This window comes from Lentzea sp. JNUCC 0626 (genome assembly GCF_043632865.1).
GTDB lineage: Bacteria > Actinomycetota > Actinomycetes > Mycobacteriales > Pseudonocardiaceae > Lentzea.
Window position 1 is genome coordinate 8,155,358 of record NZ_CP171635.1, and the last position, 54,117, is coordinate 8,209,474.

Annotated in this window: 60 protein-coding genes (2 of these 60 only partly in view); 29 read left to right on the forward strand and 31 right to left on the reverse strand. The window is 69.2% G+C overall.

The window, feature by feature from the left end; all coding sequences use genetic code 11:
* Positions 1-347 carry the 5' end (the start) of a Gfo/Idh/MocA family protein gene (locus JNUCC0626_RS38010; RefSeq protein ID WP_394615499.1) on the reverse strand. It extends 649 nt beyond the left edge of the window, so 347 of the gene's 996 nt are visible here — the first part of the coding sequence; it begins with the start codon at positions 345-347; the stop codon falls past the left edge of the window.
* A 34-nt stretch (positions 348-381) separates the two neighbouring features.
* Positions 382-993 (reverse strand): maleylpyruvate isomerase N-terminal domain-containing protein, encoded by a 612-nt coding sequence (locus tag JNUCC0626_RS38015; RefSeq protein ID WP_394615500.1) that lies wholly within the window; start codon positions 991-993, stop codon positions 382-384.
* Between the two features lie 33 nt (positions 994-1,026).
* On the opposite strand from JNUCC0626_RS38015, the gene upp reads away from it, so the two are divergent.
* Both upp and JNUCC0626_RS38025 read left to right on the forward strand, forming a co-directional pair.
* On the forward strand, positions 1,027-1,650 hold the full coding sequence (gene upp / locus JNUCC0626_RS38020) for a uracil phosphoribosyltransferase (RefSeq protein WP_285644149.1): 624 nt from the start codon (positions 1,027-1,029) through the stop codon (positions 1,648-1,650).
* Positions 1,651-1,745: 95 nt separating this feature from the next.
* The gene (locus JNUCC0626_RS38025; protein WP_394615501.1) at positions 1,746-3,047 is read left to right on the forward strand and encodes a glycoside hydrolase family 18 protein; all 1,302 of its coding nucleotides are present in this window, start codon (positions 1,746-1,748) and stop codon (positions 3,045-3,047) included.
* 106 nt (positions 3,048-3,153) lie between these two features.
* Here JNUCC0626_RS38025 and JNUCC0626_RS38030 read toward each other — a convergent pair whose 3' ends face one another.
* The gene (locus tag JNUCC0626_RS38030) at positions 3,154-3,753 is read right to left on the reverse strand and encodes a TetR/AcrR family transcriptional regulator (protein ID WP_394615502.1); all 600 of its coding nucleotides are present in this window, start codon (positions 3,751-3,753) and stop codon (positions 3,154-3,156) included.
* Positions 3,754-3,808: 55 nt separating this feature from the next.
* On the opposite strand from JNUCC0626_RS38030, the gene JNUCC0626_RS38035 reads away from it, so the two are divergent.
* Genes JNUCC0626_RS38035 through JNUCC0626_RS38050 form a run of 4 tightly spaced genes read left to right on the forward strand, consistent with a single transcriptional unit; the run spans position 3,809 to position 5,808 of the window.
* Positions 3,809-4,015 carry a type II toxin-antitoxin system VapB family antitoxin gene (locus tag JNUCC0626_RS38035; RefSeq protein WP_382443441.1) on the forward strand — a complete coding sequence of 69 codons (207 nt, stop codon included), beginning with the start codon at positions 3,809-3,811 and terminating at the stop codon, positions 4,013-4,015.
* A gap of 32 nt (positions 4,016-4,047) precedes the next feature.
* Positions 4,048-4,434, forward strand: coding sequence for a type II toxin-antitoxin system death-on-curing family toxin (locus JNUCC0626_RS38040; RefSeq protein ID WP_089914793.1), 387 nt, complete (start codon positions 4,048-4,050; stop codon positions 4,432-4,434).
* Between the two features lie 34 nt (positions 4,435-4,468).
* Positions 4,469-4,846, forward strand: coding sequence for a MerR family transcriptional regulator (locus tag JNUCC0626_RS38045; RefSeq protein WP_285644143.1), 378 nt, complete (start codon positions 4,469-4,471; stop codon positions 4,844-4,846).
* A gap of 47 nt (positions 4,847-4,893) precedes the next feature.
* The gene (locus tag JNUCC0626_RS38050) at positions 4,894-5,808 is read left to right on the forward strand and encodes an aldo/keto reductase (protein WP_394622192.1); all 915 of its coding nucleotides are present in this window, start codon (positions 4,894-4,896) and stop codon (positions 5,806-5,808) included.
* 70 nt (positions 5,809-5,878) lie between these two features.
* Here JNUCC0626_RS38050 and JNUCC0626_RS38055 read toward each other — a convergent pair whose 3' ends face one another.
* The 3 genes from JNUCC0626_RS38055 to JNUCC0626_RS38065 all read right to left on the reverse strand — a co-directional run bounded on the left by JNUCC0626_RS38055 (position 5,879) and on the right by JNUCC0626_RS38065 (position 7,338).
* Positions 5,879-6,331 (reverse strand): flavodoxin family protein, encoded by a 453-nt coding sequence (locus tag JNUCC0626_RS38055; protein ID WP_394615503.1) that lies wholly within the window; start codon positions 6,329-6,331, stop codon positions 5,879-5,881.
* Entirely contained in the window at positions 6,331-6,798 is a 468-nt protein-coding gene (locus tag JNUCC0626_RS38060; RefSeq protein ID WP_394615504.1) for a hypothetical protein, read from the reverse strand. The genes JNUCC0626_RS38055 and JNUCC0626_RS38060 overlap by 1 nt, the downstream gene beginning before the upstream one ends.
* Positions 6,799-6,870: 72 nt before the next feature.
* Positions 6,871-7,338, reverse strand: a complete 468-nt coding sequence (locus tag JNUCC0626_RS38065) for a hypothetical protein (RefSeq protein ID WP_394615505.1) — start codon at positions 7,336-7,338, stop codon at positions 6,871-6,873.
* 20 nt (positions 7,339-7,358) lie between these two features.
* On the opposite strand from JNUCC0626_RS38065, the gene JNUCC0626_RS38070 reads away from it, so the two are divergent.
* Together JNUCC0626_RS38070 and JNUCC0626_RS38075 are read left to right on the forward strand one after the other, a co-directional pair.
* Positions 7,359-7,985, forward strand: a complete 627-nt coding sequence (locus JNUCC0626_RS38070) for a class I SAM-dependent methyltransferase (RefSeq protein ID WP_394615506.1) — start codon at positions 7,359-7,361, stop codon at positions 7,983-7,985.
* 21 nt (positions 7,986-8,006) lie between these two features.
* Positions 8,007-8,348, forward strand: coding sequence for a hypothetical protein (locus tag JNUCC0626_RS38075; protein WP_394615507.1), 342 nt, complete (start codon positions 8,007-8,009; stop codon positions 8,346-8,348).
* Positions 8,349-8,366: 18 nt separating this feature from the next.
* Here the strand turns inward: JNUCC0626_RS38075 and JNUCC0626_RS38080 are convergent, their stop codons facing one another.
* Genes JNUCC0626_RS38080 through JNUCC0626_RS38090 form a run of 3 tightly spaced genes read right to left on the reverse strand, consistent with a single transcriptional unit; the run spans position 8,367 to position 12,382 of the window.
* Positions 8,367-9,971 carry a phospho-sugar mutase gene (locus JNUCC0626_RS38080; RefSeq protein ID WP_394615508.1) on the reverse strand — a complete coding sequence of 535 codons (1,605 nt, stop codon included), beginning with the start codon at positions 9,969-9,971 and terminating at the stop codon, positions 8,367-8,369.
* The gene (locus JNUCC0626_RS38085; protein ID WP_394615509.1) at positions 9,968-10,759 is read right to left on the reverse strand and encodes a purine-nucleoside phosphorylase; all 792 of its coding nucleotides are present in this window, start codon (positions 10,757-10,759) and stop codon (positions 9,968-9,970) included. Before JNUCC0626_RS38085 ends, JNUCC0626_RS38080 begins: the two co-directional genes overlap by 4 nt.
* Positions 10,760-10,768: 9 nt before the next feature.
* Positions 10,769-12,382: a serine/threonine-protein kinase gene (locus JNUCC0626_RS38090; protein ID WP_394615510.1), complete on the reverse strand. Its 1,614-nt coding sequence runs from the start codon at positions 12,380-12,382 to the stop codon at positions 10,769-10,771.
* A 114-nt stretch (positions 12,383-12,496) separates the two neighbouring features.
* Here JNUCC0626_RS38090 and JNUCC0626_RS38095 point away from each other — a divergent pair, with 114 nt between their 5' ends.
* The 6 genes from JNUCC0626_RS38095 (at position 12,497) to JNUCC0626_RS38120 (ending at position 20,386) form a co-directional block, all read left to right on the forward strand.
* Positions 12,497-14,257, forward strand: a complete 1,761-nt coding sequence (locus JNUCC0626_RS38095; protein ID WP_394615511.1) for a methylmalonyl-CoA mutase family protein — start codon at positions 12,497-12,499, stop codon at positions 14,255-14,257.
* Positions 14,254-16,389: a methylmalonyl-CoA mutase gene (gene scpA / locus JNUCC0626_RS38100; protein ID WP_394615512.1), complete on the forward strand. Its 2,136-nt coding sequence runs from the start codon at positions 14,254-14,256 to the stop codon at positions 16,387-16,389. Before JNUCC0626_RS38095 ends, scpA begins: the two co-directional genes overlap by 4 nt.
* The gene (meaB, locus tag JNUCC0626_RS38105; protein ID WP_394615513.1) at positions 16,382-17,374 is read left to right on the forward strand and encodes a methylmalonyl Co-A mutase-associated GTPase MeaB; all 993 of its coding nucleotides are present in this window, start codon (positions 16,382-16,384) and stop codon (positions 17,372-17,374) included. The genes scpA and meaB overlap by 8 nt, the downstream gene beginning before the upstream one ends.
* Before the next feature lie 56 nt (positions 17,375-17,430).
* Complete coding sequence (locus tag JNUCC0626_RS38110; RefSeq protein WP_382443454.1) at positions 17,431-17,721, forward strand: hypothetical protein; 291 nt, start codon at positions 17,431-17,433, stop codon at positions 17,719-17,721.
* 218 nt (positions 17,722-17,939) lie between these two features.
* Complete coding sequence (locus JNUCC0626_RS38115; protein WP_394615514.1) at positions 17,940-19,112, forward strand: M20 family metallopeptidase; 1,173 nt, start codon at positions 17,940-17,942, stop codon at positions 19,110-19,112.
* Entirely contained in the window at positions 19,109-20,386 is a 1,278-nt protein-coding gene (locus tag JNUCC0626_RS38120) for a M20 family metallopeptidase (protein ID WP_394615515.1), read from the forward strand. The genes JNUCC0626_RS38115 and JNUCC0626_RS38120 overlap by 4 nt, the downstream gene beginning before the upstream one ends.
* On the opposite strand, the gene JNUCC0626_RS38125 is transcribed toward JNUCC0626_RS38120, so the two are convergent.
* Positions 20,383-21,819: an alkaline phosphatase D family protein gene (locus tag JNUCC0626_RS38125; RefSeq protein WP_394615516.1), complete on the reverse strand. Its 1,437-nt coding sequence runs from the start codon at positions 21,817-21,819 to the stop codon at positions 20,383-20,385. The two genes, JNUCC0626_RS38120 and JNUCC0626_RS38125, sit on opposite strands and share 4 nt — an antisense overlap.
* 19 nt (positions 21,820-21,838) lie before the next feature.
* Positions 21,839-23,548, reverse strand: a complete 1,710-nt coding sequence (gene glpD, locus JNUCC0626_RS38130; protein ID WP_394622193.1) for a glycerol-3-phosphate dehydrogenase — start codon at positions 23,546-23,548, stop codon at positions 21,839-21,841.
* Positions 23,549-23,992: 444 nt separating this feature from the next.
* Here glpD and JNUCC0626_RS38135 point away from each other — a divergent pair, with 444 nt between their 5' ends.
* Entirely contained in the window at positions 23,993-24,736 is a 744-nt protein-coding gene (locus tag JNUCC0626_RS38135) for an MIP/aquaporin family protein (RefSeq protein ID WP_394615517.1), read from the forward strand.
* 13 nt (positions 24,737-24,749) lie between these two features.
* Positions 24,750-26,258, forward strand: coding sequence for a glycerol kinase GlpK (glpK, locus tag JNUCC0626_RS38140; protein ID WP_394615518.1), 1,509 nt, complete (start codon positions 24,750-24,752; stop codon positions 26,256-26,258).
* Positions 26,259-26,397: 139 nt separating this feature from the next.
* Here glpK and JNUCC0626_RS38145 read toward each other — a convergent pair whose 3' ends face one another.
* From JNUCC0626_RS38145 to JNUCC0626_RS38160, 4 genes are all read right to left on the reverse strand, one after another.
* Positions 26,398-26,934 carry a sortase domain-containing protein gene (locus JNUCC0626_RS38145; protein ID WP_394615519.1) on the reverse strand — a complete coding sequence of 179 codons (537 nt, stop codon included), beginning with the start codon at positions 26,932-26,934 and terminating at the stop codon, positions 26,398-26,400.
* Positions 26,935-27,005: 71 nt separating this feature from the next.
* Complete coding sequence (locus tag JNUCC0626_RS38150; RefSeq protein ID WP_394615520.1) at positions 27,006-27,716, reverse strand: hypothetical protein; 711 nt, start codon at positions 27,714-27,716, stop codon at positions 27,006-27,008.
* A 37-nt stretch (positions 27,717-27,753) separates the two neighbouring features.
* Positions 27,754-28,356 carry a class F sortase gene (locus JNUCC0626_RS38155; protein ID WP_394615521.1) on the reverse strand — a complete coding sequence of 201 codons (603 nt, stop codon included), beginning with the start codon at positions 28,354-28,356 and terminating at the stop codon, positions 27,754-27,756.
* Between the two features lie 81 nt (positions 28,357-28,437).
* Positions 28,438-29,841, reverse strand: a complete 1,404-nt coding sequence (locus tag JNUCC0626_RS38160; RefSeq protein ID WP_394615522.1) for an NAD(P)H-quinone dehydrogenase — start codon at positions 29,839-29,841, stop codon at positions 28,438-28,440.
* 109 nt (positions 29,842-29,950) lie between these two features.
* Between JNUCC0626_RS38160 and JNUCC0626_RS38165 the strand changes: the two genes are divergently transcribed.
* Complete coding sequence (locus JNUCC0626_RS38165; protein ID WP_394615523.1) at positions 29,951-30,406, forward strand: gamma-glutamylcyclotransferase family protein; 456 nt, start codon at positions 29,951-29,953, stop codon at positions 30,404-30,406.
* Between the two features lie 415 nt (positions 30,407-30,821).
* On the opposite strand, the gene JNUCC0626_RS38170 is transcribed toward JNUCC0626_RS38165, so the two are convergent.
* The 8 genes from JNUCC0626_RS38170 to JNUCC0626_RS38205 form a co-directional block, all read right to left on the reverse strand.
* Positions 30,822-31,631 carry an ESX secretion-associated protein EspG gene (locus tag JNUCC0626_RS38170; protein ID WP_394615524.1) on the reverse strand — a complete coding sequence of 270 codons (810 nt, stop codon included), beginning with the start codon at positions 31,629-31,631 and terminating at the stop codon, positions 30,822-30,824.
* Positions 31,631-32,836 carry a PPE domain-containing protein gene (locus tag JNUCC0626_RS38175; RefSeq protein WP_394615525.1) on the reverse strand — a complete coding sequence of 402 codons (1,206 nt, stop codon included), beginning with the start codon at positions 32,834-32,836 and terminating at the stop codon, positions 31,631-31,633. The genes JNUCC0626_RS38170 and JNUCC0626_RS38175 overlap by 1 nt, the downstream gene beginning before the upstream one ends.
* A 1-nt stretch (position 32,837) precedes the next feature.
* A complete protein-coding gene (locus JNUCC0626_RS38180) occupies positions 32,838-33,203 on the reverse strand; it encodes a transcriptional regulator (protein ID WP_285644080.1) in 366 nt (121 codons plus the stop codon).
* A gap of 97 nt (positions 33,204-33,300) precedes the next feature.
* Positions 33,301-33,882 (reverse strand): DUF3558 domain-containing protein, encoded by a 582-nt coding sequence (locus JNUCC0626_RS38185; RefSeq protein WP_394615526.1) that lies wholly within the window; start codon positions 33,880-33,882, stop codon positions 33,301-33,303.
* Positions 33,883-33,888: 6 nt separating this feature from the next.
* Positions 33,889-34,455, reverse strand: a complete 567-nt coding sequence (locus JNUCC0626_RS38190) for a GNAT family N-acetyltransferase (protein WP_394615527.1) — start codon at positions 34,453-34,455, stop codon at positions 33,889-33,891.
* A gap of 137 nt (positions 34,456-34,592) precedes the next feature.
* Entirely contained in the window at positions 34,593-34,862 is a 270-nt protein-coding gene (locus JNUCC0626_RS38195) for a hypothetical protein (protein WP_394615528.1), read from the reverse strand.
* Positions 34,841-35,227 carry a DUF1707 SHOCT-like domain-containing protein gene (locus JNUCC0626_RS38200; protein WP_394615529.1) on the reverse strand — a complete coding sequence of 129 codons (387 nt, stop codon included), beginning with the start codon at positions 35,225-35,227 and terminating at the stop codon, positions 34,841-34,843. Before JNUCC0626_RS38200 ends, JNUCC0626_RS38195 begins: the two co-directional genes overlap by 22 nt.
* Positions 35,228-35,270: 43 nt before the next feature.
* Entirely contained in the window at positions 35,271-37,040 is a 1,770-nt protein-coding gene (locus JNUCC0626_RS38205; RefSeq protein ID WP_394615530.1) for an acetyl/propionyl/methylcrotonyl-CoA carboxylase subunit alpha, read from the reverse strand.
* Positions 37,041-37,174: 134 nt separating this feature from the next.
* Between JNUCC0626_RS38205 and JNUCC0626_RS38210 the strand changes: the two genes are divergently transcribed.
* The gene (locus tag JNUCC0626_RS38210) at positions 37,175-37,831 is read left to right on the forward strand and encodes a hypothetical protein (protein WP_394615531.1); all 657 of its coding nucleotides are present in this window, start codon (positions 37,175-37,177) and stop codon (positions 37,829-37,831) included.
* Here JNUCC0626_RS38210 and JNUCC0626_RS38215 read toward each other — a convergent pair.
* The 3 genes from JNUCC0626_RS38215 to JNUCC0626_RS38225 form a co-directional block, all read right to left on the reverse strand.
* Positions 37,828-39,114 (reverse strand): dicarboxylate/amino acid:cation symporter, encoded by a 1,287-nt coding sequence (locus JNUCC0626_RS38215; RefSeq protein ID WP_394615532.1) that lies wholly within the window; start codon positions 39,112-39,114, stop codon positions 37,828-37,830. The two genes, JNUCC0626_RS38210 and JNUCC0626_RS38215, sit on opposite strands and share 4 nt — an antisense overlap.
* Positions 39,115-39,298: 184 nt before the next feature.
* Complete coding sequence (locus JNUCC0626_RS38220; protein WP_394615533.1) at positions 39,299-39,898, reverse strand: Maf family protein; 600 nt, start codon at positions 39,896-39,898, stop codon at positions 39,299-39,301.
* Positions 39,858-41,255 (reverse strand): MFS transporter, encoded by a 1,398-nt coding sequence (locus JNUCC0626_RS38225; protein ID WP_394615534.1) that lies wholly within the window; start codon positions 41,253-41,255, stop codon positions 39,858-39,860. The genes JNUCC0626_RS38220 and JNUCC0626_RS38225 overlap by 41 nt, the downstream gene beginning before the upstream one ends.
* 77 nt (positions 41,256-41,332) lie before the next feature.
* On the opposite strand from JNUCC0626_RS38225, the gene JNUCC0626_RS38230 reads away from it, so the two are divergent.
* Both JNUCC0626_RS38230 and JNUCC0626_RS38235 read left to right on the forward strand, forming a co-directional pair.
* Positions 41,333-41,719, forward strand: a complete 387-nt coding sequence (locus JNUCC0626_RS38230; RefSeq protein WP_394615535.1) for a hypothetical protein — start codon at positions 41,333-41,335, stop codon at positions 41,717-41,719.
* Complete coding sequence (locus JNUCC0626_RS38235; RefSeq protein WP_394615536.1) at positions 41,719-42,192, forward strand: hypothetical protein; 474 nt, start codon at positions 41,719-41,721, stop codon at positions 42,190-42,192. Before JNUCC0626_RS38230 ends, JNUCC0626_RS38235 begins: the two co-directional genes overlap by 1 nt.
* Here JNUCC0626_RS38235 and JNUCC0626_RS38240 read toward each other — a convergent pair.
* Positions 42,189-42,413 carry an acyl-CoA carboxylase subunit epsilon gene (locus JNUCC0626_RS38240; protein WP_394615537.1) on the reverse strand — a complete coding sequence of 75 codons (225 nt, stop codon included), beginning with the start codon at positions 42,411-42,413 and terminating at the stop codon, positions 42,189-42,191. The genes JNUCC0626_RS38235 and JNUCC0626_RS38240 overlap by 4 nt on opposite strands.
* Positions 42,410-44,047: an acyl-CoA carboxylase subunit beta gene (locus JNUCC0626_RS38245; RefSeq protein WP_394615538.1), complete on the reverse strand. Its 1,638-nt coding sequence runs from the start codon at positions 44,045-44,047 to the stop codon at positions 42,410-42,412. Before JNUCC0626_RS38245 ends, JNUCC0626_RS38240 begins: the two co-directional genes overlap by 4 nt.
* 117 nt (positions 44,048-44,164) lie before the next feature.
* On the opposite strand from JNUCC0626_RS38245, the gene JNUCC0626_RS38250 reads away from it, so the two are divergent.
* Genes JNUCC0626_RS38250 through JNUCC0626_RS38260 form a run of 3 tightly spaced genes read left to right on the forward strand, consistent with a single transcriptional unit; the run spans position 44,165 to position 46,417 of the window.
* Entirely contained in the window at positions 44,165-44,962 is a 798-nt protein-coding gene (locus JNUCC0626_RS38250) for a biotin--[acetyl-CoA-carboxylase] ligase (protein ID WP_394615539.1), read from the forward strand.
* Positions 44,963-44,976: 14 nt separating this feature from the next.
* A complete protein-coding gene (locus tag JNUCC0626_RS38255; protein ID WP_285644059.1) occupies positions 44,977-45,501 on the forward strand; it encodes a PH domain-containing protein in 525 nt (174 codons plus the stop codon).
* A complete protein-coding gene (locus tag JNUCC0626_RS38260) occupies positions 45,488-46,417 on the forward strand; it encodes a hydroxymethylglutaryl-CoA lyase (RefSeq protein WP_394615540.1) in 930 nt (309 codons plus the stop codon). The genes JNUCC0626_RS38255 and JNUCC0626_RS38260 overlap by 14 nt, the downstream gene beginning before the upstream one ends.
* Before the next feature lies 1 nt (position 46,418).
* On the opposite strand, the gene JNUCC0626_RS38265 is transcribed toward JNUCC0626_RS38260, so the two are convergent.
* Positions 46,419-46,856 (reverse strand): MaoC family dehydratase, encoded by a 438-nt coding sequence (locus JNUCC0626_RS38265; protein ID WP_394615541.1) that lies wholly within the window; start codon positions 46,854-46,856, stop codon positions 46,419-46,421.
* 97 nt (positions 46,857-46,953) lie between these two features.
* Here JNUCC0626_RS38265 and JNUCC0626_RS38270 point away from each other — a divergent pair, with 97 nt between their 5' ends.
* From JNUCC0626_RS38270 to JNUCC0626_RS38285, 4 genes are read left to right on the forward strand one after another with little or no spacing between them, the layout of a single operon-like run.
* Positions 46,954-47,439 carry a YbaB/EbfC family nucleoid-associated protein gene (locus tag JNUCC0626_RS38270; RefSeq protein ID WP_394615542.1) on the forward strand — a complete coding sequence of 162 codons (486 nt, stop codon included), beginning with the start codon at positions 46,954-46,956 and terminating at the stop codon, positions 47,437-47,439.
* Positions 47,436-47,750, forward strand: coding sequence for a WXG100 family type VII secretion target (locus tag JNUCC0626_RS38275; protein ID WP_394615543.1), 315 nt, complete (start codon positions 47,436-47,438; stop codon positions 47,748-47,750). Before JNUCC0626_RS38270 ends, JNUCC0626_RS38275 begins: the two co-directional genes overlap by 4 nt.
* Before the next feature lies 1 nt (position 47,751).
* Positions 47,752-50,445: a TNT domain-containing protein gene (locus JNUCC0626_RS38280; protein WP_394615544.1), complete on the forward strand. Its 2,694-nt coding sequence runs from the start codon at positions 47,752-47,754 to the stop codon at positions 50,443-50,445.
* Positions 50,442-50,696, forward strand: a complete 255-nt coding sequence (locus tag JNUCC0626_RS38285) for a hypothetical protein (RefSeq protein ID WP_394615545.1) — start codon at positions 50,442-50,444, stop codon at positions 50,694-50,696. The genes JNUCC0626_RS38280 and JNUCC0626_RS38285 overlap by 4 nt, the downstream gene beginning before the upstream one ends.
* On the opposite strand, the gene hisN is transcribed toward JNUCC0626_RS38285, so the two are convergent.
* Entirely contained in the window at positions 50,677-51,456 is a 780-nt protein-coding gene (gene hisN / locus JNUCC0626_RS38290) for a histidinol-phosphatase (RefSeq protein WP_394615546.1), read from the reverse strand. The genes JNUCC0626_RS38285 and hisN overlap by 20 nt on opposite strands.
* Before the next feature lie 32 nt (positions 51,457-51,488).
* On the opposite strand from hisN, the gene JNUCC0626_RS38295 reads away from it, so the two are divergent.
* Together JNUCC0626_RS38295 and JNUCC0626_RS38300 are read left to right on the forward strand one after the other, a co-directional pair.
* Positions 51,489-52,163, forward strand: coding sequence for a response regulator transcription factor (locus JNUCC0626_RS38295; RefSeq protein ID WP_394615547.1), 675 nt, complete (start codon positions 51,489-51,491; stop codon positions 52,161-52,163).
* Entirely contained in the window at positions 52,163-53,437 is a 1,275-nt protein-coding gene (locus JNUCC0626_RS38300) for an ATP-binding protein (protein WP_394615548.1), read from the forward strand. The genes JNUCC0626_RS38295 and JNUCC0626_RS38300 overlap by 1 nt, the downstream gene beginning before the upstream one ends.
* A 286-nt stretch (positions 53,438-53,723) precedes the next feature.
* On the opposite strand, the gene JNUCC0626_RS38305 is transcribed toward JNUCC0626_RS38300, so the two are convergent.
* Positions 53,724-54,117 carry the 3' portion of a GtrA family protein gene (locus JNUCC0626_RS38305; protein ID WP_394615549.1) on the reverse strand. It continues 140 nt past the right edge of the window, so 394 of the gene's 534 nt are visible here — the last part of the coding sequence; the start codon falls outside the window, past its right edge — the gene reads right to left on this strand; it ends in the stop codon at positions 53,724-53,726.

Genomic DNA, 54,117 nt, shown 5'->3' on the forward strand with positions numbered 1-54,117 from the left:
GCGTCGGCGGCCTTGGCGACGAGTGCGGCCTCGGAAGCGTTGGCGGTGAAGGGCTTTTCGCACAGGACGTGCTTGCCCGCTTCGAGAGCGGCGAGCGTCCACTTGCCGTGCAGGCTGTTGGGCAGCGGGTTGTAGACGGCGTCGACCGCCGGGTCCGCCAGCAGGTCCTCGTACGACCCGTGCACGCGCGCGATGCCGTGCTTGTCGGCGAAGGCCTGCGCCCGTTCCGCGGACCGCGCCGCCACGGCCACGACCTCGGCGACCGTCGAGGAGCGGGCCGGGCGGATCACGGCGGTGGGCGCGATGGTGGCCGCGCCGAGCACTCCGATGCGCACGTGGTCTGTCACGCGGCCGACCCTACACCTGTTCAGTTAACGGCGTTTACTCCGTCAGGTCGGTTTGCCTCGCGGGAAAGATGGGCACGTCGTCGACCGGCGACGGGTCGGACCAGGTCCACGACTCCATCTGCCGGCGCGACCGGCGGCCGAAGAACGCGCGCCACAGTTCGTAGCCGTCGACCTCCAGCGTGATCGGGCCGTCGCCGAGCACGCCCAACTCGGTCTTGGCGGTGACGTTCTTCAACCGCCGCGGCGCGAGCCACACCAGGGTCGGCTGCCACGCGGTGTCCGGCAGGCGTTCCCGGCCGAGCGTCGCGCGCAGGTCGGCCTCGTGCGTGAGCGCGTCCATCGCGAGCTGGAACGGCATGCGCTCCATCTCGGCGATCTTGTCGCCGAAGGTGTTCCACTGCTCCAGCAACTCCGGCACGGGCACCCCGGCGCGTTCGGCGACGTGCCGCGCGGTCCACTCGTCCGACGGCGCGCCCTCCATGCGTCCGCTGACCAGATCGGACGCCTCGCCGGACAGGTGCGCGACCACCTGGTGCACGGTCCACTCAGGACAGGCGGGCACGGTCAGGGCGAGTTCCTCGGCGCTCAGGCCCATCGTCAGACCCACGATGCGCTGCCTTGCCTCGCGGTAGATCTCTTCGAACACCCCTTGCTCCTCCCAGCGGTTACGGTGTCGGGCATGGACGTCCTGGTCGTCGATCATCCGCTCGCCAAGGCGAGACTCACAACGATGCGTGACGCGCGCACGGACAATGCCGCATTCCGCGCCGCGCTGCAGGAACTGACCGTGATGCTGGTCTACGAAGCGATGCGCGAGGCGCCGCTGAAGGAAGACCGCACGCACACCCCGGTTGCTCGTACCACGGGCTACGCGCTGGCAAACCCGCCGTTGCTCGTGCCGGTGCTGCGGGCGGGGCTCGGCATGGCCGACCAGGCGCACAAGTTGATCCCCGACGCGCAGATGGGGTTCGTCGGGCTCGCGCGCGACGAGGAGACGCTCCAGCCGACCCCGTACATGGAGTCGTTGCCCGAAAGTCTCGCCGGAAGGCCGGTGTTCGTGCTGGATCCGATGTTGGCCACCGGCGGTTCGATGGCCTACACCATCCGGCTGCTCACCCAGCGTGGTGCGACCGACGTCACCGCGATCTGCGTGCTCGCGGCGCCCGAGGGAATCAATCACCTGGAGGACTCGCAGCTCCCGTGCCGTCTCGTCACGGCGTCGGTGGACGAACGGCTCAACGACTCGGGCTTCATCGTGCCCGGTCTCGGTGACGCCGGTGACCGTCTGTACGGGGCGGTTTAGGACATACCTCCGATCGGACGTAGCAGTGGTCTAGACCTCAGGCCTATCGTGCTCTGGACCACATCGCCGCTGCCGCGTCCGATACAAGGAGACTCATGTCCAGACGGAGATGGGGTGTCGCCGCTCTCGCGGTCGGCGCCCTGTCAGCGTCGCTGGCCGTTGCCGCGCCTGCGAACGCCGACGTCGAGACCAGTGGGCACCACGGGATCTCGAAGACCCGCACCGTCGGGTACTTCATCCAGTGGGGCGTGTACGACCGGAACTTCCGGGTCAAGAACCTCGTGGACAGCGGGGCCGCCGCGCGGCTCACGCACCTGAACTACGCCTTCGGTTTCCTCGACGAGTCGGGCAAGTGCGTCAGCTCGGACCCGTGGGCCGACTGGCAGATGCCTTACACCGCCGAGCAGGCCGTCAGCGGCAAGGCCGACGAAGCCGGCCAGGCGCTGATGGGCAACCTGAACCAGCTCAAGCAGCTCAAGGCCAAGTACCCCAAGCTGAAGGTCAACATCTCGCTGGGTGGCTGGACGGGCTCGCGCTACTTCTCCAACGCCGCGCTGACGCCCGAGTCGCGCGCCGCACACGTCAAGTCCTGCACCGACATGTGGATCAAGGGCAACCTGCCCGGTCTGCCCGAGGGTGCTGCCAAGGGTGTCTTCGACGGCATCGACCTCGACTGGGAATGGCCCGCCAGCAACGGCAACATGGAGCCGCCCAACATCGTCCGCCCCGAGGACAAGGGCAACTTCACCAAGCTGCTCGCCGAGTACCGCAAGCAGATGGGCTGGAACCGCGACCTGACCGCGTTCCTGCCGGCCGACCCGAAGCAGGTCGACGCGGGCTTCGAGGTCGCGAAGGTGTTCTGCTACCTCACTTTTGGCACGCTGCAGGGCTACGACTACCACGGTGCGTGGGACGCGGAGGCGAACCAGCAGTCCTCGCTGAAGGTGCCCAAGGGTGACCCGTCGGAGTTCGAGTTCAGCTCCGAGGTGACGGTCAACGCGTGGCTTTCGCGTGGTGCGCCGCGGTCGAAGGCAGTGCTCGGCGTTCCGTTCTACGGCCGCGGCTGGGACGGTGTCGCCCCCGGCAAGCGCAACGGTCTGTTCGGCACGGGTGTGCCGGCGCCCGCCAAGTACGAGAACGGGTACGAGGACTTCCACCGCATCAAGGCGAAGCTCTCGGAGCCCGGCAACGCGTACAAGATCTACCGCGACGAGAAGGCCGGCTTCGCGTGGATCTACGACGGCAAGACCTGGTGGACCTACGACGACGCGACGGAGATGAAGCGCAAGGCGCGCTACATCAACGACCGCAGGCTCGGCGGCGCGATGATCTGGTCGCTCGACGGTGACACGCCGCAGGGTGAGCTGATCAAGGCGCTCGACGGTGCGCTGAAGTAACACCGCACCACCAAGACGAACTGTCCTAACCGGACAGTTCAGCGGGTCCGGGGAGGTTTCGCGGCGGCCGCCTCCCCGGATTCCGTGATTTCTGCGGGGTTTGTTCCTAGAGGGTCTTGCCGACGTCCGTGCGCCAGCCCCGGCCGTGTGCGCGCAACGCCAGTTCGTACGTGGCGGCCGCGTCGATGCCGGGTGGCAGGTTCCCGTTGAGCTCCAGGCTGACCAGTCCGTGCGCGAGACCCCACATCGACATCGCGATCTGCTCGGGGTCCTCTGCGAGGTAGACGCCCTGCTCCACCGCGCGCCGCACGGCGTTGATCACCGGCGCGAACGTCCTGCCCGCGGCGCGGCTCATCTCCTTCGTGTGCTCGACGACCTTCGAGTAGAGCACCGAGTAGAACTGCGGGTCCTCCAACGCGCTGCGCCGGTACGCGAGTCCGATCTGGAGCAGGTCCTCCGCCGGGTCGTCCGTCACCGGCACCGCCGCGAGGCTTCTCCCGAACCGCGTGAACGCCTCGTCGTAGAGCGCCTCGAGCAGCGCTGGTTTTCCGCCGAAGAGGGAATAGACCGCGGTGGTCGAGGTGTTGACGTCCGTAGCGATCTTGCGCAGGCTCACCCCGGCAGGACCCTCGGTGCTGAGCAACTCGCCCGCCCGCTGGAGCAGACGCCGTCGCAGAGCGTCGTCGTGGGTCTTGGGACGCGGCATCACGCAATCCTAACGGTGGCTGGCCTGAGTGGTATCAGGTTGATACCGTCGGGCGATGGCCATGACCTTGCGGTTGACCGACGAGGAGAACCTGCGGCTCGCTGAGCTGGCGCAGTCCGAGGGCCGCTCCAAGCAGGAGGTCGTGCGGCTGGCGATCGCGGATCGTTACCAGCGCATGCAGCAGGAAGAAAAGTTGGGCGAGGTCTTGGGGCGGGTTCTGCCCAAGTACCGAGGTCTTTTGGATAGGCTCGGTTCTTCCTGAAACTGTCAGACCTCTGTGATCAACTGGGTGCCGTGATCTCCTACCTCGACGCCGGGGACCTCTTAGTGCTGGCCACGGCCGTGACCGGTGGCGATCTCCTCGTCCGGGACATCGGCCTGCTGGACACCGCGGCCTACCGTCCCCGCGCCACCGTGCTCGGCGTGGAGGCCTACGACACGCTGTGGCTGAAGTCCTCCGCCCTGCTCGACTCGATCGTCCGAACCCGCCCTCTGGTCGAGGGCAACTGGCGGCTGGCCTGGGTCGCCGCCGTCACGATGTGCGACATCAACGGCTACTGGATCGACGCCGACGAGGACGACGCTTTGGATCTGGTCCGCGCGCTCGGCCGCGACAAGATCGACGTGCCGGAGATGGCCGGCCACCTCGAGGCGTGGGGCATCTCGAAGGATTCCGCTTGACCTAGAGTGCACTCCAGGTCTTAGCGTCGAGTTCGTGAGTTACTCGATAGCCCAAGCCGCGCAGCGCAGTGGGTTGTCCATCGACACCTTGCGCTATTACGAACGAATCGGGCTCGTCGACCCGCCCGCGCGTGACTCGGGCGGCCGCCGCAGCTACTCGGAAGAGGACCTCGGCTGGCTGGCGTTCGTGACGCGCCTGCGCACGACCGGCATGCCGATCCGCATGATGCGCGAGTTCGCGCAGCTGCGGCACAGAGGCGACCTGACCGCAGGCCGCCGCAAGCAGATCCTCGTCGAGCACCGCGACGACGTCCGCGCCCGCATCGCGGAGCTGCAGACGCACCTGGAAGTGCTCGACTACAAGATCGACCACTACGCGGTGGTCGAGCGTGACTTGGAGGCGACGGCGTGAGCCGTTTGGTGGGATCGTTGGAGGTCGGGCCGCAGGGGCTCGGCTGCATGGGGATGTCGGAGTTCTACGGCGCGGGCGACGAGTCCGAGTCGATCGCGGTGATCCACCGGGCCCTCGAGCTCGGCGTCACCCTGCTCGACACCGCCGACATGTACGGGCCGCACGTGAACGAGGAACTGGTGGGCCGCGCGATCGCGGGCCGTCGTTCCGACGTGGTGCTCGCGACCAAGTTCGGCATCGTCCGGGACGAGGGCGGCCGTTCGATCCGGGGCGACCGCGAGTACGTGCGGTCGTCGGTCGAGGGATCGCTGAAGCGCCTCGGTGTGGACGTGATCGACCTCTACTACCTGCACCGCGTGTCTCCCTCGACGCCGATCGAGGAGACCGTCGGCGCGATGGCCGAGCTGGTCACCGAGGGCAAGGTGCGGTTCCTCGGCCTGTCCGAGGCGGGCGCCGACACGCTGCGCAGGGCCAACGCGGTGCACCAGATCACCGCGTTGCAGAGCGAGTGGTCGCTCTGGTCGCGCGACATCGAGGCCGAGATCGTGCCCACCGCCCGTGAGCTGGGCGTCGGCATCGTGCCTTACTCGCCTCTGGGGCGCGGCGTCCTGACCGGCCGTTTCACGTCTTCTGCTGATTTCGGTGCCGGTGACTTCCGTGCCGCGAACCCACGTTTCTCGGGCACGAACCTCGACACGAACCTCCGCATGGTCGAGGCGCTGCGAGCCTTGGCCGCCGAGCGGGGTGTGACGGCCGGCCAGCTCGCGCTGGCGTGGGTGCAGCACCGCGGGTCCGACGTCGTGCCGATCCCGGGCACGAAGCGGATCAAGTACCTGGAGGAGAACGTCGCGGCGGCGTCGCTGTCGTTGTCCGCCGACGACCTGGCCGCGATCGAGGCAGCCGTGCCCGCCTCGGCCGTCGCCGGTGACAGGTACCCCGACATGAGCTCGATCGGCCGCTAGAACATACGTTCGAAGATATCCCCAGGGTTGTCCACAGGGTGGGGACAAGAGGCTGTGGACAACCCTGGTTTCATGTGGACAACTGGGCCGCAACAGTCGCGCCGAGCTCCCAGCAAGCCTCCGCGTCGACCTTGCCCACCTCACCCGTCACGGTGACGTGCGGCGCCGCCTTCTCCCACGCCAACCCGGTGGTCGCGGTCTCCACACTCCTCACCGCACCCACCACGTCGTTGTTGCCGTGTACGTAAAGCCCGTACGGCCGACCTCGAGTGGAGTCGAGACACGGGTAGTAAACGGTGTCGAAGAAGTGCTTCAACGCACCGCTCATGTAGCCGAGGTTGGCGGGCGTCCCCAGCAGGTAGCCGTCGGCCTCCAGAACATCCACAGCGGTTGTGGACAACGCTGCTTTGCGGACGACCTCGACACCCTCGATCTCGGGGGTGGAGGCGCCGGCGACCACGGCCTCGAACATCGCCTGGAGGGCGGGCGACGGCGTGTGGTGGACGATCAGGAGGCGAGCCATCAGTAGTCCATCTCGTAGTCGTTGGTGTTCGGCGGAGTGACGTTCACGCCGAGCGCGACCAGATCGTCCGTGGTCACCGTCCGGACCGACGAGTCCACGATGCCGAGCAGCTCCTCGACGATGTCGAGGTGCGCCTCAAGCGACTTCTCGTTCAGCTCGTAGATCTCGCCGACCTTGTCGAGGACGCCGCTGCCCTCCAGCCTCTTGTGCAGCAGGCTGGCTTCGCCGAAGTTGCTCATCGGGCCCCTGATGGCCGCGTTCGAATCCACCGTGCCGTTCAGCATCATCCACATCGCCGGGTCGGTGCTCAGGTCGACTCCGAACGCCTTCAGCAGGCCGTCGCGGAGCTGAACCTGGTACTCCTTCATGTCGTCGCTGAACGCGCCGTAGAACATGTTGAGCCCGCGCCTGCTGTCCGGGTGCGCGTCGAGCACGGCCTGGGCGAGATCACGCCGCGTGTAGTCCATGAACGGCAACTTAGATGACCAAGCTGCGCCGGACCCACCGCATTTGCGCAGGCAGCACGGCCACCGGAAGGCTCAGTACCACTCGAAGTCGGGATCGGTCGGCTCCTCGTCGTCCACGCCGATCGCCCGCAGTTGCTCACTCGTCACGACCTGCCCGTCGTCCGGCTTGGCCAACTCCAGGATCATCACGGCCAGGTCGACGTGCCGCACCTGCGACTTGCGGTGCATCTCGTGCAGTTCATCGCACACCTCCAGCGTCCCGGTGCCGTCGACGCGCTTGTACAGCGGGCCGGCCTCGAGCACCCCGGAGAGCGGGGTCGTGTTGCTGCGGTACGAATGCGCGACGCTGTTCAGGAAGAACAGCAGGGCCGGCTCGTCCTTCAGGGTGAAGTCGAAGAGGTGTCGCAGGCCGCGCAGCAGGTCCCGGTGGTACGTCTGCATCCTCACCGCGAGTGAGGCGACAGGTGGAGTGGGGCCGAACTCGGGCATCTCGTGCGCGTTGAGGTAGGCGACCGCGAGATCACGCCGCGTGTAGTCCATGAGCGGCAACATAGATGACCATGACCCGCGCCTCCTACGACGTTGTTGCCGCCGACTACGCCCGCCTCATCCCGGACGCGCACGACGGCCGCCCGCTCGACGCCTCCATCATGCGAGCGTTCGCCGAACTGACGGACAGCCCGGTGGCGGACATCGGCTGCGGCACCGGCCGCATCACGCAGCACCTGCACGAACTGGGGCTGGAAGTCGAAGGCGTCGACCTGTCCGACGGCATGCTCGAACAGGCGAGAAAGTTGTACCCGCACCTCAAGTTCACCCAGGGCGACATGACCGCGCTGAACCTGGAGGACAACAGCCTCGGCGGCGCCGTCGTCTGGTACTCGACAGTCCACATGGCAGCGAATGAGGTGCCGTGGCACGAACTGCACCGGGTCCTCAGGCCTGGCGGACACCTGCTGCACGCCTTCAAACTGGGTGACCTGCGAAAGCCGCTCACCCACGCCTACGGCCACGACGTCGATCTCGAAGTCCACTGGCACGACATGGACGAGACCGTGAGCAACGCGACCAAAGCCGGGTTCAACGAAGTGGCGCGGTTGCAACGTCAGAAGGGTGTGGACGAAGGCGGACCGCAGGCGTTCCTGTTGATGACCAAACGGAACCCTGACGCCGGAAGCACGTCCTAAAGGGTGTACACAGGAGGGACCATGAAGACCACCGCCCTAATGCACACCAGCCCCCGTCAGCGGCGCATCACCTGGGGTTTCGGCCTCGGTGTCAGCATCGGCATGATCGGGATCGGACCCCTCTTCGCGTCCGTGTGGCCGGGGTTCGACCACAGCCCGTGGGACATCAACACGATGTTGTTCGGGCTCGGCGTGGGGCTCTGCGCGATCGCGTACATCTTCGGGCGGATCGCCGTGGCGGCCGTCACCGAAGGCCGTCGCAACGCGATCGCCCCACCGACCAGAAGGGCCTACCTCGTGGCCGGTGGGGGATTCGTTCTCGCCGTGCTCGCGCTGGCCTGGGCGCTCGTGTTCCCGGGCTAGTGGTGTGACGTCACACCACTAGCTGACGAGTTCCGTCACCCGTTCCCGCAGTTCAGCCAACCTGGCCCTACCTGACGCACGGGCGGACTCCAGTCCGTCCGTGACCGGTTCGACGACCTCCAGGTACGCCTTGAGCTTCGGCTCCGTGCCGGACGGGCGCACGATCACCCGCACGCCGTCGGCGGTCCAGCGCAGCACGTCCGCGCCGGGCAGCAGGTCCTCGGACGCGAAGTCACCCGGCGGTTCGGCGCGCAGTCGCGCCATCGTCGCGCCGATCAGGCTGAGATCGGTGTAGCGCAACGAGACCTGGTCGGTCAGGTGCAGGCCGTGGTCCAGCGCGAGCTGGTCCAGCGCGTCCAGCAACGTCCGCCCGGACGCCTTCAGGCCCGCGGCGAGGTCCGCGGCGACGACGGCGGCCGAGATGCCGTCCTTGTCCGCCACGAACTCCGGGTCCACGCAGTTGCCGAGCGCTTCCTCGTAGGCGAACACCAGGCCCTCGCCCGCGCGCGCCAGCCACTTGAAGCCCGTCAGCGTCTCCACGTACCGCGCGCCGTGCGCGGAAGCGATCGACTTCAACAGCGACGACGACACGATCGTCGTGGCCACCAACGGATCCGCGGACTCCGCGGTCGACAGCACGAGCGAACCGAGCAGCACGCCCGTCTCGTCGCCGCGCAACATCCGCCACGTCGAGCCGTCCCGCACGCCCAGCGCACACCGGTCCGCGTCCGGGTCCAGCGCGATGGCCAGGTCCGCATCCACCGACGCCGCAAGGGAAAGCAGCTCGTCGGACGCGCCGGGCTCCTCCGGGTTCGGGAACACCACGGTCGGGAAGTCCGGGTCCGGCACCGCCTGCGACCGCACCACGTGCACGTCGGTGAAACCCGCGCGCCGCAACGCTTCCACGGCGAACGCGCCACCCACGCCGTGCATCGGCGTCAGTGCGATCTTCAACGAACGCGAGTTCCCGCGCGGCAGCGACGCCACCCGCTCCAGGTACGCGTCGACGTCGGAGTCGGAAAGCGTTGTGTACGTGAAGTTCCGCGGCACGGACACCGCCGCCGGAACGCCCTCGATCGCCTTCTCGATCTCGCCGTCCGACGGCGGCACGATCTGCGAACCGCCGCTCAGATAGAGCTTGTAGCCGTTGTCCGCGGGCGGGTTGTGCGACGCCGTGATCTGGATCCCCGCCACCGCACCGTGTGCGCGCACCAGGTACGCCAGCACGGGCGTCGGCAACGGCCCCGGCAGCAACCGGACGTCGAACCCCGCCGCCGCCATCACCTCGGCGGCGGCCACGGCGAACTCCTCGGAGCCGTGCCGCGCGTCCCGGCCCACGAACACCACGCCGGAGGACGATCCGAGCCACGCCGCCAGCCCGGCGGTCGTGCGGACCACCGTGGCGACGTTCATGCCGTTGGTGCCCGCGCGCACCGGCCCGCGCAGCCCGGCCGTGCCGAACGTGAGCGGACCGGCCATCCGGTCTTGGAGGTCCTCCAAGGCGGCGGGGTCGCCGCCCATCGCCCGCGCCAACACGGTCTGCAGCTCGGTTCGGGTCGCGTCCGACGGGTCGTCAGCGATCCACCGGAACGTCGCGTCGCGCAGTGCCGGCGTCAGGCTCATGCCCGCGCCACCAGCTCGCGCAGCAGCGTGCCCATGCGCTCGGCGGCCGCGGCACCGGCCTCCAGCACCTCCTGGTGGTTCAGCGGCTCACCGGTGATGCCCGCCGCGAGGTTCGTGACCAGCGACAACCCGAACACCTCGACGCCCTCGGCACGCGCGGCGATCGCCTCGTGCACGGTCGACATGCCGACCAGGTCCGCGCCCATCGTGCGCAGCATCCGGATCTCGGCGGGCGTCTCGAAGTGCGGGCCGGGCAGCCCCGCGTACACGCCCTCCTCCAACGACGAATCGATCTCCTGCGCGACCTTGCGCAGCCGCGGCGAGTACAGGTCCGTGAGGTCCACGAACCGCGCCCCGACCAGCGGCGACACCGCCGTCAGGTTCAGGTGGTCGGAGATCAGCACCGGCTGCCCGACGGACATGCCCTGCCGCAGGCCACCGGCCGCGTTGGTGAGCACGACCGTCTGCACGCCCGCGGCCGCGACCGTGCGCACGCCGTGGACGACCTTCTGAACGCCCTTGCCTTCGTAGCCGTGGGTGCGGCCGAGCACGACGAGGACCTTCTTGCCCCCGACCTCGACGGAACGGATGGTGCCGCCGTGGCCGAGCGCGGTCGGCGCCTCGAAGCCCGTCAGCTCGCCCACCGGGATCTCGGTGACGGGGTCGCCGATCACGTCGGCGGCGGGCCGCCAGCCGGAGCCGAGCACGATGGCGATGTCGTGCTTCGCGTTGCCGGTGCGGCTCTGGATCTCTTCCGCGGCCTTGCCGGCCAGCTCTTCTGGAGTCACCGCGAGAGCTTAAACCGGGGCGAACGTCGAGGCGATCGCGTCGAAGAGGCGCGCGCGTGCCTCGTCCTCCTGCTCCGTGGGCACGATCACCTCGACCACCCACAGGTCGTTGCCGTACGGCAGCACCCGCGAGAAGTGCGACCGCCGCAGCGCGTCCCGGCCCTCGCCCTCGACGGTCTTGTAGACGAGCTGGATGCTGTCCTCGTTGCGCGGCCCCGCGAGGTTCGGCGTCGCCACCTTCTCGCCGCCGAAGAACGCGTCGGGCCAGTGCGCGATCACGCCGGTGACGTACGACTCGATGTCGCGCTTCGGGTAGAACTCGGGGAACCGCCGGACCGTCACCTCGTACGCACCGCTCCCGGACACGAAGTGCACCACCGCGGACGCGGGCCACCACGAGTCGCCGACCCGCTGCTCGGCGTAGGTCGTCCAGCTCTGCTCGACGCTCAGCGTGAACTTGCCGCCCTGGTCGCCGTTCGCGAACGCGGCCGACGCGGTGCGCTGCTGCAGGGTCGCCGACGTGGGCAGGGTCGGCAGCGTGGGCAGGGTCTGCGCGGTCGGCGGCAGCAGGGGCGCGCCCGCCGCGTACCTGGTCAGCGCGAACCCGCCGCCCGACCCCACGATGAACAGCAGCACGGCCGCGACCAGCACGAACACCGTCGCGACCCGGCTGCGGCGGCGGGCCGGTTCGACGGGGTTGGTGAGGAGGAACGGCAACGGACCGGGGTCGTCGGCCAGCGGCGCGTCCGGCTGGATCTTGGGCTTGGGCCGCACGACGACCGGCAACGGCACGGCGTTGCGCACCTCGAACGCGTCGGTGCCCGGCTCCGGCAGCAACGCGTAGACCTGCTTGCGGACGTCGACGAGCGACAGCCGGTCGCCGGCGTCCTTGCGCATCAGCCCGCTGATCACGGGGGAGAGCCTGCCCGCGCCCGCCGGCACCGGGACCTCGCCGTGGATGACGGCGTTGATCGTCTGCATGACGTTCTTGCCCACGTACGGCGGCTCGCCCGCCATCGCGGCCCACATCGTCGCGCCGAGCGACCACCGGTCCGCGGCCGCCGACACGTCACCACCCTGCGCCACCTCGGGCGCGATGTAGGCGGGCGTGCCGAGCGTGATGCCGCGCGCGGTCATGGTGGCCTCGGCGACGTTGCGCGCGATGCCGAAGTCGGTGAGCTTCACCCGGCCGTCGTCCGCGATGAGGACGTTGCCGGGCTTCACGTCCCGGTGCGTGATGCCCGCCCGGTGCGCCGACGCCAGCGCCGCCGCCACCGCGTCGAGCACGGCCGCACCCTGCTTCTCGGTGAGGCAGCCCTGCTCCTGCAACACCTCGCCGAGGCTGCGCGACGGCACGAGTTCCATCACGACGTACGGGTCGCCGTCGTGCTGGACGACGTCGTAGAGCGTGACGAGGTTCGGGTGGGACAACGCGGCGACGGCCCGTGCCTCGCGCATCGTGCGTTCCCTGAGCAGGTCGGCCTCGACGTCGGGCATGCCCGGAGGCCGCAGGATTCCCTTGACCGCGACCTGCCTGCGCAGCACCTCGTCGTGGGCAGCCCAGACGGTGCCCATCGAGCCCTGGCCCAGCAGGTGCAGCAGCCGGTACCTAGCCGCGATCAAGCGATCCTGGTCACCGTTCTCCACGTTCCCATTGTTCCTGACACACTGACTGCATCGTTAACGGCGGTGAACCTCACATAGCCGTGTCGGTACTGGTCGGTAACACTGCAACGCATGATGGAGTTGGCCTTGCCCGCCGAATTCCGCCCGAACGAGTTCCCCGCAGCGTCGCAAGAGCAGTGGCGTGAGCTGGTCGACGCTGTCCTCCGCAAGACCGGCGCGAGCTACGACTCGCTGGTCACCAGGACGTACGACGGCATCGAACTCCAGCCGCTCTACACCCTTTCCGACGCCCCCCCGGTGCCTTACGCGCTGGCGCCCGTCCGCCAGGGCTGGGACGTCCGGCAGCGCCACGCCGTGCCCGATCCGGTGGCGTTGATGAACGACCTGGAGGGCGGCGTCACCTCGTTGTGGCTGTCCGTCCCGCCGTCGTCGCTGGAACGGCTGCTCGACGGCGTCTACCTCGATCTCGCACCGGTGGTGCTCGACGGTTCGGTGGACCTGGCGCGCGCGATGCTGCGGGTGTGGGACCAGGCGCCGGTGCTGGCTTCCGAGGTGCGCGGCAACCTGGGGCTGGCGCCGTTCGGCGAGGCCCTCGACGTCATCCGCGCGGCATCCGCCTTCCCCGCTCTGCGGACGTGTGTGGTGGACGCGCTGCCGTTCCACGACGCGGGTGGTTCGGACGCCGAGGAGTTGGGCGCTTCGCTGGCGCTGGGCGTCTCGTACCTGCGTGCGCTGACCGCGGCCGGGTTCTCCGAGGCTGCTGCTTTCGGTGCGCTGGAGTTCCGGTTCGCCGCGACGGCCGACCAGTTCTCGACGATCGCGAAGCTGCGGGCGGCGCGGCGGTTGTGGGCTCGGGTGGCCGAGGTGTCGGGCGTTTCCGACGCTGTTCAGGTGCAGCACGCCGTGACGTCGTCGGCGATGATGACCCGCCGCGATCCCTGGGTGAACATGCTGCGCACGACCATCGCCTGCCTCGCGGCGGGTCTGGGCGGGGCGGACGCGGTGACGGTGCAACCGTTCGACGCGGCCATCGGGCTGCCGGACGAGTTCGCGCGGCGGATCGCGCGCAACACGCAGAACCTGCTGCTGGAGGAGTCGCACCTCGGCGAGGTGATCGACCCCGCGGCCGGGTCCTGGTACGTCGAGCAGCTGACCGACGCGCTGGCCGTCCAGGCCTGGGCCTGGTTCCAGGAGATCGAACGCGCCGGTGGGATCGCCGAGGCCGGGTCGCTGGTGGCCGGCCGTCTCGCCTCGACGTGGGCGGCGCGGTCGGCTCGGCTCGCGAACCGCCGCGACCCGATCACGGGCGTCAGCGAGTTCCCGAACCTGACCGAGAAGCCCGTCGTCCGCGAACCCTTCCGGATCGATTCCGACTCGCAGGCCCCCTGGGGGGATGCACCCCCCACTCCAAGTTTCTCAGGCAGGTCTGACAATTTCGGGCTGCCGCGGGTGCGTTATGCACAGGCCTTCGAGGAGCTGCGCGACCTCGCCGAAGCCCAGCCCGAACGCCCGCAGGTCTTCCTGGCCACCCTCGGCCCGGTGGCCGCCCACACCGCACGCGCCACCTTCGCGGCGAACCTCTTCAACGCGGGTGGCTTCGCCACCCCGAACGCCGGCCCCACCAAGACCGCGCAGGAAGTGGCCGAACGCTTCCAGGAATCCGGCGCGAAGATCGCGGTCGTGTGCGGCAGCGACACCAGCTACGCCGACCAGGCCGTCGACACCGTCGAGGCCCTGCGCAAGGCCGGCGCTGAACGGGTACTCCTCGCGGGCAAGAAGACCGAGGCCGAAGTCGACGGCTTCGTCTTCATGGGCTGCCCGGCGCTGGAAATCCTGAACAACACCTACGACTTCCTGGGAGTGGAGCGATGATCCCCAACTTCGCGGACATCGACCTCGGCCCCCTCCCGCAGGCCAAGTACGAGACCGACCTGCCGAACTGGGAGACCCCGGAAGGCATCGCGGTCAAACCGGTCTACGGCCCGGAGGACAGCGAGGGCCTGGACTTCCTCCAGACCTACCCCGGCGTGGCGCCCTTCCTCAGGGGCCCGTACCCCACGATGTACGTCAACCAGCCGTGGACCGTCCGCCAGTACGCGGGCTTCTCGACGGCCGAGGAGTCGAACGCCTTCTACCGCCGCAACCTCGCCGCGGGCCAGAAGGGCCTCTCCGTCGCGTTCGACCTCGCCACCCACCGCGGCTACGACTCGGACCACCCGCGGGTCGCCGGTGACGTCGGCATGGCGGGCGTGGCCATCGACTCCATCTACGACATGCGCACGCTGTTCGACGGCATCCCGCTCGACAAGATGTCCGTGTCGATGACGATGAACGGCGCGGTGCTGCCGATCCTCGCCCTGTTCGTGGTGGCGGCGGAGGAGCAGGGGGTGAAGCCGGAGCAGCTCATGGGGACGATCCAGAACGACATCCTCAAGGAGTTCATGGTCCGCAACACCTACATCTACCCGCCCAAGCAGTCGATGCGGATCATCTCCGACATCTTCTCCTTCACGTCCCAGCACATGCCGAAGTACAACTCCATCTCCATCTCCGGCTACCACATGCAGGAGGCCGGGGCGACGGCCGATCTGGAGCTGGCGTACACGCTGGCGGACGGCGTCGAGTACATCCGCGCGGGCAAGGCGGCCGGGCTCGACGTCGACAAGTTCGCGCCACGCCTCAGCTTCTTCTGGGCCATCGGCATGAACTACTTCATGGAGATCGCCAAGATGCGGGCCGCGCGGCTGCTCTGGGCGAAGCTGGTCAACGACTTCGAGCCGAAGAGCCAGAAGTCGTTGAGCCTGCGGACCCACTGCCAGACGAGCGGGTGGAGCCTCACCGCGCAGGACGTGTTCAACAACGTCGCGCGCACGTGCGTCGAGGCGATGGCGGCGACGCAGGGACACACGCAGTCGTTGCACACCAACGCACTCGACGAAGCGTTGGCGCTGCCGACCGACTTCTCGGCGCGCATCGCCCGCAACACCCAGCTGCTGCTGCAACAGGAATCGGGCACCACGCGCGTCATCGACCCGTGGGGCGGCAGCGCGTACGTCGAGCGCCTCACCAACGAACTCGCCGCCAAGGCGTGGGAGCACATCAGCGAGGTCGAGAAGGCCGGCGGCATGGCCCGCGCGATCGACGAGGGGATCCCCAAGCTGCGCATCGAGGAGGCGGCGGCGCGCACCCAGGCGCGCATCGACTCCGGCCGTCAGCCCGTCATCGGCGTCAACAAGTACCTGGTGACCAACGACGAGCAGATCGAGGTCCTCAAGGTCGACAACGCGGGCGTGCGCGCGCAGCAGCTCGAAAAGCTGCGCAGGCTCCGGGAAGAACGCGACCAGTCCGCTGTGGACAGTGCACTGGCCGCACTCACCAAGGCGGCGACCGGCGAGGGGAACCTGCTGGAGCTGGCGATCAACGCCGCCCGCGCCAAGGCCACCGTCGGCGAGATCTCCGAGTCGCTCGGCAAGGTGTGGGGCCGCCACAGCGCGCAGATCCGCACCATCTCAGGGGTCTACCGGCAGGAGGTCGGCTCTGTGTCCAACGTGGACTCCTGCCGCGAGGTCGTCGAGACGTTCGCCGAAGAAGAGGGCCGCCGCCCGCGCATCCTCGTCGCCAAGATGGGACAGGACGGCCATGACCGCGGCCAGAAGGTGATCGCCACGGCGTTCGCGGACCTCGGCTTCGACGTCGACGTCGGTCCGCTGTTCCAGACGCCGGAGGAGGTCGCGCACCAGGCCGTGGAGGCCGACGTGCACATTGTCGGCGTCAGCTCGCTCGCCGCCGGCCACCTCACGCTCGTCCCGGCGCTCAGAGAAGAACTCGCCAAACTCGGCCGCGAGGACATCATGATCGTCGTCGGTGGCGTCATTCCGCCGCAGGACTTCGACGAGCTGTACGCGGCGGGCGCGGCGGCGATCTTCCCGCCCGGCACGGTGATCGCGGACGCGGCCAAGGACCTGCTGGTGAAGCTCGCGAAGCAGCTCGGACACCATGGCTAGGGCGATTGATGTCGCCGAGTACGTGAAAGGCGTTCTCGACGGCAACCGCGGCGTGCTGGCCAGAGCCATCACGCTCGTCGAGTCCACGCGGGCAGACCACCGGGCCAAGGCCCAGGAGCTGCTGGTCGAGCTGCTCCCGAAGGCCGGCAACGCGATCCGCGTCGGCATCACCGGCGTGCCCGGCGTCGGCAAGTCGACGTTCATCGACGCCCTCGGCACCGCGCTGACCGGGCAGGGCCACCGGGTCGCGGTGCTCGCCGTCGACCCGTCCTCGACCCGCACCGGCGGCAGCATTCTGGGCGACAAGACGCGGATGCAGCGCCTTTCGGTGGACCGCAACGCGTTCATCAGGCCGTCGCCCACGTCCGGCACGCTCGGCGGCGTCGCCAAGGCCACGCGCGAGACGATCGTGCTGGTCGAGGCCGCCGGGTTCGACGTCGTGCTGGTCGAGACGGTCGGTGTCGGGCAGTCCGAGGTGGCCGTCGCCAACATGACGGACTGCTCGCTGTTCCTGACGCTGGCGCGCACCGGCGACCAGCTGCAGGGGATCAAGAAGGGCATCCTGGAGCTCGCGGACGTCATCGCGGTCAACAAGGCCGACGGCGATCACGAGCTGGACGCCCGCAAGGCCGCGCGCGAACTGGCCGGGGCGCTCAAGTTGCTGCGCCCGCCGGACGCGTTGTGGCACCCGCCGGTGCTCACCTGCTCGGGTCTCACCGGAGCCGGTCTGGACGACCTGTGGTCCCGAGTGCTGGAACACCGGCGGACGCTCGAAGAGGCCGGTGAACTGGACGAGCGACGTCGACGTCAGCAGGTCGAGTGGACCTGGATGATGGTCCACGACGAACTGTGGCGACAGGTGCGCGAGAGCAGCGCCGTGCGGTCGTTGGCCCCCACTCTCGAAGAGAAGGTCCGACTCGGCGAACTCACCGCCACCCTTGCGGCCGAGCAGATTTTGAAGGCGTTCCAATCGGACTCACGGTAGGCGCTTAACTAGTTTGGGTGACCTTCGATCGTGGTATTCGAGGTAGAGTTCAGGCCATGTCGAGGTTGCTGCTGGCCTGCGTGTTCTCGCTGATGAGCGTTCTCGGGATCGCCGGAGTGGCGTCCGCGCAAGAGGCGGCGAACACGCCTGTCGCGGCCGCTCAGCAGACGACTGTCAACCCGGCGCCCGACGTGAACGCGCCGCAGGAGCCGTCGCCTGAAGCTCGTGAGGAGACCAAGCGCAAGCTGTGGATCGGCGGCATCGCCGTGGTCCTGTTCGCGCTGGTCTACTACCGCAACAAGAAGCGGTGGGCGAAGTGGCGCAAGGAGCGCGCGGCCAAGAAGTAGGTGAGTGGTAACTGCCGCGCGTCGTTCGAGGTGGGACGACTCGTCCCAAATGATGGGACGCGATAGTCAAAATTAAGCGTGTCTCTCGACCATTTGCGTCATCGTTGATCGGTCAGACCGAAACTCGCTCGCCGCTCGGCGCAGCGCTGCGACCGGCCGTCCGGTTGATCATCATCAGCGCACCGCGTCCGTCAAGTGGTGATGCAGGATGGTGGCCAATGGGTACCGACTTGAAGATCAGCACACGCTCGACCGTCGAGCGGTACTCCGACGCGCTGCTGGACCTGTCGCACTCGATCCACGCCGAGCCCGAGCTCGCCTTCGAGGAGCACCGCAGCGTCGAGAAGATCGCCTCCTTGCTGGTCAAGGAGGGTTTCGAGGTCGAGCGCGGGGTCGCTGATCTGGACACCGCGTTCGTCGCGACGTTCGGCGACGGCGAACTCGTTCTGGGCCTTTGCGCCGAATACGACGCATTGCCCGAAGTCGGGCACGCGTGCGGTCACAACGTGATCGCGGCCGCTTCGGTCGGCACGGCGTTCGCTCTGCGTGACGTCGCCGACCAGTTGGGTGTCACCATCAAGGTGATCGGCACTCCGGCGGAAGAGGTCGGCGGCGGCAAGGTGCTCATGCTGGAACGAGGCGTGTTCGACGACGTCTCGCTCTCGATGATGGTGCACCCCGCGCCGTACGAGTCGTGCGCCGCGAAGTCGCTGGCCATCACGGACCTGGAAGTGCACTACAAGGGCAAGCCGTCGCACGCGGCGGCCGCTCCGCACCTCGGTGTCAACGCCGCGGACGCGGTGACGATCGCGCAGATGTCGATCAGTCTGCTGCGGCAGCACTTCGAGCCCGGCCAGATGGTGAGCGGCATCGTCACCAACGGCGGTACCGTGCCGAACGTAATACCCGCCCGTGCGTCGGCGATGTTCGACGTGAGGGCGGAAAACCTGGAATCGTTGCAGCGCCTGGAGAACCGTATCCGGGACTGCTTTTCAGCCGGTGCGCTCGCGACCGGCTGCACCCATGAGGTGGTGCAGGTCTCACCGATCTACGCCGAGTTGACTCCCGACCCGTGGCTCGCGGACGCCTATCGGCGTGCGGCCACCGAGCTGGGCAGACGACCGCTCTCGCCGGAACAGGAACAGCGAGAGAAGATCGGGAGCACCGACATGGGCAACGTCACCAGAGTGTTGCCCGCAATCCACCCGACCATCGCCATCGACTGCGGAGACGCGGTGAACCACCAACAAGAGTTCGCGACCGCCTGTGCCTCGGCGTCGGCCGACCGTGCGCTCCTCGACGGAGCACTTGCCATGGCTTGGACGACGATCGCGACAGCCACCGATTCCCGGCAGCGAGCACGGCTGCTGGCCCGCGGAGGTGCGGCATGACGGTTCTGGACTCCCGGCCTTCGGGCTCCTCAACTGTGAAGACGTCCCCTGAGATGCTCGTCGACCCCACCGGGGTGAGCATGTCTCCTGTGGATGATCTCGGTGAAGGCCGCGGCCCGGCCTGGCTCGACGACTGGTTGAAGGCGCACGCCTCCGACGTCGTCGCCTGGCGTCGCCACATCCACGCCAACCCGGAGCTCTCCCGGCGCGAGTACAACACCACCGAACTCGTGGCGAAGCTGCTGCGCGAGGTGGGCCTCAAGCCGCGCATCCTCCCCGGCGGCACCGGCCTGATCTGCGACATCGGTAACGGCCCCCGCTGCGTGGCACTTCGCGCGGACATGGACGCCCTGCCGCTGCACGAGAACACCGGCCTGCCGTTCGGCTCCACTGTGGACGGTGTGTCGCACGCGTGCGGTCACGACGCCCACACCACGGTCCTGCTCGGCACCGCGCTGGCGCTCGCGTCGGCGACGGAACTGCCGGGCCGCATCCGTCTGGTGTTCCAGCCGGCGGAGGAGGTCATGCCGGGCGGCGCGCTCGACGTGCTCGCCGCGGGCGGCCTCGACGGCGTGGAGCGGATCTTCGGCCTGCACTGCGACCCGCGTCTGCAGGTCGGCCGCATCGGCACCCGCATCGGCGCCATCACGTCGGCGTCCGACCTGCTGGAGCTGCGGCTCTCCTCGCCCGGCGGCCACACCTCGCGCCCGCACCTCACCGCGGACCTGGTGCACGCCCTCGGCACGGTCATCACCGGCCTGCCGACCATGCTGTCGCGCCGCGTCGACCCCCGCTCCGGCACCGTCCTGGTGTGGGGCGCGGTGCACGCGGGCGAGGCGCCGAACGCCGTCCCGCAGGACGGCCTGGTGCGCGGCACGCTGCGCACCGGCGACCGCGACATCTGGGCCGAGCTGGAACCCCTGGTCAAGGACCTCGTCACGGGCCTGCTGGCCCCGACGGGCGTCGGTTTCGACCTGCACCACCGCCGCGGCGTGCCGCCGGTGGTCAACGACCGCGAGTCGACCCAGATCCTGCGCGCCGGCATCGAGGCCGCACTGGGCGACGACGCGCTCGCAGGTACCGAGCAGTCCTCCGGTGGGGAGGACTTCGGCTGGTACCTGGAGCACGTACCCGGCTCGTTCGCACGTCTCGGCGTGTGGAACGGTCAGGAGAAGCAGCGCGATCTGCACCAGCCGACGTTCGACCTCGACGAGCGCGCGCTCCTCGTCGGGGTTCGCGTCATGGTGCACACGGCGTTGGCTGCTCTCGCCTAGAGCGGAACCCTCTCGGTCAGAGCAGTGTTGTGGCGCGTGCGGAACGAATTCGCACGCGCCACAGTGCTGTCCGGGTCAGTCCGGTCCGCCACGTAGTACCAGTCGTAGCGCACCTCCTCGGCCGTGACGCGCAGCGTCCCGACCCCGTGCGAGTCCAGTTCGATGAACTTGACGTGCGGGTTCAGCGCCTGGATCTGCGCCTCCAGCACCAACGACCCGGTGCGCGGCGGCACCTTCAGGATCTCGTCGAAGTTGTCCGAGGTCAGCGACGTCGTGATGTACTCGGTCGCCACCGAACGCCCCTCGAACGGCACCTCGCACGCCCACGAGCTGTGGATGTCCCCGGTCAGGAACACCGTGTTCTTCCGGTCGCCGAGCGCGCGCAGCACGAGTTCGCGGTCTGCCGGGAAACCGTCCCACTGGTCGGGGTTCGACGGCGGGAAGCCCGGCAGCGGCGGGATCTTGAACGGGCTGATCATCACCGAGTTGCCGACGAGCTGCCAGCGCGCGGAGTCGGTGGTCAGCCGGTCGATCAGCCAGGCCCGTTGCGCGGCACCGAGAATCGTCGTGTCGGTGCGGTACGAGCGCAGGTCCAGCATGGTGAGCGACGCGAGGTCGCCGAACGCGAAGCTGCGGTCCAGCTTGCCCTCGCGGATCGGCATCCACTCGAAGTAGGCCTGCGTCGCGGCGGCCATCCGCACCGCCCACGGCCCCTCGGTGGCCGGATCGTGCAGTGGTGAGCCGATGCTCGACGAGTTGTCGGCGCTCTCGTGGTCGTCCCACGTGCAGATCACCGGATGCGCCTGGTGGAGGGCCTGGACGTGCCGGTCGGTCTTGTACTGCGCGTGGCGGCGGCGGTAGTCGTCGAGCGTCACGCACTCGTGCGGCGGGTCCGACGGGCGGACCGCGGGCGTGTAGACGCCCTCGTAGATGTAGTCGCCCAGGTGGATCACGGCGTCGAGTTCCTGCCGGGCCAGGAAGCCGTAGCCCGCGAAGTGTCCGGCCGACCAGTTCGCGCACGACGCGACCCCGAAGTTCAGCTCGGACCCGCACGGGGCGGTTTTCGTCCTGCCGACGGGCGACACGACGTTGCCGACGCGGAACCGGTACCAGTAGCGGTGGTTCGGGCGCAGGCCGTGCACCTCGACCTTCACCGTGTGGTCGCGAGCCGCCGACGTGCGCGTGACGCCGCGTTTCACCACGTGCAGGAACCGCTGGTCGGCGGCGACCTCCCAGCGGATCGCGGCGGGCGTCACCACGCGCGTCCACAGCAGGACGCCGTCGGGCAACGGGTCGCCGGACGCGACACCGTGGTCGAACGCGGCGGGAGTGGTGGGAGCGGTGTGGTCGGGAGCGGCGTGGGCGGTACCGGTGGAAGCGGCACCGGCCACGGCAGCCCCGATCAGGAATGAACGACGATCAACCCCAGTCATGCCGTCAGCATGCCGGGAATCAGCTCACCGGTTCGGTCAATTGAGGACGTGCTTCCGGAGCCGCCGCCCGCACGGCGTCCGCCGCCTGGTCGTCCGGCTTGGTCTGCGACGTCCGTTCGGCCTCGACGCGCGCGTTGTAGACCTCGACCTCGCGCTTGATCGCATCCTCGTCCCAGCCGAGGATCGGCGCGACCAGCCTGGCCACCGCCTCCGCCGAGTCGACGCCGCGGTGGGCGTACTCGATGGAGATGCGGGTGCGCCTGGTCAGCACGTCCTCCAGGTGCATCGCGCCCTCGTGCGAGACCGCGTACACCGCCTCCACCTGGAGGTAGTCGGGGGACGCCGGGATCGGCTTGAGCAGGTCGGGGTTGTCCGCGGCAAGCGACAGCACCTCGTGCACCAGCGAGCCGTAGCGGTCCAGCAGGTGCCGGACGCGGTACGGGTGCAGGCCGTGCTTGGCGGCCAACTGATCCGCCTGGTTGACCAGCGCGTGGTAGCCGTCGGCGCCGACCAGCGGCACCTTGTCCGTGATGGACGGCTGGATCCGGCCGGGCAGGTCGACGTGCGCCGCGTCCACCGCGTCCGCGCCCATCACGCGGTACGTCGTGTACTTGCCGCCCGCGATCGCGACCAGCCCCGGCGCGACCCTGGCCACCGCGTGTTCGCGCGACAGCTTCGACGTCGAGTCGTTCTCGCCCGCCAGCAACGGCCGCAGGCCCGCGTAGACGCCCTCGATGTCGTCGTGCGTCAACGGCGTCGCGAGGACCGAGTTGACGTGCTCGAGGATGTAGTCGATGTCGTGCTGGGTGGCCGCGGGGTGCGCCAGGTCGAGGTTCCAGTCCGTGTCGGTCGTGCCGACGATCCAGTGGTTGCGCCACGGGATCACGAACAGCACGGACTTCTCGGTGCGCAGGATCATCCCGGCCTCGGCGACGATCCGGTCGCGCGGCACCACGATGTGCACGCCCTTCGACGCCCGCACCCGGAACCGCCCGCGCGAGCCCGAAAGCCGTTGCAGCTCATCGGTCCACACCCCGGTCGCGTTGATCACCGCGTGCGCCCGCACGTCGACCTCGCGCCCGTCCTCGACGTCGCGGACCCGCACGCCGGACACCCGGTCCGCCTCCCGCAGGAAGCCGACGACCTGCGTCGACGTCCGCACGACAGCGCCGTAGTGGGCGGCCGTGCGGCCGACCATCATCGTGTGCCGAGCGTCGTCCGCTTGTGCGTCGTAGTAACGGATGCCGCCGATCAGCGCGTCCCGCTTCAACGCCGGCACGAGCCGCAGCGCGCCTGCCCGCGTGAGGTGCTTCTGCCCCGGCACGGACCGGGCGCCGCCCATCGTGTCGTAGAGGAACAGACCGGCCGCCGTGTACGGACGTTCCCAGACGCGGTTGCTGAGCGGGTAGAGGAACGCGACGGGCTTCACCAGGTGCGGCGCGATCCGCGTGAGCATGAGTTCGCGTTCCCGCAACGCCTCGCGCACCAGGCCGAACTCCAGCTGCTCCAGGTAGCGCAGGCCACCGTGGAAGAGCTTGCTGGACCTGCTCGACGTGCCGGATGCCAGGTCGCGTGCCTCGACGAGGGCGACCCGCAGACCGCGGGTGGCCGCGTCGAGCGCCGCGCCGACGCCGACCACGCCACCACCGACCACCACGAGGTCGAAGGTCTCGGAGCCGAGGCGTTGCCAGGACTCCTCGCGCTCGGCCGGGCCCAGCCTGCCGGTGATCGGCGGAGCGCTGGGGACGTTCGGTGTTGCCGATGAGTTCTTTCGCGTGGCCACGACAGGCGCCTCCCTGTGACGACTCGCGGATCACGTTACCTGCACGAACCGAGCTTCGCCCATGGGCCAGGCGCTGTGGCCGCCGACCCGCGCCGCGCCTTCCGGCGCCCAGCAGGGCACCTCGCGGTGTCGGCCCCCGCCCCCCATATGCCCGATATGAGGGGCGGGGGCCGACACCACGATGCACCCGTCTGGCCGGCGGAAGGCGGGGCGCGGGCCGACGGCCACAGCGCCGCAGGTTCCTAAGGCCCATAAATGGCCTGAGTGCAGGTAGATGGCGTAGACAAGTGATCAGCTCGGAGATAGCGTCCGAGCACGTTGAAGGCGGGCGGCGCGGCCCTGACCTCGGGTTTGCGCGTCCACCTGGCCGCAAACGAGTGGAGGTCGACGATGAGCGCAGGCTCGATCTTCGTCTGGGAGATGCTGGGGACGGCGATCCTCATCCTCCTGGGCACCGGTGTTGTCGCGAACCAAGTGCTCAAGGACACGCTCGGCAACAGCACTGGCTTTCTGTTCGTCAACGTCGGCTGGGCCTTCGCGGTCTTCGCCGGCGCCAGCATTGCCAGTCCGAGTGCCGCACACCTCAACCCCGCCGTGACGTTCGGTCTCGCCATCGCGGACAAGACGCCGTGGGCCGACGTTCCGTTCTACATCTTGGGGCAGATGGTCGGCGCCATCATCGGCGCGATGCTCTGCTGGGCCACCTACAAGAAGCAGTTCGACACGCACGACGAACCGCAGAACACGCTCGGCATCTTCTCCACCGGCCCGACCGTGCCCAGCGTGCCGTGGAACCTCGTCTCCGAGGTCATCGGCACGTTCGTGCTGGTGCTGTGGATCCTGTTGTCGCCGGGAGCCAAGGAGTCGGTGGACGGCGTGCCGCAGTTCGGCAACTCGGCGCTCGGGTACGCGGGTGTCGCGTTCGTCGTCCTCGTGATCGGTACGTCGCTCGGTGGCCCGACCGGCTACGCCATCAACCCGGCGCGCGACCTCGGTCCGCGCATCGCCTACGCGTTCATGATGCCGATCCGCAACAAGGGCAACGCGAACTGGGGCTACTCGTGGATCCCGGTCGCCGGCCCGCTCCTGGGTGGCGCGCTCGCCGCGTTGCTCTTCCTGGTTCTCCCGGTCTGAAAGGACTTCTCGCATGACCCAGTACGTGGCCGCGATCGACCAGGGCACCACGTCGACCCGGTGCATGATCTTCGACCACTCCGGTCGGGTGGTGTCGGTCGACCAGAAGGAACACGAGCAGATCTTCCCCCGCGCCGGTTGGGTGGAGCACGACCCGCAGGAGGTCTGGCAGAACACCCGCCAGGTCGCCGCCGGTGCGCTGGCGAAGGCCGATCTGTCCACTTCGGACATCGTCGCGGTGGGCATCACCAACCAGCGCGAAACCGCTGTGGTGTGGGACAAGAACACCGGCGAGCCCGTCTACAACGCCATCGTGTGGCAGGACACCCGCACGGACAAGATCGTCACCGAGCTGGGCGCGCTGGGCGGCGGCCAGGAGCGCTACCGGGCCAAGGTCGGCCTGCCGCTGGCGACCTACTTCTCCGGTCCCAAGGTGCGCTGGATCCTGGACAACGTCGAGGGCGCGCGTGAGCGGGCCGAGGCCGGTGACCTGCTGTTCGGCAACATGGACACGTGGGTGCTGTGGAACATGACCGGCGGGACGGACGGCGGCGTGCACGTCACCGACCCGACCAACGCCTCGCGCACCATGCTGATGGACCTCGACACCCTGCAGTGGGACTCGTCGATCGCCGCCGACATGGGCATTCCGATGTCGATGCTGCCGGAGATCCGGTCGTCGTCCGAGGTCTACGGCCAGGTGCGCGAACGCGGCGCGCTCGCCGGCGTGCCGATCGCGGGCATCCTCGGCGACCAGCAGGCGGCGACGTTCGGCCAGGCCTGCCTCTCGCCCGGTGAGGCCAAGAACACCTACGGCACCGGCAACTTCATGCTGCTCAACACCGGCACCGAGAAGGTGATGAGCGAGAACGGGCTGCTCACCACGGTCTGCTACAAGATCGGTGACGCCGCTCCGGTGTACGCGCTGGAAGGGTCGATCGCGGTCACCGGGTCGTTGGTGCAGTGGTTGCGGGACAACCTCGGCATGATCGGGTCCGCGGCCGAGATCGAGGAGCACGCCCGGTCCGTCGAGGACAACGGTGGTGCCTACTTCGTGCCGGCGTTCTCCGGGCTTTTTGCGCCCTACTGGCGTTCTGATGCCCGTGGCGCGATCGTCGGGCTGACGCGGTTCGTCAACAAGGGGCACCTGGCGCGGGCCGTGCTGGAGGCGACGGCGTTCCAGACGCGGGAGGTGCTCGACGCGATGAACGCGGACTCGGGCGTCGACCTGACGGCGTTGAAGGTCGACGGCGGCATGGTCGTGAACGAGCTGCTGATGCAGTTCCAGGCGGACATTCTCGGGGTTCCGGTCATTCGACCGGTGGTCAACGAGACGACCGCTCTGGGTGCCGCTTATGCCGCTGGGCTCGCGGTCGGGTTCTGGAAGACCGAGGACGACATCCGCGCGAACTGGGCGCAGGACAAGCAGTGGGAGCCGCAGATGGACGACTCCCGACGTGCTTCCGAGTACGCGAACTGGAAGAAGGCCGTTTCGAAGACCTTCGACTGGGTTGAAGACTGAGTATTTGGCCGCTGCTCCGCAGACGGCGGCGAGTTCGCCTTGAAGTCGGTCGTCCGGCCGACTCGCTCGCACCGAAATGGGCTTCGCCGATTTCGGTGCGAGCGGGTGACCGGACGACCGACGCGAACTCGCGAACGTTCTACGTAGTAGGTGTTGCGTGCACGATCACGTTGTCGCGGGTGCCACACGTGATCAGCCGCAACCCCGGCTCGTCCTCGTCGCGCGCCACGGCCTCCGCGAAGAAGTCGTCGCGGATGATTCTTTCCGTGCGCGTGACCGTGAAGCGGGCGACCGAACCGTCCTTCTTGGACACTTCGAGCAGGTCGCCCTCGCCGAGGTCGTTCAGTCTGAAGAAAACACCTCTGGCCTTGTTGCTCTCGATCCGGCCCACGATGATCCACTGCTGCGGTTGTGTCTGGTACCAGCCGGCCTGCATGCCCTCGTTCGCGGGCGGCATCTGCACGACGCCCTGAGGGTCGAGGCCGAGCGCCACGAGCGACGACCGCACACCGATCCGCTCGATCCGCAGTTCCATCGGATCCGAGTTGCCGAGCGGTGACACCACCGGCGGCGGAGCGCTTTCGCTCGTCGCCGCCGACGGCTTCGGTGCGGGCGCCTGCGAACAGGCTGTGGCCAGTGCCACACACAGCACCGCGATCAAGACACGAGTCCCCACGGACCCATTGACGCACATCCGGTGGGTTAGTTGCGCGTCCAATCAAGACAGAATCGAAATGTGATCATCAACTAGCGCGCGGTGCTGCCGCCACCGGTCTGCGGAGCGCCCTTCGGCTTGACGATCGGGGCCTTGGCCTGCGGCTTCTGGACGACCTTCTCGGCGACCGGCGCCTTGGGGGCGTTGGTGGGCGCCTTGGCGGTGACCACGAACTGGACCTGCACCTGCTTGCCGCCGCACGTCATCTCGGCCTGGTAGGTGCCGGCGGTCTCGACGACCTTGCCGTTGCCGATGCGGAGGTTCTGCGAGTCGTACTGGAGCTGGATCGGCGCCGCGAAGCCGGTCGAGGTCGCGACCTCGCCGCAGTCGGACTGCTTGGTCTTCATCACGCTGATGTCGCCGCCGGCCTCGACCTCGGTCTTGTCGAGCGTGAACTTGTCGCGCGGCGCGAGGACCTTGAACGCCTTGGAGACGGTCTTGCCCTTGCAGGTCAGCTCGGCGGTGTAGTCGCCCGGGATCCAGCTCGCGGAGGCCTCGGCCACGTAGGTGTTCGGGCCGCCGACGCGGAAGTCGGACGAGAACTTGTTGATGAAGCCGTTCGAGCTCGCCTTGCCCTCGCACTTCGCGGTGACGTCGTAGGAGATCGACACGTTGTCGCCGGGCACGTACTCGGTCTTGTCGAGCGTGAAGCCCTCGAACGACTGGGCGCTGGCCATCGGCGTGAACATCAGGGCGGCAGCGGCGGTCGCGGCGAGTCCGGCGATGATCTGGACGTGCTTCATTTCGGTTTCCCCCAGAAGTGGTTGTAGTGCAGAGGTTTCAGATGAGAGTTGCGTAGACGATGACGTTGTCCCGGTAGTTGCGCGCGGCCTGATCGAAGCTGCCCCCGCAGGTGATCAGCCGCAGTTCGGGTACGTCGGTGTCGCCGTAGACGGCCTCCGTGGGGAAGCTGTCCTTGGCGATCTGTTCCTTCTTGTGCACGCGGAACTTGGCCGTGGTGCCGTCCTTTCTGGACACCACGATCTCGTCACCTTCGACGAGTTCCTTGAGGCGGAAGAAGATTCCGGGTTCCTTGTTGCCGTCGACGTGGCCGAGGACGACCGCGGGACCGGCTTCGCCCGGCGTGCGGGCGAGGTGGTACCAACCGGCCTGCATCGGCGTTTCGACCGACGGCACCTCGACGGTCTGGTCGGCGTTCAGTCCTAAAGGGACCAACGACGAGACGGCGTCGATCTTCGGGATCCGGATCTCGGTCGGCTCCGACGGCGGCATGCCTTGTACCGCAGACGATTGCGCTGCCGACGACGTGACCGGCGTGGTTGCCGGGGTGTTCGCGGACGTGCTCGCCGGCTGAGGAGAAGCGCAGGAACCGAGCAGTGCCGCGACCGTCAGGACGACGGCCGCAGCGAAGACGCGCTTCATGGTTTCTCCCCCCAGAGAATCTTTCTTCGCACCGAAGACGCCCGTGCGGGCGCCTCGGTTGCCAGGGGGGAGCGGTGTTATCTAGTCGAGATCGTCGTGCCGCATGAGCTGGCGGCCGGCCTCGGTGATGGAGCCGGACAGCGACGGGTACACCGAGAACGTCGTCGCGAGGTGCTCGACCGTCAGCTGGTTCTGCACGGCGAGCGCGATCGGCAGGATGAGCTCGGACGCGTTCGGCGCCACGACGACACCGCCGATGACCACACCGGTCGCCGGGCGGCAGAAGAGCTTCACGAAACCGCGGCGCAGCCCCTCCATCTTGGAGCGGGGGTTCGTGGCGAGCGGCAGCATGATCGTGCGCGCGGGCACCTCGCCCGAGTCGATCGCCTGCTGGCTGATGCCGACGCTCGCGATCTCGGGGTTCGTGAAGACGTTCGCGGCGACGGTCTTGAGCTTGATGGGGCTGACGCCCTCGCCCAGCGCGTGCCACATCGCGATGCGCCCCTGCATGGCGGCGACCGAGGCGAGCAGCAACACACCGGTGCAGTCGCCGGCCGCGTAGACGCCGCTGACGTTCGTGCGGCTGACCCGGTCGACGGGGATGTAGCCGCCGCGCCCGAGCTCGATACCGATCTTGTCGAGACCGATGTCACTCGTGTTGGGCACCGAACCGACCGTCATCAGGGCGTGCGACGCCTCGATCGTGCGACCGTCCTCCAGGTGGATCAGGACGCCGTCGCCGGTGTTCTCGACCCGGTCGGCCCGCGCGTGCTTGACCACGGCGGTACCGCGCTCGGCGAACACGTCCTCCAGCACGACGGCCGCGTCGGCGTCCTCGTGCGGCAGAACCCGGTCCCGGCTGGAGACCATCGTCACCTTCACGCCCATCTCGGTGTAGGCGCTGGCGAACTCGACACCCGTGACACCCGACCCGATCACCGCGAGGTGCTCGGGCAACTCGGGCAGGTCGTAGATCTGTCGCCAGGTGAGCACCCGCTTGCCGTCGGGCTCGGCACCCTGCAACACGCGCGGGGTCGCACCAGTTGCGATGAGCACCACATCGGCGTTCAGGACCTCGTCGGTCCCGTCCGCGGCCGTCGCCACGACCTGGTGCTGGGCGAGCCCGCGCGAGTCGTCGACGAACTTCGCGCGCCCGTTGATGAGCCGCACGCCTTCCCGCTGAAGACGCGCCCGAACGTCCGCGGACTGCGCGAGCGCAAGCCCCTTCACCCGTCCGTGTACGACCGGCAGATCCACCGTCGCGAGCTCGTTGTGAGTCTGAATCCCCAGCTCACCGGCGTTGCGGAAGGCACTGCGAGCCCCCGCCGAAGCGATGAACGTCTTGGACGGCACGCAGTCGTACAACACGCACGCGCCACCGGCCCCGTCGCTCTCGACCACGGTCACGTCGGCGCCGTGCTGCGCCGCGACCAGGGCTGCTTCGTAACCTGCGGGTCCGCCGCCGATGATGACGATGCGGGTCACGATCAGTTCCCTTCCACGGGCTTGTTGGGCGGCTCAACCGTACGCGTTGACCGAATCGACCGTGTCGTCAGTACCGAAAGCTGATCGTTGGGTCGCTACGCTGTCGGACGTGCCGCTCTATGCCGCGTACGGGTCGAACATGGATCCGAACCAGATGATGGAGCGAGCCCCGTACTCCCCGCTCGCGGGGACCGGCTGGCTCGTCGGTTGGCGTCTGACGTTCGGTGGCGAGGACCTGGGCTGGGAAGGTGCCCTCGCGACCATCGTGGAGGAGCCGGACCAGCAAACGTTCTGCGTGCTCTACGACGTGTCGCCGCGCGATGAGTCGCGGCTGGACCGGTGGGAGGGCGCGCTCGGGCTCTACAAGAAGATCAGGCTGCGGGTGCAGACCCTGGAGGGGTCTGTGGTGGCTTGGCTCTACGTGTTGGACGCGTATGAGGGTGGGTTGCCGTCTGCCCGGTACATCGGGGTGGTTGCGGATGCGGCTGAGGCTGCTGGGGCGCCGGATGACTACGTGAACGACCTGCGGACGCGGCCCTGTTCGGGGATCGGGCCCGGATCCTGATCCAGCGTGGTCGGGCAGACCTGGACGAGCTTGGGTTTCGTCATCGCCGCTTCGCGACGATAGGGATTGGGGCTTGACTTCGGGGCCCTTGCGAGGCGCTTCACGGACCGGAAAGGCCGGGCTGAAAAGCGCCCGGCCGAGCCATAAGTGGTAGCACCTCGCACCCAAAGTCAAGCCCCAATCCCACGCGTGCGTGGCTGGGTTTGTGCTGGTACGTCACCTGTACCGGCTGACCGGTGAAGCCAAGAGTGTCGGCTCGGCTGCGCCATCGCGATGCTTGCGCTCATTCGGTCTGGCCTGCGGCGTCGTTCTCCTCAAGCCATTGGTTGCCTAGCTCTTGGCTGCTTGGCGCGCTGCCCTCTCACCCGGCCCGCTGCGCTCTGCCGCCTCAACCCGGACGCTGCGCCCTGCGGGCTCAGCCCGTGCCGGTCGCCTCCGCCAGCAGCTCGGTCAGGTGGTGGTGCAGGCGGCGGTAGTCCACCGGCGTGATGGTCGACCACGGCGGCTGGCCCTCGGTCGCGCGGCGCATCTGGAGGTAGCGGCCCTTCGGCGTGTCGTAGAAGGCGACCACGCGGTCCGGGCGGTTGCGCTTGCCCCACTTGTCTCTGGCCGCTGCTCCGAACTGGCCCCTGTTGGTGGCGTCGCGGACCATCTCGGCGAGGGTGTGGGCGTCGTCGCCTCTGAGCAGGCCCTGGAGGCCCGTTTCCAGGTCTTCCGGGGTTGTTGCGGATGCTGCTGCCGCGTCCAGGTCGGCTGACGGGAGGGTGATCGAGTGGCCCTCGCCTGCCGGGGCGGTGGGCAGGGCGGTGAGGGCCTCGCGGGGGAGGCCGTCGGCCTCTGCCGGGCGCAGGATCAGTTGGGTGCCGTCCAGGACGGCCAGGACGCCTGCTTGGCCCTTGCCGCAGGCGAGGAGGCGGAGGCTGCGTTCGTGCAGCCAGATTCGGGCGTCGATTTCCTGTTGGGGGCGGTTGAGGACGTGCAGGAGGTCCTCGAGGGTCGGGTCCAGGGAGCGGGGGCCGCCCAGGCCCCGTGCTCCTAGTTGGCGCCAGACCTGGTCCTCGATGGTGCGGCGTTCCTCGGTGGTCTTGCCCGGTGAGGGGACCTTGAGGACCAGCGGCATCGTCTCGAGGCCCAGGTGGTCCCAGAGGACGTCGAACTCCAGCGTGGAGATGACCACCGGGTCGCGCGTGTCGCTCGACCCGACGTCCAAGCCGAACAGAGTCATCAGTCGGTCGTGCTCTCCCCGATGACGGGCAGCGAGTAGCTGCCCACGCCGTAGATGTCGTCGCGTTCGCGCAGGTAGTCGGCGGCCTTGTGCTCCAGGTCCTCTTCTTCCTCGCCCTTGCGCGGGCCCATGCCGCCGAACGGGTCGAAGGACTGGGGCATCGGCACGGCGCGGGCGCGGACCTGGTCGTTGTTGTTGTTCTGCGCGCCCACGGTGCCCATCGAGCCCATGGCCGAGCCCGCTGCGCCGGAGACGCCGGCCGCGTGGCCCGCGTTCATCACGGTGCCTGCGGCCGCCGCGCTGGACGTCGCGGTCGCGCCCTCTTCCATCTGCTTCGGGCCGCCCTCGGGGCCCTGGGCGCCCGAACGGCTGGAGGTGCGCTGGCCGGGAACGCCGACGCCCGCGGTGCCGGTGCTGCCCGGACCACCCGTCGACACGGTCGTCGTCGTGTGGGTGCTCTTGCCGGTCGGCACCGAGGTGCCGGTGCCCGAGGTGCGGGTCGTGGAGCCGGGCGCGCCCGAGCCGGGGCGGGGTGGCGGTGCTGCCGCCGTGCCGCGGGTGCCGGTCGACGAACGGCCTCGCGTGCCGCCGGGGCCGGTGCCGTTCGGGCCGACGCCCCAGACCGCCGCCGTGCCGACCTGGGCTCCGCCGCCGTGCGTGACGCCGGTGCCGCTGATCTGGAGCTGCGGGGGCTGGCTGAACTGGCCGAGCGTCGAGGTGTTCGCCGTCGTGGACGACGCGTAGGTGGTCATGACCTCACGGGCGCGGCGCTCGGCGGCGTCCTGGGCCGCCTCCTGCTTCTCGTGGTCGGTCTGGCCGCCGAAGAGGTGGGTGATGCCGGTGACGAGCGCGCCGGGCTGCTCGGCGGTCACGGCGACCGGCTTCGGCATGTCGGCGCGGGCCTTCGCGACGTACCCGGCCTGCAGTTCGGCCGAGACGCGCATGACGTCGGCACCGCCGCGGGCGCTGTCGGCCCACGCGGCGACGGGGTTGAGGCCGGACTGCGCCATCTCGGCGGCCTTGCCCTCCCACTTCGCGCCGGAGAGCGTGATGCCCTTGTGCAGGTCGTCGTTGATCTCCGTCAACGCCGCCGCGACGCCTTCCCAGCGCTGCATCGACGCGAAGGAGGCGGCGGCACCCGGACCGGAGTGGATGCGTTCGTACAGCTCTTTGTGGCTGTAGCCCTGCCAGCGGTGGTCGGCCATGTCAGCACCCGCTCTTGTTCATCATGCCGGTGTTGTCGCCCTCGACCACGTTGTACTGCCGCTCGATCTGGTTGAGGTTGTCCATCGCGGTCTTGAGCTGCCGCTGGTAGTTCAGCAACGCCTGCAGCGCCGAGTCGCCGTCCGAGATCGAACGGTCGTTGAACTTCTCGGCTGCCTCGGCGCTGACCGGGTCGCCCGCCCACGGCCGCACGCGGAACTCGGTGATCGCCATCTCGATCTGCTTGTCCAGCTTGATCAGAGCGGCCGAGAACGTGTTGCGCAACGCGGGGATCGCCTCCGGCTCCACGTTCAGCTGGTGAGCGGCCGGCGGCGAGGCGTCGGCCCCGCTGCGTCCCCCTGGCGGCATGGTGAAACCTCCGGCGATTGTGCCTACAAGCGCTTCGACACTCTAACCACTGAAGGTAACGCTGGGGAGTGCGATCAGTGACATCCGCCCGTGTGGGTCAGCGCGTCTGGAGCAAACTGGCCATCGCCGCCTCTGCCACTCGCTGGGCACCGAGGCAAAGATGATCTTGTTGCACCGCACTGGAATTGCCGCCGTCGCGGAACATCACGTCGAGGAACTGCCCATCGGCGACGTCTATCTCAACGTTGCAGACGTCGTGCACGTCAGGTGTGCGGACAGTAATCGCCGCAAAACCTTCGATGACCCCGACCGTGTAGTCGACCTGGGCGTTCTCCGACAGCCACACGTCCGCGCCGGACACCGTCACGAGCGCCAGCCGGGCCACGTTGCCGCTCGTCGTGCTGCGGATCGTGCACGCCCGCGCGCCGCCGAAGCTCGGCTCGACGTACGCGCTGGGCGGGTTGTCGAGGCTCAGGGAGGTCAACTGGTCGGGCGACAGGATCCCGCACGGCTCGACGGTGTCCAACGGCACCGCGCGCGGCCGTTGCGGGAAGTCCATCTGCGACGTCGTCGTGGGCGAGGGCGGCGGAGGCGGTGCGCTGGTCAGCGAACTCTGCTCAGGAGGAGCCGTGCACCCGGCCAGCACCAGCACGACGATGAGGAGCCCCGTGGTCCGCATGGCCGGTCACCGTAGCTGCTCTGGGAAGGGATCCGACGCCAGTCGTGACCACAGCAACTGGTCTTCGCGCTGATCATCGACCATCGCCTCCTCGCGAAGACGACCCTCAAGAGTGAATCCGCACTTCTCCGCGACGCGCTGTGACGCCGTGTTCGAGACCGCGTGCCGGTACGTCACCCGGTGGATGTCCATCGCGCCGTAGACCCACCCGAGCACGGAGTTGAGCGCCTTCGGCAGCACGCCCTTGCCGCGGTGCGCGGGCTGGCTCCAGCACATCACCTCGGCGGACGCGAGGTGGTGGTCGACGTTGTGGATCACGATCCCGGCCCAGACCTCGGCCGTCACCGCCTCGCACACCGCCCACGACCAGCGGTAGTCCTTCGCCCAGCCGTCGGCGAGCAGCATCACGAGCGTCTCGGCGGACGGCGCGTCCTGGCCGGTCAGACGCGGCATGTACCGGCGGGTCTCGGGGTCGGCGAACGCCTCGGCCAGCGCCGGCACGTCGTCGATGCGGTCGTCGGTGCGGAAGGCGCGCAGGTAGTACTCGCCGGCGTTGATCTCGACTGGCTCCACGGCGAGGAGGCTAATCGGAGAGGGTGAAGCCGGGGTGTTGCGCCACGAAGTGGACTACGCGTCGCCGGTGAACCCTCGGGAGTCGTACAGCGAGGCGGCGTGCGCCTCGCCGTGAAGTCTGCGGTGCGGTGCGCGGCTCAGGAATCGCCCGTGAACCCCTCGTGCCGTTCCGCGAGCTCGTCGAGCGCAGGGCGGTGCGCGGACGCCGGTCGCCCGTCCGGCGCCGTGGTCAGCTCGATCACCCAGTCCACGTCCTCGGCGTCGTCCTCGCCCGCCAGCATGTCCCTGTGCACGTGGCACGGGCCCCAGCCGTCCTCCAGCAGTTCAGCCGCCAACTCCTCGGCCTCGTCGCGGTCCGGCAGGATCAGCAGCACGGTCGGTGAGCTCAGCGCCGGCGTCCGTTCCACGTGCCCCACAGGATCGCCACGGCGGGCACCAGCAGGAAGATCAGCGGGTTCTTCACCAGCGCGAAGAACAGGATCACCGTCGCGATGCCCACGACGGGCACGACGGCGCTCTCCCACCGGCGCGCGGGCGGCCTGGCGGGTTCGTTGAACATCGGCACGGGCGCGACGAACTGCGGCCGGGGATCGGGCAGGTCGTAGAACAACGCCATCAGCTCGCCGCGGGTCTTCGCGGTGGTGATCTTCGCGGACCGATCGCCGTACTCGGTGATGTCGATGCGGCCCGCGCTCATGTGCTCGCCGAGCACCTGCAACGCCTGCTGACGCTCGGTGTCACCGATGCGGATGTCCCTCGACGGGTCGCTCACGAACTCAATCGTAGGTGAGCGACCCGGCGGGGAAAGCGAACACTCAGTCCTTCAGCTCGCAGATCACAGTGCCCTGGGTGATCGGGTCGCCGGGCGCCGCCGCGAGACCCGTCACGGTGCCCGCCTTGTGCGCCGTCACCGGGTTCTCCATCTTCATGGCCTCCAGCACCACGATCAGGTCGCCCGCCTCGACGGTCTGCCCGTCCTCGACGGCCACCTTCACGATCGTGCCCTGCATCGGCGCCGCCACCGCGTCACCCGACACGGCCGCCGCACTGCCACCCGCGCGCTTCGTCTTCGGCTTCTTCGAAGAAGCGGCAGCAGCAGGACGAGACCCGACGGCGAGGTCACCCGGCAGCGACACCTCGAGGCGTCGCCCGCCGACCTCGACCACCACGGTCTGGCGCGGCGTCTCCTCGTCGGCGGCCTCGGCCGCACCGGCGAACGGCGCGATCTGGTTGTCGAACTCGGTCTCGATCCACCGCGTGTGGACGGTGAAGCCCTCGGGCTTCTCGGCCGTGAACGCCGCGTCCCGCACGATCACCCGGTGGAACGGCAGCACGGTCGCCATGCCCTCGACGACCATCTCGTCCAGCGCCCGCCGCGACCGGGCCAGGGCCTCCTCGCGGGTCTCGCCGGTGACGATCAGCTTGGCCAGCAACGAGTCGAACTGCCCGCCGATCACCGAACCGCTCTCGACACCGGCGTCCACGCGCACCCCGGGACCCGACGGCGCGACGAAGGAGGTCACGGTGCCGGGTGCGGGCAGGAAGCCGCGACCGGCGTCCTCGCCGTTGATCCGGAACTCGATCGAGTGCGCACGGGGAGTGGGGTCCTCGGTGAACCGCAGCTTCTCGCCCGCGGCGATGCGGAACTGCTCGCGCACCAGGTCGAGACCGGTCGTCTCCTCCGACACCGGGTGTTCGACCTGAAGCCGCGTGTTGACCTCCAGGAACGAGATCGACCCGTCCAGGCCCACGAGGTACTCGACCGTGCCCGCGCCGTGGTACCCGGCTTCGAGGCAGATCGCCTTGGCTGAGGAGTGGATCGTGGCGCGCTGCTCGTCGGTCAGGAACGGCGCGGGCGCCTCCTCGACCAGCTTCTGGTGGCGCCGCTGCAGTGAGCAGTCGCGCGTGCCGACGACGATCACCGTGCCGTGCGTGTCGGCGAGCACCTGGGCCTCGACGTGGCGCGGCTTGTCCAGGTAGCGCTCGACGAAGCACTCGCCGCGGCCGAACGCCGAGACGGCCTCGCGGACCGCCGAGTCGAACAGCTCGGGAATCTCTTCCATCGTGCGGGCGACCTTGAGGCCACGACCGCCACCGCCGAACGCGGCCTTGATCGCGACCGGCAAGCCGTGCTCGGAAGCGAACGCGATGATCTCGTCCGGCCCGTTGACCGGGTCCTTGGTGCCGGGCACCAGCGGCGCGCCCGCGCGCATCGCGATGTGCCGCGCCGTCACCTTGTCGCCGAGGTCGCGGATCGCCTGCGGCGTCGGGCCGATCCACGTCAGCCCGGCGTCGATCACGGCCTGCGCGAACTCGGCGTTCTCGGACAGGAAGCCGTAACCGGGGTGCACGGAGTCGGCGCCGGACTGCGCCGCGGCCGCCAGCACCTTCTCGAACGACAGGTAGCTCTCACCGGGAGTGTTGCCGCCCAGCGCGAACGCCTCGTCGGCGAGCCGCACGAACGGCGCGTCGCGGTCGGGATCGGCGTAGACGGCGACGCTCGTCAGACCGGCGTCACGGCAGGCTCGGATGACCCGGACGGCGATCTCACCGCGGTTCGCGATGAGCACCTTGCGCAGCGACACGGCGTCGTACCTCCTGCTGGACCGGTTAATTACGGCTCTGGCTGGTGCCGCAGTCTACGGAAATCGATGAACTCCGAGAGGGAGAGGCGGCTCACTTCACATCCATCGTGAGCCCATCGAGCACAATCAGCGACGTGGGAGGAACCAGGTCCGTGCAGGTGGTCGCCGTCGTCGCTGCCGTGGTCGTCATCGCGGGGGTGGTGTTCGCCTATTTCCAGAGACCTTCCGGCACCGATTCAGGTCAATCAGGTTCGGATACCGGAATGCGCTGCGGTACCACCGTCTGCCAGGTCGTGATCGGCAAATCGGTCGGCAAGGACCTCGTGGAGGTGCTCACCGGGACGGGTGGCGGCCGGATCAGGGTGACCGGCGCGTCCGGCCCGTACGTCTTCGAGATGACCATCGCCGAGGCGGGCGCGGTGATCACCGACCAGTCGCTGCTGTGCGCGGACGCGCCGGTCAGCGTCTGCCTGGTGCGCGGCGACGCGGGCGGCAAGGTGTTCGGCGAGGTGCTGATCCGCAAGGACGGCGTCTGGTCGCGCGCGCAGTCGACCTACCTGTCCAACGCCGGGTTCCTCGGGCTGCACGACGTCAACGAGGACGGCACCGCGGACATCGTCTCGGCCCAGCGCGGGTGCGACGGCCAGTGCAACGACTCGTTCGTGCAGGTGTTCTCGGCGCTGGGAGCGAACGTCGGGTGCACGACGCCGGCACCGGCGCCGGACCAGCTCCCTGGCTGGCCCACACCGGTGCCGAAGTTGTCGCAGTTGCGTCCCTGCGCGGACCGTTAGGCCTTCACGAGCTCCGGCTCGTCGGCCGCGACGGGCTCCTCGATGAGGTGCTCGGTGCGGGCCACGACGACCGGCACGGTGATCTGCCCGGCCACGTTGGTCGCGGTGCGCATCATGTCGAGGATCGGGTCGATCGCGTAGACCACGGCCACACCGGTCGCGATCACGGCCGGCGGCAGGCCGACGACGCTCAGGGTCAGCGTGAGCATCGTGTACCAGCCGGTCGTTCCGGCCGTGGCGAGCGCGCCGAACACGGCGACGAGCACGATGCCGACGTACTGCCACACCGAGAGCTGGATGCCGAAGAGGTTCGCGATGAAGATCGTCGCGACGGCCGGGTAGACCGCGGCGCAGCCGTCCATCTTGGTCGTGGTGGCGAGCGGCACGGCGAAGTTCGCGTACTCGGTCGGCACGCCGAGGTCGGTGGCGGCCTTGCGGGACAACGGAAGCGTGGCACCCGACGAGCGCGACACGAACGCGAACTGCAGCGCCGTGCCCGCCTTGCGGAAGAACTCGACCGGCGAGGTCTTGCCGACGAACTTCAGCAGGACCGGGTAGACGACGAACAGCACGAGCGCCGAACCGAGGTACACCGCGAGGATCAACGAGAACAGCGGCTGCACGAACGAGTTGCCGTACGACGCGACGGCGTTGCCGATGAGGCCGAAGATGCCGATCGGCGCCAGCAGGATGATCCAGCCGACGACCTTCTGGACGATGTCGAAGAACGAGCGGACCAGGTTCGTGAACGGCGCGGCCTTGTCACCGAGCGCGTAGGCGGCGAACCCGACCAGCACGGCGATGAACACGACCTGCAGCACGTCGCCCTCGGTGAACGCGCTGAAGATGTTGGTGGGCACCAGGTTGTCGAGCAGCGCCTGCCACGAGCCGGACGCCCGCTTGGCGAGCTTGTCGACGGCACCGGCGGCGGGTTCGATCTGCAGCCCCGCACCGGGCCTGAGGATCGTCGCGACCGCGATGCCGATCAGCACCGCGATGAACGACGTGATGGCGAACCACAGGAACGTCTTGCCGCCGAGCCGGGCGGCGGTGCGGCCGCCGCCGAGGTTCCGCAGCGAGGCGATGCCGACGACGATCGCGGTGAACACCAGAGGGATGACCGTCAGCTGGAGCAGCGCGGTGAAGGTGGAGCCGATCTTGGCGAGGACGGGCGCGAGCCACGTGCCCTTGCCGAGCCAGCCGGCGAGCGCGCCGAGGACGAGCGCGCCGAGCACGGTGAAGCCGAAGACCTTGGGTTTGCGGTAAGTCTGGACGAACGACACGGGAACATCTCCTGGGCAGGGATGAGCTGAATGAGGGGTGGCGGGGGCGTTAGCTCCGACAACCCGTGCTCGTCCTGCGTGCCAGGTCGATGTGCCTGCGACGCGTCAAGTACTCGTTCACCGCTAGCCCCCAACGCCGGCGTTGAGGGCAGTCTTCCCCGATCGGGTGAACTGTGACCAGGGTCTACCAGAGTGTGGACACGGAAACGCCCACCTGGCCGAGCAGCTTCCGGGTGAGCGGCAGGCTGATGCCGATCACCGACGTGTGGTCGCCCTCGATGCCGTCGATGAACCAGCCGCCGCGGCCGTCGATCGTGAACCCGCCGGCGACGTGCAACGGCTCGCCGGACGCGATGTACGCCTCCAGTTCCTCGTCCGACGGCGTGCCGAACCGCACGGTCGTCGACTCGGAGGCGGACGCGCGGTCGACGATCTCGCCACCGGACACCTTGAGCACGGTGTGGCCGGTGATCAGCGCGCCGCTCTTGCCCGCGACCCGCCGCCACCGCTCGCGCGCGACCTCGGCCGTGCCGGGCTTGCCCACGAGTTCGCCCTCGAACAGCAGCATCGAGTCGCAGCCGACGACCACGCACTCGTCGTCGTGCTCGATCGCCTCGGCCTTGGCCGCGGACAGCGCGACGACCGTCTCCTCCGGCGTGGGGTTCGCGAGCGACGCGACCAGCGCGTCCTCGTCGACGCCGGAGACCCGGACGACGGGCTCGACGCCCGCGGACCGCAGGACGCTAAGACGGGCGGGTGACTGGGAGGCCAGGATCAGACGCACGCGGCGAGTCTGTCACGCCGGGAGCGGGGACCTGGCGGAAGGCGAAGGCCGCGACGATCCCGAGCACCGTGACCGCCAGCAGCAGGTAGAACGCGGCCCGCACGGCCGAGGTGAAGTCCCCGGTCGCCGCCAGCACGATCTGCAGCACCGCCGCCGTCACCGCGCTGCCCAGCACGTTCCCGAACTGCCTCGACGTGTTGTAGATGCCCGACCCCGCGCCCAGCAACGACCGGTCGAGCGTGCGCGTGGAGATGTTCGTCAGCGGTGAGAACACCAGGCCCATGCCGATGCCCAGCAACACCATCGACGGCAGCAACGTCCACTGCGGACCGTCGTTGAGCAGGAACGTCATCAGCAGGATCCCGGCGCCCATCAACGCGAACCCGACGATCGGCAGGTACTTGGCGTCCGCCCGGTTCGACCACCGCCCGGCGAAGATCGCCACCACCCCGGACATCAGCGACGCCGGTGCCGTGACCAGGCCGGTCATCAGCGGCGACAGCTTCGGCACGGTCTGCAGGAACAACGCCAGCGGCACGAACACCCCGGTCACCGTGATGCCGATGGCGATGTTCGCGACGTTGCCGAGCGAGAAGTTGCGGTTGCGGAAGATCCGCAACGGCATCAACGGCTCGGCGTTGCGCGCCGACGCCTGCCAGAAGACGAACGCGGCGAGGAACAGCACCCCGGCCACGATGATCTCGGTGATCGTGATCGGTCCCGCGACCCGTCCCCACTGGTAGTGCTCACCGTTCTGGATGCCGAACACCAGCAGCCCGAGCCCGAGACAGCACAACACGACGCCGAGCACGTCGAACTTCGGTGCCCTCCCCGGCTGCAGGTCCGGCACCCACAGGAACAGCAGGACCAGCGCCAGCACGCCGATCGGCAGGTTCACGAAGAAGATCCACTCCCAGCCGAGGTGCGTGACCAGCACCCCGCCGAGCAACGGCCCGGACACCGTAGCGAGCCCGGCCACCGACCCCCACATGCCGAGCGCCGCACCCCGCTTGGCCGGCGGGAACAGGTGCGTGATGAACGCCATCGTCTGCGGCGTCATGGCCGCCGCCCCGAGCCCCTGGAACACGCGGGCCGCGATCAACGCCTCCGCGCTCGTGGCCAGCCCGCAGGCCAGCGAGGCCCCGAGGAACAGCACGTAGAGCCGCTTCGGCCCGAACCGGTCACCCAGCCGCCCGGTCAGCAGCAACGGCACCGCGAACGCCAGCAGGTAGGCGCTCACCACCCAGATGACGTCGTTCAGGGACGCGTTCAGGTCCGTGATCATCGACGGCAGCGCGACGTTGACGATGGTCGTGTCCAGCAGCGTCATGAAGAAGCCGATGCACAGCGCGTACACGGTCCGCCAGTTCTCGCGGTCCGTCCGAGTAGTACTACTGATGCGCGATCACCTCTTCAGTCGGCACTCTCGGCAGAGTGAAGCGCTGGGTGCTCGTCCTCACCGAACGCGGTTCCGATCGCGAGGGTAAGCGCAGACGGATCGCGGCACTTTTCGTCGTCATCGGCGGACTCATTGGATCGTGGGGCGTTGGAAGCGTGCTCGCGAGTGACCCGATCGGCTACGGGGTGCCCGTCTGGCCGTTCGCCGACACCGTCGACCGCGCGGAGAACGCGCTGCTGAGCCAGGTCGTGCCCGCGGTGCGCTCCGGAGCGGTGCTCAACCACGCGGGCGTCGAGGTGCTGCGGCGGACCAACGCCTACGGCAGCGCCTTCTGGACGTTGAAGTTGCAGGTGGACGGCGAGACGCGCTGCCGCGAGGTCGCGGTGGGGATGAGCGTGACGAGCCGGCGCGTGGACTGCTGATGCGGTTCTGGGTGGTGGCGTACGGGCTGGTCGGGCTCTTGATCGTGCTCCTGAGCGGCGTCTCGTGTTCCCCGGAGAGGAACAGGGCCGAGGACTACGCGACGAAAACGGTCGAGGGCCAGCTCGACGGTGCCGCGGGCAGGATCGAGTGGGCCGTGCAGGGCGGAGCGGACATGGCGACCGTCGACGCCGCGGCCGGGATGCCCCACTCCGTCTTCGGCAGACGTCCGATCGAGGGCGGTTTCGAGCTGGACGTGGTCTTCCGCGCCCGCGGCGAGGCCGGTGGGGGCTGGACCTACACCACCGCCTGGGCACGGAGCTGCGTGCGGTACTCGGTCTACCCCGGCCCTTCGCCGGTGGTCGACGCCGCGGCGCTCGACTGCCCGCACCCGCTCGCTCCAGGGGAACACGGGTACGGGCAGGACAACGTGACCGTCGAGTACGAACCGACGACCGCCCCGCGCACGTCCTAGCCGGTGAACCCGGACGCCTTCCAGGCGCCCGGCCCGTGCTGCAACGACCGGCGCACCCGGCGAGCCGGGTGCGCCCACTCCGAACGCCGCTGCGGCGCCTCCTCGACCGGCACGGCCGAAGCCAGCCCGGCGATGACGGCGGTCAACGCGGCCAGTTGGTGGTCGTCAGGCGTGCCCTTGACGACCTTCAGCAGCGGCACGTTCTCCTCCGGTGCGCTCACAGCGGGATGTTCCCGTGCTTCTTGGGCGGCAGCGTCTCGCGCTTGTCCCGCAACATCGCCAACGCCCGCGCCACGTACCCGCGCGTGAACGACGGCGGGATCACCGAGTCGACGTAGCCGCGCTCGGCCGCCACGTACGGGTTGCACAGCGTGTCCTCGTACTCCTGCTGCAACTTCGCCCGCAGCGCGTCGACGTCCTCACCGGCGGCACCGGCCGCGGCGAGCGTCTTGCGGTGCACGATGTTCGCCGCGCCGGACGCGCCCATGACGGCGATCTGCGCGGTCGGCCATGCGAGGTTGATGTCGGCGCCGAGGTGCTTGGAGCCCATGACGTCGTACGCGCCGCCGTACGCCTTGCGCGTGATGACGGTGACCAGCGGGACGGTCGCCTCGGCGTAGGCGTAGATCAGCTTGGCGCCGCGCCGGATGATGCCGTTCCACTCCTGGTCGGTGCCGGGCAGGAAGCCGGGCACGTCCACGAACGTGAGCACGGGGATGTTGAACGCGTCGCAGGTGCGCACGAACCGCGCGGCCTTCTCGGAGGCGTCGATGTCGAGGCAGCCCGCGAACTGGGTGGGCTGGTTCGCGACGACGCCGACGCTCTGGCCGTCCACCCGGCCGAAGCCGACCAGGATGTTCGGCGCGAAGAGCGGCTGCACCTCGAGGAAGTCGCCGTCGTCGAGCACGCGGTTGATGACCTCGTGCATGTCGTACGGCTGGTTCGCGGAGTCCGGGATGAGCGAGTCGAGCTCGCGGTCCTCGTCGGTGATCGAGTCGGAGATCGCGCCCTGAGCGAGCGTGCCCTCGAACGCCGGGGTCTCGGAGAGGTTGTTGGACGGCAGGTACGACAGCAGTTCCTTGACGTACGCGATCGCGTCCTCCTCGTCGCTGCCGAGGTAGTGCGCGTTGCCGGACTTGGTGTTGTGCGTGCGACCGCCGCCCAGCTCCTCCATCGTCACGTCTTCACCGGTGACGGTCTTGATGACGTCCGGGCCGGTGATGAACATGTGCGAGGTCTGGTCGACCATCACCACGAAGTCGGTCAGCGCGGGGGAGTAGACGTGCCCGCCGGCGTTCGAGCCCATGATCAGCGAGATCTGCGGGATCACGCCGGACGCCTTGACGTTGCGGGAGAAGATCTCGCCGTACAGCCCCAGCGAGACGACGCCCTCCTGGATGCGCGCGCCGCCGCCCTCGTTGATGCCGACGATCGGGCGGCCCGTCTTGATCGCCAGGTCCATGACCTTGACGATCTTCTCGCCGTAGACCTCGCCGAGCGACCCGCCGAAGACCGTGACGTCCTGGGAGAACACGCACACCGGGCGGCCGTCGACGGTGCCGTAGCCCGTCACCACGCCGTCGCCGTACGGACGGTTCTTCTCCTGGCCGAAGTTGGTCGAGCGGTGCCGGGCGAGTTCGTCCAGCTCGACGAACGATCCGGGGTCGAGCAGGAGGTCGATGCGCTCGCGGGCTGTCTTCTTGCCCTTCGCGTGCTGCTTTTCGACCGCGCGTTCGGAGCCGGCGTGAACCGCCTCGTCGTTGCGCCGGTAGAGGTCAACGAGCTTGCCCGCGGTGGTGTGGACGTCCGGTGCATCTGCGGGGACGTTCCCGATCGGCTCGGTCGCACTGCTCATGGGCTCGCAGCCTAACGAGACCATTGCTGAACTGCCTCGTGCAGTTGTCCAGGTCACGGCAACCTGTTGGCAATCTCTTATCGCACGTACTCTCTCTCGTTCTAATAGCCTGGCGCGATGACCACACTCGACGCCGAAGAGCTGCGCTCACGGCTCGTCGCCCCCAACGGCCCGTACGCCGCCCTCGACGTCGTCGAGACCACGGCCTCCACCAACGCCGACCTGGCCGCCGCGAACGCCGCCGACCGCACCGTGCTGATCGCGCTGGAGCAGAGCGCGGGCCAGGGCCGTCGCGGCCGCAGCTGGTCGTCGCCGAAGGGCGGCCTCTACGTCAGCGTGCTGTTCCGCCCGGACGTCGCTCCGGCGAAGTTGCCGTGGCTCAACCTGATCGCCGGGCTGGCGCTCGTGCGCGTCGCCCAGTCGGTCGGCGTCGAGGCGACCCTGAAGTGGCCCAACGACCTGCTGCTCGGCTCCGGGCCCGGCAAGGGCGCGGGCATCCTGTCCGAGATCACCGCCGACGGCTCGGTCGTCGTGGGCATCGGGCTCAACGTGGCGAAGCTGCCGCCGGACGTCGAACCCGCTCCCGGCGGGCTCGCGCCGACGTCGCTCGAGGACGAGGGCGCGGCCGAGCTGGACCGCACCGAGCTCGCGTTCCGGCTGCTGGTCGAGCTGGCCGGGCTGGAAGGCGTGTGGCGCAAGAACGAGGGCGACGCCGTGGAGTCCGGGGTGCTGGAGGAGTACACCGAGCACTCGTCGACGCTCGGCGCGAACGTCCGCGTCGAACTTTCAGGTGGTGTTCAGGTCCAGGGAGTTGCGCAGCGCATCGAGCCGGACGGCACGCTGGTCGTGCGCGGCACCGATGGGGTGGACCACGGCGTGTCCGCTGGTGACGTGGTGCATTTGCGTCCGGCGTAGTTAGGGTTGGCGCCATGGCGTACCCCGACGACCTGCTGAGCTCCGGCGAGCACGTCGTGATCCACAAGCACCCCCACTGGAAGATGCTGATCTTCCCGGTGTTCTGGCTGCTGGTGGTGGTCGCCCTGGGCACCTACCTGGCCGGGCTCGTCGGCGGCCAGTCGTGGGGCTTCATCGCCTTGATCGCACTGGCCGTCGTCGCCGTGGTGCTGGTGCTCTGGCTGACGGTGACGCCGTTGCTGCGCTGGCGGACGACGCACTTCATCATCACTTCGGACCGCGTGATGTACCGCGAGGGAGTGTTCAAGCGCACAGGTCTCGACATCCCTTTGGCCCGTGTCAACAGCGTGCGTTTCGAGCACTCTTTCGTGGACAGGCTGCTGGGCTGCGGCACGTTGATCATCGAGTCGGCCTCGGACGAGCCGCTCGAGTTCGACGACATCCCGTCCGTGGAGAAGGTGCACACCATGCTGTACCGCGAGGTCAACGACAACCCCGAGGACGACTTCCAGCCGAGGCGGCTCGATGGGCGCGCGTGAGGTCGGCCTGCCCGACGTCGTTCCCGGTGCGTCCCTCCCGTCCGCCGTCACGATCTGGGAGGTCGGGGCGCGCGACGGGCTGCAGAACGAGTCGGCGGTCGTGCCCGTCGCGGTGAAGCTCGAGTTCCTCGACCGGCTGGCCGCCGCCGGACTGTCCGTGCTGGAGGCCACGTCCTTCGTGCACCCCAAGTGGGTGCCGCAACTGGCCGACGCGGCCGAGGTGCTGGCCGGGCTGAAGCCCGCTCCCGGCGTGATCTATCCCGTGCTGGTGCCGAACGAGCGCGGGCTCGACCGGGCTCTGGAAGCCGGCGTCACGCACATCGCGATCTTCGCCTCCGCCACGGAGACGTTCGCGTCGCGCAACCTCAACCGGACGCTCGACTCGCAGTTCGAGATGTTCGAACCGACGGTCGCGCGGGCGTTGGCAGCCGGGATGTCGGTGCGCGGGTACGTGTCGATGTGCTTCGGGGATCCCTGGGAGGGACCCGTTGCGCAGTCCCAGGTCGTGGCCGTCGGCGAACGACTGCTCGGCATGGGGTGCTCGCAGGTGTCCCTGGGCGACACGATCGGCGTGGCGACGCCGGGGCAGGTCGAGTCGTTGCTCGGCGGGTTCCGCGACGTGGCGCCGCTGGCCGTGCACTTCCACGACACCTACGGACAGGCTTTGTCCAACACGCTGGCCGCTTTGCGTTGCGGCGTAACGACTGTCGACTCGTCGGCAGGTGGTCTGGGCGGGTGTCCCTACGCCGAGTCGGCCACCGGGAACCTCGCCACCGAGGACCTCGTGTGGATGCTCGACGGCCTCGGCGTCGAGACCGGGGTGAACCTCGACAAGCTCGTCGAGACCTCGGTGTGGATGGCCGAGCAGCTCGGCCGTCCCAGTCCGTCGCGCGTGGTGCGGGCGCTCTCCAAGTAACTCAGCCGCGGGCGGTGAACATGCCCGTGGCGATGAACCGGAACACCGGCTGGTCGCCCTTGTGCGCCGTGCCGGCGAACTCCACCAGGCCGAGGTCCGGGCGCTTCTTCGACAGCCGGGCGCTCAGGACCTCCGCCGCGAACGTCAGCGTGTCGCCGGGGTAGACGGGCGCGAGCCACGAGAGTTCGCGGCCGCCCGGCGAACCCTGCGACGTCGAGTCGGCGAGGACCACGTCCACCCAGCGGCGCATCCACAGCGACGCGGTGTACCAGCCGGAGGCGGACAAACCGCCGAAAATCGAGTTCCGGCCCGCTTCCTCGTCCAGGTGGAACGGTTGCGGGTCGAACTTCTTCGCGAAGTCCAGCATGTCGTCCCGGTCGACGGTCAGGTCGCCAAGCGGGATGATGCGGCCTGCGGGCAGATCCTCGAAGGCGATCATCTCGTTGATCCTACGTAACTGAAACCGCCGGGAACCGATCTAGTGGCAACGGCGTCCTAGAGCCCGAGCCGTGGGCTATGCGTGTGAGGGGGACTCGGTGGACGACCACCGTGCGCAGGTCGAGGAGCTGCTGGCCGACTACCGGCGCAGCCGCGAGCAGCTGGTGTCGGTGCAACGCGACCTCGCTGCGGTGTCCGGGCGTGCCTCCAGTCCGGACGGGACGGTCGAGGCGACCGTCGGTGCCGGCGGGAAGCTCGTCGGCCTCGAACTCTCCGAGACGGCCTACCGAAGGCACCGGCCGGAGCAGTTGGCCGAGTTGATCGTGCGGACGGTCGCCGAGGCGGCCGCCGGTGCGGCCGAGGAGACCTACCAGGCGTTGAGCACGGTGCTGCCCGTCGCCACGGACCCCGCCGCGCTGGTCGCCGGAACCGCCGACCTGCAGCCGTCCGAGTACGAGACCTCCGAGTACGACACCGTCGATCTCGGGCAGCAGCCCGTGCGCCGCCGGATCGACGACGACGAGGACAACGAACAGCGCGAGAGCTGGCTCGACTCCGAGCTCATCAACAGGAGGGTCCGATGACCGGGTACTCGGCCGATCTCGACCGGCTGGACGCGGGCGCGCGCGAGATGAAGGGCTTCGCCGGCCAGGCCGTGGACATCGCCGGCGCGCTCGACCGCGCGCTCGCCGGGTTCGGTGCCTGCTGGGGTGACGACGCGATCGGCCGCAGCTTCGCCGCATCGCACGAGAAGCCCGCCGGTGACGCCTCCGGTGCGCTGTCCGGGCTCTCGGCGACGCTGGGGGACGTGGGCGACAAGCTCGCCTCCACCGCCGCCACCTACCGGCACGTCGAGGAGGCCAACGCCTCCGGCATGAGAAGGTTGGACGGCTGACATGGGCATCGAGCTTCCCGCCGAACTCACCGCCATCGCCGCCAAGGCGGGCGTCACGTGGCCGAAGGCCGACGAGGACGCCATGCGCTCCAGCGCCACGGCCTGGCGCGAGGCAGGCGACAAGATCAAGAGCCTGAGCACGACCTCCGACGGCGCCGCGAACCGCGCGCTGGGTGGCGTGACGGGCGCGACCGGCGACGCCGCCCGAGGCCGTTGGGCCAAGGTCGTCGCGCCCGACGGCGACTTCCAGCGCGCCGCCAAGGGCTGCCACGCCGCCGCCGACCGCCTCGACCACGCCGCCAAGCAGGTGGGCGCCGCGAAGGTCGAGATCGTCCGCGAGCTGGTGGCCCTGGCCAAGAACAACGACGCCGCCACGGCCTCGGCCAACGCCGGCAACCCGAACGCGCTGGCTGGCCTCGACACCCTGACCAAGGGCGCCGCCGCCAACGTCGCGAACCTCAACACCCTGCTGACCTCGGCCATCCGGCTGGACAGCGGCATCGACATGTCCCAGGGCGTCCCGCCCGTCAACACCGCACCCGGAGCCCACGGCCCCGGCGGCGGTGGCGGCTTGTTGTCGCCGGTCACGAACCTCGTCGGCGGCGTGGTGGCCCCGGTCGCGGGCGTGGTCGCCCCGATCGTGGAGCCCGTCGCCGGTGCCGTCGCACCCGTGGTGGCTCCGGTCGCCGGTGCCGTCGCGCCGGTGGTCGCTCCGGTCGCCGCAGTGGTCGCTCCCGTGACCGAGGCGGTCGCGCCGGTCGTCGGCGCCGTGACCGCTCCGGTCGCGCCCGTCGTCGCCCCGGTCGTGGGCGCGGTGGGCGACGCGGCCGCCCCGATCGCGGACGCCGTCGCTCCGGTGACCGCCCCGGTCACCGCCCCCGCCGCTGCCGTGATGCAGCCGGTGGTGGACGCGGTGCCCGGCGGCCGCGATGCCGCAGGCCCGGTCTTCGGCGACAACAACGGCCCCGGCCACGGCAACGGTCCCGGCGACAACCAGGGCCGAGGCGACGGCAGGGGCCCCGGCCCGCTGCCCGGCCTCGTGCAGAACCCGGCCCCGCCGATCGTCGCGCCGATCGCCCAGCCGGTCGTGGACTCGATCCCGAGCGTCCACGGCACCCTCGGCCCGGTGGCGGACGGCACGACCCAGGCGTCCGGTGCCGTCCTCGACCCGCCCCTGATCCGAGGCGGCGAACTCCCCGGCCAGACCGCCGCCGCGGCCCCTGCGGCAGCGACTCCGGCCCCGGCCGCTCCCGCTGCACCTGCCGGTCCCGCCGGTCCCGCGATGGGCAGCCCGATGGGTGGCGCTCCGGTCACCGGTCCCATGGGTGGTTCCGTTGGTGGCGCGGTCGGTGGTGTTCCGGCGGCAGCGGCTCAGGCGGCCGGTGCGGTGGTCGGCCACCAGGGCCAGCCCGCTCAGGCAGCGCAAGCCGCCCAGCAGGGCCAGCAGACCCAGCAGGGCCAGCAGGCGGCCAAGCCCACCGACGCCAAGGCGACCGACCCCAAGGCCGTGGCCGAGGCGAAGGCGGGCGAACTCAAGTCGGGTGAGCCCAAGGCGGGCGAACTCCGTTCCGGCGAGGCCAAGACCGGCGCTCCGGGGGCTGCGGCCGCCGCGGCCAAGTCCGGCACGCCACTGCTCCCGGGAACCCAGGCGACGACGGCCCAGTTCGGCGGCCAGTCCGGCCCCCAGTCGTCGCAGCCGGGCCAGACTGCGGCCCAGGCCCAGACCTCGTCGGCGGCGGTGTCGGCGAAGGACGCCACCACCAAGGACCTGGCGAAGGACGGCACCGCCGACGGCCTGTTCGACGGCGACCCGGCCACCCTCGACAACCAGGGCGAACGCCAGCTCAGCGACACCATCGCCACCCCGGCGGCCCCCGGCGCGGACGTCGACCTCGGCGCCCGCCCCGCCGCCGCGGGCCCGATGGCGACCGCCGCGGACTTCGCGACCCACAGCGGTTCGAACGCACTCAGCGACCGCCTGGAGAACCGCGAGAGCAACCAGGCCCTCGTCGACCCCGGCCTGGCAGGCGAGATCGCCCGCCACACCTACACGGCGGCGGCCGCGGGCAGCTGGTTCATGGCCATCTTCCTCAGCGCGGGCAGGGCTCCCCGCCTCGCCCCGAAGCCGGCCCGCCAGCTCCCACCGCCCCCGCAGCAGCCGGGCCAGGAGGAGCAGCAGGTCCCGAGGTTCGCGCCCGGCGACCACCCGCAGGCGATCGACACGTCCGCCGAGCAATCGGCCCCGGCGGTCCCCACCGGCGACGGTCTGGGCGTGGATCACCCGGTCGTCCAAGCACTCCTCGAAGGCCACGACCCGCTCGCCGGCATGCACGAACGGGACTGGGAAAGCCTCTTCCAGCACGAGGACGGCTCCCCGCGCTGGCCGATCGAACGCGAGGGCGGCTACGAGGACAGCCAGGCCGAGATCATCAAGGCAGGCGCCGAGCTGGACAGGTTCGGCACGCCGGAAGGCCGCGTGCTGAGCGCGGCCGACACGCCGTTCGCCCAGCGGTCGCTGCCCCCGAGTGCCGCCACCGAGGGCTACCGGCGCTACCGGGTCGAGAAGGACCTGCCCGTGCACCGCACGATCAGCGCGCCCTGGTTCGGCCAGCCCGGCGGCGGCAGCCGGTACCGCACCACCTACCCCGTCGCGGACCTCGTCGCGCTCGGCTACCTCACGGAGATCACCGCATGAACGTCGAACAGCTGCCCGAGTGGCTGAAGAAGATCGGCGTGCCGGACGACGTCGTCAGCCTCGGCGAGGAGACGGACCAGCGCTGGTGCCTCCTCGCCGACGACACGGGCTTCGAGGTGTTCTGGCAGGAGCAGGGCAACCGCTACGACTGGGCCCGGTTCGACGACGAGAGCGTGGCGTGCCACTACCTCTTCGGCCGGTTGGCGTGGGCCCAGGTCGCGCGCGGAAGTCTCAGCGTGCCAACAGCTTGAGCGCGGCCTCGTGCAGGTGGCCGTTCGACGTCAGCACGCTGCCGCCGTCGTAGCGCTCCTCGCCGTCGAGCGAGGTGAAGCGGCCACCCGCCTCGGTCACCAGGACCTGGAACGGGGCGATGTCCCACGGGTTCGCCACGCACTCGGGCGCGAGGTCGATGGCGCCTTCGGCAACCAGGCAGTGCTGGTAGAAGTCGCCGAACGCGCGGCTCTCCCACGTCGCGTCCACCAGGCGCAGCCAGGCCTCGCGTGAGTGGTACTCCACCCACGACTTGATGTCCGTCGTCGACACGTACGCGTCCTCGAGCGCGCGCACCCCGGACACGGAGATAGCGCGCTCACCGGACGCGTCCGACGCGAATGCGCCCCCACCGGCCGCCGCCCACCAGCGACGACCCAGAGCGGGCGCGGACACCACGCCGACCACGGGCACGCCGTCGACGACCAGGGCGATCAGCGTGGCCCAGATTGGCACGCCGCGCAGGAAGTTCTTGGTGCCGTCGATCGGGTCGAGCACCCAGACGCGCTTCGCGTCGAGCGTGCCGCCCCGCTCCTCGCCCATGACGACGTCCTCGGGACGTTCGGCGGCGAGCACGGCGCGGACCGCGTCCTCGACCGCGACATCGGCATCGGTGACGGGCGTGCGGTCCGGCTTGCGCTCCACGGCGAGGTCGTGAGCGCGGAATCGGGTCGCGGTGATCGCGTCGGCGGCGTCGGCGAGGCGGAGGGCCAGTTCGAGATCAGCATCGTGGCGTGACACGCGGCGATCGTTCCACGAATACGCTGGGGCCCGTGAGCGTGGTGTTGCTGGCCGAGGACGACCCGGCCATCGCGGAACCGCTCTCCCGCGCCCTGACGCGGGAGGGCTATTCGGTGCAGGTCGTCGGAGACGGGCCACAGGCCTTCGAGGCAGCCATCGCGGGAGGCATCGACCTCCTGGTGCTGGACCTCGGCCTGCCGGGCATGGACGGCCTCGAGGTGTGCCGGCGACTGCGGCAGAGCGGCAGGAGCGTTCCGGTCCTGATGCTCACCGCCCGAGCCGACGAGGTCGACTTCGTGGTGGGCCTGGACGCGGGCGCCGACGACTACGTCGCGAAACCGTTCCGCCTGGCCGAACTGATGGCGCGCATCCGAGCCCTGCTCCGCCGAAGGGCCCCCGGCACGCTGGAGGTCAACGGCGTCCGCGTGGACCTGGCCGCCCGCCGAGTCACCGTCGACGGCGGCGAGATCCAGCTCGCCAACAAGGAGTTCGAACTCCTCAAGGTCCTCATCCAGCGAGCGGGCCAGGTCGTGAGCCGCGACGAGATCCTCTCCGAGGTCTGGAACGACCCGGACCTCAAGGGCAGCAAGACCCTCGACATGCACATGTCCTGGCTGCGCAGAAAGCTGAGCGACGGCACCCCGAACTCCGCCGAGAAGCGAATCGCGACCGTCCGCGGCCGCGGCTTCCGCTTCAACGCCGACTAGTGCGCCGCCGAATCCTGCGAGCGATCCTGCTCGCGGTAGCCGTGACGGGCATCGTCCTGGGCCTGCCCCTCGGCTACTCGGCGCTGACCCTGGTGGAGGACACCGCCCAGGGCACCCTCAACCAACAGGCCCAGCAGATCGCCACAGCCCTCGACGACCAGTTGGCCAGGCAGGAGCCCCTCAGCATCGAGGGCGTCCGGGTGGCCATCCCGGCCGAAGGCCGCCTGACCGTCATCTCCGGAGGCACGACCAAGGTCAGCGGCCCCTCACCGGGCAGCGACCCCCTGGCCGTAGAACTCTCCATCGCCCAACAGGGCACCGTCCGCCTGGAAATCCCGTCGGGCCCCATGCACACCCAACAGGCACAGGTGGCGGGCCTGGTCCTGCTGCTCCTCGCCATCTCCGTGGGCACCGGCACCATCGTCGCCCTGGTAACGGCGCAAACGCTTGCCCGCCCCCTCGGTCACGTGGCGGCCCGAGCCTCCCGCCTGGGAGCAGGCGACTTCAGAGCAGACGGCCAGCGCTACAACATCCAGGAACTCGACGCGGTCTCCGAGGCCCTGGACACCTCAGCCACGGCCCTGGCTCGCCTGGTCCAACGAGAACGCGAACTGGTCGGCGACGTCTCCCACCAACTCCGCAGCCGCCTGACCGCCCTCCAACTACGCCTCGAAGCGCTGGCCGAACACCCGGAACCGGACACGGCAGCCGAAGCCAGAGCAGCCCTGGAACAGGCCGAACGCCTGGCCGCAGTCCTGGACGAACTCCTGGCAGCAGCCCGAGCAGCCCGAGCAGTGGGCGCCGAACCTCTAGAACTCCGCCCGGCCCTGACCCTGATCGCCGAGGAATGGCGCGAACAGGTCCGCAGCCAGGGCCGAGCCCTCCGAGTCCGAGTCCCGGACGGCCTGCTGGCGAGAGCCACCCCGGCCCGCCTACGAGAAGCAATCGGCGTGCTCCTCGACAACGCCCTGCGCCACGGCGAGGGCTCAGTAGTCGTCACGGCGCGCAGCGAAGAGGGCACCGTGGTCGTGGAAGTGAGCGACGGCGGAGCAGGGGTCCCAGACGACCTGGCGGCCCACATCTTCGAGCGAGGCGTGTCCGGCGGCGGCTCAACAGGCGTGGGCCTGGCCCTCGCGAGAGCCCTGGTAGACGCAGACGGCGGCCGCCTGGAACTCTCCACGGCCCGCCCGGCCACCTTCGCGGTCTTCCTGCCGAAGCCAAAGGCCCAAGACGTGGTCGGCATCTCCTGGAAAACCCAAAGCACCCCGCGCTAGCCCACGCACGCAACAGCACTCGCGAACGCAACCCAACCACCGCCCAAGCCCGGCGCGAGCACCCAACCGGACAGCCAACAACGCAAGCCGTCCACCTACGAATCCTGGCGTGGCGAAGCCGAAGGCGAGCCCGAACGGGCTGCTACCAGGTTGGCCAGCCGGTTCAATCGCAACCCACTTCATTCGTCACGACCCGCGCGCCCACCCTCGCAAGGCGATCGAACCCCAGGTACGCAACCAACCCCGCTGGAACCGGCACCCGAACGCAAAGCTGACCCGCGCAAACTCAGGAATGCCCAAGCGCTTCCTCGTCGGAATCCGACCGCGAACCTCGAACGTTCTCCTCGGGAAACACCCAGTTCTTGTACCCGTACCACCGAAACGCCATAGCAATCAACGTCCCGATGATCTGCGCACTCAAAAAGTCGGAAACCTCCTCAGCAAACCGCGAAACATGCGGCTCCTGAAGATGGAACAAATACCGGGAAACCCACAACGGCGCCGAGTTGAGAACAATCCCGACCCCGTTGACGAAGAAGAACAACAGGGCTTCGTGATGCCGCTCCCGCCCACCCCGAGTCCGGAACGACCACTCCCGGTTCAGGATGTACGACACGATCGTCGCCACAAGAGTCGCGATGATCTTCGCGGTCACCGGGTTGTTCGGGAGCACGAGCGTC

Excerpts from the sequence above, each read along its gene's own strand:
- scpA (WP_394615512.1), top strand. The coding sequence starts at position 14,254 with ATGATCCCCAACTTCGCGGACATCGACCTCGGCCCCCTCCCGCAGGCC.
- JNUCC0626_RS38275 (WP_394615543.1), top strand. The coding sequence starts at position 47,436 with ATGACCGGGTACTCGGCCGATCTCGACCGGCTGGACGCGGGCGCGCGC.
- upp (WP_285644149.1), top strand. The coding sequence starts at position 1,027 with ATGGACGTCCTGGTCGTCGATCATCCGCTCGCCAAGGCGAGACTCACA.
- JNUCC0626_RS38285 (WP_394615545.1), top strand. The coding sequence starts at position 50,442 with ATGAACGTCGAACAGCTGCCCGAGTGGCTGAAGAAGATCGGCGTGCCG.
- JNUCC0626_RS38075 (WP_394615507.1), top strand. The coding sequence starts at position 8,007 with ATGAAGACCACCGCCCTAATGCACACCAGCCCCCGTCAGCGGCGCATC.
- JNUCC0626_RS38185 (WP_394615526.1), bottom strand. The coding sequence starts at position 33,882 with ATGCGGACCACGGGGCTCCTCATCGTCGTGCTGGTGCTGGCCGGGTGC.
- JNUCC0626_RS38035 (WP_382443441.1), top strand. The coding sequence starts at position 3,809 with ATGGCCATGACCTTGCGGTTGACCGACGAGGAGAACCTGCGGCTCGCT.
- JNUCC0626_RS38115 (WP_394615514.1), top strand. The coding sequence starts at position 17,940 with ATGGGTACCGACTTGAAGATCAGCACACGCTCGACCGTCGAGCGGTAC.
- JNUCC0626_RS38245 (WP_394615538.1), bottom strand. The coding sequence starts at position 44,047 with ATGAGCAGTGCGACCGAGCCGATCGGGAACGTCCCCGCAGATGCACCG.
- JNUCC0626_RS38255 (WP_285644059.1), top strand. The coding sequence starts at position 44,977 with ATGGCGTACCCCGACGACCTGCTGAGCTCCGGCGAGCACGTCGTGATC.
- JNUCC0626_RS38265 (WP_394615541.1), bottom strand. The coding sequence starts at position 46,856 with ATGATCGCCTTCGAGGATCTGCCCGCAGGCCGCATCATCCCGCTTGGC.
- JNUCC0626_RS38180 (WP_285644080.1), bottom strand. The coding sequence starts at position 33,203 with ATGCCGCCAGGGGGACGCAGCGGGGCCGACGCCTCGCCGCCGGCCGCT.
- JNUCC0626_RS38150 (WP_394615520.1), bottom strand. The coding sequence starts at position 27,716 with ATGAAGCACGTCCAGATCATCGCCGGACTCGCCGCGACCGCCGCTGCC.
- JNUCC0626_RS38070 (WP_394615506.1), top strand. The coding sequence starts at position 7,359 with ATGACCCGCGCCTCCTACGACGTTGTTGCCGCCGACTACGCCCGCCTC.
- JNUCC0626_RS38235 (WP_394615536.1), top strand. The coding sequence starts at position 41,719 with ATGCGGTTCTGGGTGGTGGCGTACGGGCTGGTCGGGCTCTTGATCGTG.
- JNUCC0626_RS38080 (WP_394615508.1), bottom strand. The coding sequence starts at position 9,971 with ATGAGCCTGACGCCGGCACTGCGCGACGCGACGTTCCGGTGGATCGCT.
- meaB (WP_394615513.1), top strand. The coding sequence starts at position 16,382 with ATGGCTAGGGCGATTGATGTCGCCGAGTACGTGAAAGGCGTTCTCGAC.
- JNUCC0626_RS38060 (WP_394615504.1), bottom strand. The coding sequence starts at position 6,798 with ATGGACTACACGCGGCGTGATCTCGCCCAGGCCGTGCTCGACGCGCAC.
- JNUCC0626_RS38055 (WP_394615503.1), bottom strand. The coding sequence starts at position 6,331 with ATGGCTCGCCTCCTGATCGTCCACCACACGCCGTCGCCCGCCCTCCAG.
- JNUCC0626_RS38250 (WP_394615539.1), top strand. The coding sequence starts at position 44,165 with ATGACCACACTCGACGCCGAAGAGCTGCGCTCACGGCTCGTCGCCCCC.
- JNUCC0626_RS38065 (WP_394615505.1), bottom strand. The coding sequence starts at position 7,338 with ATGGACTACACGCGGCGTGATCTCGCGGTCGCCTACCTCAACGCGCAC.
- JNUCC0626_RS38155 (WP_394615521.1), bottom strand. The coding sequence starts at position 28,356 with ATGAAGCGCGTCTTCGCTGCGGCCGTCGTCCTGACGGTCGCGGCACTG.
- JNUCC0626_RS38125 (WP_394615516.1), bottom strand. The coding sequence starts at position 21,819 with ATGACTGGGGTTGATCGTCGTTCATTCCTGATCGGGGCTGCCGTGGCC.
- JNUCC0626_RS38280 (WP_394615544.1), top strand. The coding sequence starts at position 47,752 with ATGGGCATCGAGCTTCCCGCCGAACTCACCGCCATCGCCGCCAAGGCG.
- JNUCC0626_RS38110 (WP_382443454.1), top strand. The coding sequence starts at position 17,431 with ATGTCGAGGTTGCTGCTGGCCTGCGTGTTCTCGCTGATGAGCGTTCTC.
- JNUCC0626_RS38170 (WP_394615524.1), bottom strand. The coding sequence starts at position 31,631 with ATGACTCTGTTCGGCTTGGACGTCGGGTCGAGCGACACGCGCGACCCG.
- glpK (WP_394615518.1), top strand. The coding sequence starts at position 24,750 with ATGACCCAGTACGTGGCCGCGATCGACCAGGGCACCACGTCGACCCGG.
- JNUCC0626_RS38175 (WP_394615525.1), bottom strand. The coding sequence starts at position 32,836 with ATGGCCGACCACCGCTGGCAGGGCTACAGCCACAAAGAGCTGTACGAA.
- JNUCC0626_RS38050 (WP_394622192.1), top strand. The coding sequence starts at position 4,894 with ATGGGGATGTCGGAGTTCTACGGCGCGGGCGACGAGTCCGAGTCGATC.
- JNUCC0626_RS38095 (WP_394615511.1), top strand. The coding sequence starts at position 12,497 with ATGATGGAGTTGGCCTTGCCCGCCGAATTCCGCCCGAACGAGTTCCCC.
- JNUCC0626_RS38260 (WP_394615540.1), top strand. The coding sequence starts at position 45,488 with ATGGGCGCGCGTGAGGTCGGCCTGCCCGACGTCGTTCCCGGTGCGTCC.
- JNUCC0626_RS38030 (WP_394615502.1), bottom strand. The coding sequence starts at position 3,753 with ATGCCGCGTCCCAAGACCCACGACGACGCTCTGCGACGGCGTCTGCTC.
- JNUCC0626_RS38120 (WP_394615515.1), top strand. The coding sequence starts at position 19,109 with ATGACGGTTCTGGACTCCCGGCCTTCGGGCTCCTCAACTGTGAAGACG.
- JNUCC0626_RS38135 (WP_394615517.1), top strand. The coding sequence starts at position 23,993 with ATGAGCGCAGGCTCGATCTTCGTCTGGGAGATGCTGGGGACGGCGATC.
- JNUCC0626_RS38025 (WP_394615501.1), top strand. The coding sequence starts at position 1,746 with ATGTCCAGACGGAGATGGGGTGTCGCCGCTCTCGCGGTCGGCGCCCTG.